Genomic DNA, 57,671 nt, shown 5'->3' on the forward strand with positions numbered 1-57,671 from the left:
GAGACATGTGTTTTATAAGCATCAGGAGAACTTGTCTGAGAAGCAACGGTGGTACTTAGAACACTACTTAAGTAAATCTGATTATTTGAGAAAAGCTTATCAATTAAAAGAAGAGTATCGAGCGTGGTTCGAAGAAGCAAAGGCTCTTGGGTCTAAGCATCTAAAGTTAATTAAAGAGAAGTTATATCAATATTATGATCTCGTTAAAACTTCAGGAATAATTGAATTTGAAAGGTCAATATCGACCTTTCAAAATTGGCAAAAAGAGATTATGAACAGCTTCGCTTTCAACTTACATAATGGGTATGTTGAAGGGATAAATAACCAGACCAAAGTCATTAAACGTAACGCATTTGGATTTAAAGAGTTTGATCGTTTTAGATTAAAGGTGTTATTACACCATCAATATAAAAATGTAGCAGTTCGAGTCGCATAAATTAGGAGTGAGCGTTCGCTCACCCCAACATTTGACTTAGAACCTTTTTAATTTGTAACTACCTGATAAAAATTTAAATATAAATTCCTCCTAGTTGGATTGTTGTAATGATTGATAAATTGAGAGAGATGCTTGATTTATATGGGGATGTTTGATAAATAATAATGTTGCTTAATAAGAGTGGATGTATGATTGATATGTCAGTGAAATGCTTGATATCCTTCGGGTTTGACTAAAAGAGGGGAATTTCGGCAGCTCGGCGGTCATAGCATTTGGTGATGCGTTAGACCCGTAGCTTTGCGTCCTCATCTTTCAATGAGTTTGCCTTTATCGAGGTTATTAATGACTATAAAAGGCCAAGGATTTTTTTCTTTTTAACTCGCATCGGTTGTTCAACAACGATGTGTCCATTTTCTGCAAGAATTTCAGCGTTCTCTTTTAAATAATATACAGTATCTTGACCGAATTGATTGCTAATTTCTTTCCAGGCTTCTTTCCAAAAGAAGTTTCGATTATTTGTATTGTGGGCATCTGAGGCGATGAAATGCACAAGGTTTGCTTCAATTAAGTCGAGACTAAATTTCTTAATCTTCTTCCCGAACTTACCAGCGATACTAGCTGTTGTTACTTGAGTTAATATACCGTTCTTTACGAGTTTGTATAACAAGTCTGGGTGTTCAATAAATTCTTTGTTTCGTTCTGGGTGTGCGATAATTGGTTGGTATCCGGAGAGCTGTAAATCAAATAGTAGGCGTTTGGCGTATTCTGGTATGTGGTTAGAAGGGAATTCAATTAAGATAAATTTTCCTTTTTCACCTAGTGAGAGAACTTGATTACTCTCGAGCAACTCTTTCAAATCGCCACTAGCACGAATTTCCTGTCCGGACCGAACAATGAGATCAATGCCTTCTTCCTGTAGATGATGATTTAATTCCTTAAGTTTTAGTTGGAGGGTGTCTAAGTCATAATTGAATCGCCGATCTAAGTAATGAGGTGTGGCATAAATCAGTCGTATTCCTTCTTTATGGGCTTGCTTGGCCATATCTATGCTTTCGCTCAGATGAGCTGCTCCGTCGTCGATGCCAGCTAAGATATGACTGTGGATATCAATCATTGAACCACTCCCTAATAAGGTTTTGTAAACTCATACTACCATAGGTCTAAAGTTTGTCAATAATGTAAATTTGTAGAAAATTGTCATCTTCCATAATAATAGTAATAGTGAGTTTTTTCGACATCACGGTCGTTTAACACGACCCCTAGTAAATTTGCTCTAGCTTGTTCCAGTAATTCTTTCGCTTTTTTAGCGCTTTCACGATCTGTTTTTTTACTTCTAACTACTAACAACACACCATCTACCAGATTAGAGAGCACTTGTGAGTCTGTGACCGCCAGCACTGGTGGTGTATCAAAAATAACTAAATCATACTGACTCTTAACCTGCTTTAGTAATTGTTGCATCGCGTTAGAACCTAATAACTCAGAAGGGTTAGGTGGAATTGGACCGCAAGACATGATGTCTAAATTATTTATTCCAGAGTTTTGAACAGTGTCTTCCAACTGGCGGTCGTCCACTAAATAATTGCTTAACCCATAATTGTTAGGTAAACGAAAAGTATAGTGTACCGTAGGTTTTCTTAAATCTGCATCAATTAATAATACTCTCTTACCTTGTTGGGCAAATACAACTGCTAAGTTTCCAGTCGTTAAACTTTTACCTTCAGAAGGCCCAGTAGAGGTCACCAACATTGTATGCAAGTCCTTATCCACTGATGCAAATTGTAAATTCGTTCTAAGTGTTCGGTATTGTTCAGAAATAGGTGATTTCATATTATCCCTTGCTACTAGAATACGTGGAGTTATAGACCTTTTTTTACGCGCCACGTTGCCCACCACGCTTTCTGCTGAATTGTTTACTGGAATCAATAGATTTAATGTTTCCATCAGTAATGGTTGGAATTACACCCATGACGGGTAATCCTAACTCTCTCTCAATATCCTCTTCACTTTTAATCGATTGGTCAAAGTATTCCAATACAAAAGCTAATCCAACACCAGACATTAACCCAAGTACAATAGAAATTGCTAGATTAAGAGTTAAGTTAGGGCTGATAGGCGATGGGTTTGCTCCCACATCTGCTGCAGATAATACGCTGACATTATCAACATTCATTAATAATGGAATAGTATTTTGAAACACTTCAACCGTAGTGTTAGCGATGTCTTCTGCTAAAAAAGGATCTACGTCCGTCACCATTACATTTACCACTTGTGACCCCTGAGCATTAGATACATTCAGCTTGCCTGCAAGTTGTCCAACAGATAGATCTAAATTTAATTCCTCAATCACTTGGTCCAATATTCTAGGGCTTTTTATAATAACATTATATGTATTGATAAGTTCAACATTCGTGCGAATATCATTTACATTGTAGTTCAAGTCTCTGAATGTTTCTTTTTGAGTGACCATGAATTGGGAAGACGCTTCATATCGCGGAGTTATTATATACATGGTGGCAAGAAAGCTAATAATTAAGGCTAATAGAGTAATAGAAATAATTAACCAGATACGTTTTTTCAGAACTGAAAATATTTCATTTAGTGATATTGTCTCTTCCATGTTTAACCTCCAGAAAATATAATTACTGTTATACTACAATAAATTCTAGTAAAATAATAGTGATTAAATGTAAAATGCATACATATCTATAAAAATAATGAATTTCCCTCCCTAATTACCATTAAATTAATAAAACGCTATTTAATTAACTTGTAAAATTTGTTATTATATTGACATATAGTTTATCGGTGTGTAAGATTCTGAAAATCTTATTTTAGGACATATTTACTATATATTGGTTAAGGAAAGGTTGGTTGGATTGGCTTATAAAACTAGACTATCATTATTGTTTTTATTAGATTCATTGATTGTTTTAAGTTCCATCTATTTAAGCTCATACATACTTTACGATACATTTACTATTCGACAGGAAACCATGTTTACCTCCTCAATTGTACTAATCATCTCTCACCATTTATTAGCTTTCGTTTTTGGCCTTTATAATAAATCTTGGGAATACGCGAGTATTGGAGAACTATTAAGTATATTTAATGTAGTCACAGTATCGATTATCACGGCTTTAATTGCTCAATTTACCGCTTATGATACTGTACTTATTCGTGCTATGGCAGTAACGTGGATGTTACATATTCTATTAATCGGTGGATCGAGATTTGCGTGGCGAGTGTTTAGAGATTACTTCTTATCATCATCCAAGGGGAAAAAGAGAACGCTTATTATCGGTGCAGGAGCTGGTGGAGCTATGGTGGCGCGTCAGTTACTAAGTAGTAAAGAAAGTGAACTGAAGCCAGTTGCGTTCTTAGATGATGATTATAATAAACAAAAAATACAAATTCACGGACTACCAATAGCTGGACGGATGGAACATCTACAAAAAGTTGCCAAGAAGAAAAACATAGAACATATACTCATAGCTATACCATCACTTGAAGTTGGTAGACTGAATGATATTGTCAGTGAATGTACAGAAACAAGTATCAAGACTCAAATCATTCCTCGAATCGAAGATATTATGACGGGGAAAGTAGAAGTGAGTCAATTCCGAGACGTTGAAGTTGAAGACTTACTTGGACGAGACCCCGTGGAACTAGATATTAATAGCATATCAGAATACATAACAGGAAAAACGATATTAATCACAGGTGCAGGGGGTTCGATAGGTTCAGAGATTTGTCGTCAAATCGCAACATATGAACCGGAAAAGTTAATCCTGCTAGGTCATGGTGAAAATAGCATTTATCAAATTCACCGTTATCTATCAAACCGTTATCAGAATCGATTTGAAATTATACCAATTATAGCAGATGTTCAGGACAGGGAACGAATCTTTGATATGGTAGGGAAATTTAAGCCGGATGTAATTTATCATGCCGCAGCGCATAAACATGTACCTTTGATGGAAGGTAATCAAAAGGAAGCGGTTAAAAATAACATCTATGGAACTAAAAATGTCGCTGAAGCAGCAGACTATCATAACGTCGGCACATTCGTATTAGTTTCAACAGATAAAGCTGTTAACCCTACGAACGTGATGGGCGCAACCAAGCGTGTGGCTGAAATGGTGATCCAGAACTTGTCAGCGAAAAGCCAAACAAAATTTTGTGCAGTTCGGTTTGGGAACGTATTAGGCAGTCGTGGATCAGTCATCCCACTATTTAAAGAACAAATCCAAAACGGTGGACCTGTAACCGTCACACACCCGGAAATGACACGTTATTTCATGACAATTCCAGAAGCGAGTCAATTGGTCATGCAGGCAGGAGCCCTGGCACGTGGTGGCGAGGTCTTTGTTCTGGATATGGGTGAACCGGTTAAAATCGTTGACCTGGCGAAGAACTTAATTCGATTATCCGGTCATTCCTTAGACGATATTCCTATTGAATTCACCGGCATCAGGCCAGGTGAAAAAATGTACGAGGAACTCCTCGGAGAAGATGAAGTCTCGGATAAACAAGTCTTCCCGAAAATTTATATCGGTAAAGCTACCCATGAAGCGGTGGGTGGTATAAATGAACAAATCCAAACCTTATTAGACGATGAAAGTAAACTTAAAGAGCGTTTACTTGGGACGATTCAACCGGCACATGAAGATATCGACGAGTTAGCAAAGGAAGGTGCGAGTTAATGCAAAAAGTTAAAAAAGCAATTATTCCCGCCGCTGGTCTAGGAACTCGATTCTTACCAGCAACAAAAGCTCAACCGAAGGAAATGTTACCGATTGTAGATAAGCCAACGATTCAATAAATCGTTGAAGAAGCTATTGAATCCGGAATAGAAGATATTATCATTGTTACTGGTAAAAGTAAGCGAGCGATAGAAAATCACTTTGATAAAAACTTCGAATTAGAAAAATGTTGATAAAAAAATGGCAAACATGATTTATTAAACAAAGTTCGTGAATCGGTCATAGATATTCATTATGTCAGACAAAAGGAACCACAAGGGTTGGGTCATGCGGTATGGAGTGCGCAAAAGTTTATTAGTGATGAATCATCTGCCGTTTTACTAGGAGATGACATTGTACGAGCAGAAAGACCAGGGTTAAAACAACTTATTGATGAGTATGAGAAAACAGAAAAATCAGTGATTGGCGTACAAACTGTTCCTGATGGAGAGACTAACCGATACGGCATCATTGATCCATTAGATCAAGACGGTCGTTTATACCGCGTTAACAACTTCGTAGAAAAGCCAGAGTTAGGTCAACAACCTTCTAACTTAGCAATTATGGGCCGATATATTCTTAATCCAGAAATTATGAGTTTTTTAGGACAACATAAAATTGGTGCAGGAAACGAAATACAATTAACTGATGCGATTCAAATGTTAAATGAAAAGGAATCTGTTTATGCATATGATTTTAAAGGCAGAAGATATGATGTTGGAGAAATTATGGGATTTTTAAAGACTATGATTGAGATGTCGATGGAACGTGAAGATCTTAAAGATGAACTAATAGACTTTATGACAGAATTGCTTAATAAAGAAATAGTTACAAGATGAGTATGAATTTCTATAACCCTTAATGGGTTTTATTTATTGGAGGGGAAGAAGTTTTGTACAAAATATATATTAAACGATTAATAGATATTATTTTATCTTTACTGGCATTAATTATTCTTTCCCCAATCATTTTAATCATTACAGTTCTAGTGCGGGTGAAACTTGGGAGTCCTGTATTATTCAAACAGCAACGTCCAGGGTTAAATGAGTTGATTTTTACCATGTATAAATTCCGAACTATGACAAATGAAAAGGATAAGAACGGTAATCTATTACCTGATCATATCAGATTAACCAAATTTGGCCGTTTCCTTAGGTCAACTTCATTAGATGAATTACCAGAGTTATTTAACATTATAAAAGGCGATATGTCTATAGTTGGACCTAGGCCACAATTGGTACGTGACATGGTGTTTATGTCCAACAATCAAAGACAAAGACATTCTGTTAAACCAGGTCTTACAGGTTGGGCGCAAATAAACGGGAGAAACAATCTCTCATGGGAAAATAAATTGAATTTAGATTTAGATTATATAAGTCAAATTTCATTTTCAATGGATATTAAAATTATTTTTCTTACGTTATTAAAAGTATTCAAAAAAGAAGATGTTAATACAGAAGGTATGGATACCGCGGAAGACCTTGGAGATTATTTGTTGAGAATAGGTAAGATTGATTCGACTGAATATGAGCAAAAAATGAATCAAAGTCAAATTTTATTAGGAAATAAAAAGGTAGGTTGACTTATTGTATGAATGTTTTATTTTTGATGTTAAATTACCCCTATGACCAAAAACGGGAACATATGTATAAAGACTTAAGTAGGAAATTTGCAGAAGAAGGACATAACGTAAATGTAGCTGCGTTATTAGAAGATAGATACGGAGATAACACATTCGTACAAGACGAGGGTAATCATAAGATACTTTGGATTAAAGCAGGTAATTACTTTGGTGTTAATAAATTCAAAAAAGGTTTCACTGCTTTAATGCTTCCATTTTATTTCAATAATGCTATTAATAAGCATTTTAAAGGAATAGATTTTGACTTAGTTATCTATCCGACACCTGCAATTACACTTTATTATACAGTGAGGAAATTAAAAAAGAAATTTTCGAATGCAAAATATTTATTAGTAGTTAAAGATATTTTTCCACAGAATGCAGTAGATATTGGGTTAATGAGCAAAGGTATTGTTTATAAAATTTTTCGTAATATCGAGAAAAAGATTTATAATATCTCAGATTACTTAGGGTGTATGTCCCAACAAAATATTAACTATTTAAAACAATATAAAAATATCAGACCTAATAAATTCTTTATCTTAGAAAATTGGTCAACTATTTATAAAGTAAGTAAACTTTATGAAACTGAAAAGAAATATGTTAGAGAAAAATACAATATTTCTAATAAATTCGTATGCACTTTCGGAGGAAATATTAGTCCAGCAAATGAATTGGAATTTTTAATAGATTTAGCAGATAAACTACAAAGAAATAATGTTAATGATGTTAAATTTCTAATCATCGGTAAAGGGATAGCCAAAAGAAAAATTGAAAATATTATTCAAAAAAAACAATTGAAAAATGTTGAAATGTTCGATTTCGTACCTACTGAGGAATATGATCAATTACTAAAATTAAGTGATATAGGGTTAGTTAATTTAAACAGAAATTACACTATACCAAATATACCTTCTAAAACTCTTAATTTGATGAGACTTGGAAAACCTGTATTAGCTGCAACGGATTCCAATACAGATTATAATGTCCTAATTACTGAAGAAGCAAATTGTGGTTTGTGGTGTGAAACAGGCGATTTGGATACATATTATAGTAATTTTATGTTGTTAAAAGAATCTGCTGAGTTAAGAGAAACTCTTTCTGAAAATGCAAGGGATTATTTTGAGAGAAATCTTACAACTGATAAAGCATATCAAAATATTATGGGAAAAGTAGGAGAGTAGTAGATGAATATTGTTATAATTGGTGCGGCACGTTCAGGCACTAATATGTTGAGAGATCTTTTAACTAACCTAAATAATATTGCTACTTGGCCATGTGATGAAATTAATTATATTTGGCGCTATAGCAATCGTTCAACAGAACATGATGAATTCACAATAAGTGAAGTTAATGATAAAAATATAGACTATATTAATAAACAATTTGAATGGGTACGTAAAAAATATAATGTAGAACATGTAGTTGAAAAAACGTGTGCCAATTCATTAAGAGTAGAGTTTGTTGATTCAATCGTGAAGGATCCTAAATATGTGTTTATATTTAGAGATCCCATAGATGTCATTGCGAGTGCAGATAAAAGGTGGAAAGCAGAACTAGACATTAAGTACATCTTAGATAAGGCAAGGTTCATTCCATTTTCAGATGTACCCTATTATGGTAGTAAATATTTATTGAATCGTGTGCAGAAGTTATTAAATAAGGAAAAACGTTTATCTTATTGGGGGCCCAAATATAAAGGATTTGAAAAAGATGCATCTAGTTTAAACGCAGTCGAAATTTCAGCAAAACAATGGAAGAAATCTGTTGAAAAATCAGCTGAAACTCTAAAGCAAATCCCTTCTTCAAAGTATATTGCTATTGAGTATAATAACTTTGTAAAAGACCCTGAAAAACACTTGAAAAGTATATTGGATTTCTTAAACCTTAACTATAATGAGAGTGCTATTCAGGGTATTAGTGAAAACGTGTCTAGCAAAAGTATTGGTAAAGGGTATGAGTCACTAGATGATAGAGAAAGAGCAATAATAAATGATATCGTTGGTGATACTTATCGAAAAATAAAAGAGGACTTTATTAAGGTGTGAGAACAAAATGTTTAAAGATAAAACATTATTAATAACTGGTGGAACAGGATCGTTTGGTAATGCAGTTATGAAACGTTTTCTGGATACAGATATAAAAGAAATACGTATATTTTCACGTGATGAGAAAAAACAAGATGATATGCGCAAACAATACAGAAATGAAAAATTAAAGTTTCATATTGGGGATGTCCGCGATAAACAAAGCGTTAAAGATGCAATGTATGGAGTGGATTATATATTTCATGCAGCAGCACTTAAACAAGTCCCTTCATGTGAATTTTTTCCCATGGAAGCTGTCAAAACTAACGTTCAAGGTACAGAGAATGTTTTGCAAGCAGCTATTGAAACAGGTATAAAACGTGTTATTTGCCTTTCAACGGACAAAGCAGCTTATCCTATAAATGCTATGGGTATATCAAAGGCAATGATGGAGAAAGTTTTTGTAGCTAAGTCGAAAACTGTTGATCCGAGCAGAACGTTAATTAGTGGTACTCGATATGGGAATGTTATGGCATCACGTGGATCGGTTATACCTTTATTTATTCAACAAATTAAAGAAGGGCAACCTATTACTGTAACTGATCCAAATATGACTAGGTTTCTAATGACTTTAGAGGAAGCTGTGGAATTGGTTATCTTTGCATACCAAAATGCTAAAGCTGGAGACATTATGGTACAAAAAGCACCAGCATCAACAATTGGTGACTTAGCTCAAGCCTTGAAAGAATTATTTAATGTTAATAATGAAATTAAAGTTATAGGTACAAGGCACGGGGAAAAACTATATGAAACTTTGTTAACCAAAGAAGAACATGTCGTAGCAGAAGATTTGGGTGGTTTTTATCGAGTGCCTGCTGATACTAGAGATTTAAACTATGACAAATATTTTTTAGAAGGTAATCAAAAATTGTCTACTGAAGAGGAATACAATTCACACAATACTGACCGTTTGAATGTTGAACAGGTTAAACAAAAACTTTTAACATTAGATATAGTTCAAGAAGCATTGAAAGGTTGGCATAATTAATGAATATTCTTATTACAGGATCTAATGGGTTTATTGCTAAAAATTTAATAGCAGAACTTGAAAGTCATGGGTATAATAATTTACTTCTATTTAATAGAGAGAACGATTTAGATGACTTGAGTGAATTTTGCGAAAAAGCGGATTTTGTATTTCATTTAGCAGGTGTAAATCGGCCAACACATGAAGAAGAATTTATGGAAGGTAATTATAATTTGACCCTTGAGTTATTAAATAAATTAGAAGAACATGGTAACAAAAGTCCGTTATTGATTACTTCTTCCATTCAAGTTGAGAAGGATAATCCTTATGGGCGCAGCAAAAAAGCAGGGGAAGAACTTGTTTTTAATTATGGTCAAAAGCAAAATGTAAATACTTATATATACAGGTTACCAAATGTCTTTGGTAAATGGTGTAAGCCTAATTATAATAGTGCTGTCGCTACATTTTGTCATAATATAGCTAATGAATTGCCAATTCAAGTAAATGATCCTGATGTTATGATGAAATTAGTATATATAGATGACGTTATACAAGAGTTTATCCGTGCTCTAAATGGAAATCCAAATGATAATAATAGTTTCTGTGAAATTCCGACAATACATTTTATTAAATTGGGTCAAATTGTCGAGTTACTAGAGTCTTTTAGAAATAGTAGACAGAATTATATGATACCTAATATGTCTGATGAATTTACTAAGAAGCTTTATAGTACTTATTTAAGCTATTTAGATGAGAATGATTTTAACTATCCATTAAAAATGAATGTGGACAATCGTGGCTCATTCACTGAAATATTAAAAACGCCCGATCGAGGTCAAGTTTCAGTGAATGTAAGCAAACCAGGAATTATTAAAGGGAATCATTGGCATCACACAAAAAATGAAAAGTTTTTAGTCGTGTCTGGAAAAGGTGTAATACGATTTAGAAAATACAACACAAGTGAAGTTATTGAATATCACGTTTCAGGTAATAAACTTGAAGTAATTGATATTCCTGTTGGTTATACACATAATATTGAAAACCTTGGCGATACCGATATGGTTACATTAATGTGGGCTAATGAACTATTTGATCCAGAAAACCCCGATACTTATTATTTGGAGGTACAAACATGGAAAAATTGAAAGTTATGACTGTAGTTGGTACTCGGCCAGAAATAATTCGGCTATCAGCTGTAATAAATAAATTAGAAGGATCCGATGCAATTGACCATACATTAGTGCACACTGGTCAAAATTATGACTATGAATTAAATGAGGTTTTTTTTAAAGATTTTAATCTCCGTAAGCCAGATTATTTTCTGGATGCTGCACAGGGGTCAGCTATAGAAACTATTGGTAATATATTTATGGCAATTGATCCAGTATTGGATAAGGTACAACCAGATGCTTTATTAGTATTAGGAGATACGAATAGTTGTTTAACTGCAATCGCAGCTAAACGTAAGAAAATACCAATATTTCATATGGAAGCTGGCAATCGTTGCTTTGACCAACGAGTCCCAGAGGAAACGAATAGAAAAATAGTGGATCATACTGCTGACATAAACCTAACTTATAGTGATATTGCTAGGGAATATTTATTAAGAGAAGGACTTCCAGCTGACCGCATTATTAAAACAGGAAGTCCGATGTTTGAAGTTTTGAATTGGAAAAAAAATGATATAAAAAAATCAAAGGTACTAGATAAACTTGAACTTAATGAAAATGAATACTTTGTGGTATCTGCACATAGAGAAGAAAATATTAACTCTAAGGAAAACTTTAATAATTTAGTTGATAGTTTAAATGCTATTGCACAACATTTTGGTATACCAGTAATCGTTAGTACTCACCCTAGGACACGTAAAATGATAGATTCGAGTGGTGTAGAATTGCATCCATTAATTAAAACATTAAAGCCTTTAGGATTTAATGACTATAATAAATTACAACTTTGTTCACGAGCAGTCCTGAGTGATAGTGGAACTATAAGTGAAGAATCATCTATATTAGGCTTCACAGCTCTTAATATTCGACAAGCACATGAAAGACCAGAAGCAATGGAAGAGGCTTCTGTTATGATGGTTGGTTTGCAAAAGAATAGAATTTTACAAGGTATAGAAGTTTTAGATACACAAGAAGAAAACACATTACGTTTAGTTTATGATTATAGCATGCCAAATGTATCTGAGAAGGTGTTGAGGATTATACTGTCTTATACGGATTATGTGAATAGAGTTGTCTGGAGGAATAGTAATTGAGAATAATGGTTTTTGACGTTCCTGCGGAAAGTGGAGGGGCTTTATCAATTTTAAATGATTTTTATCAAGAAGTAAAAGATTGTTGTAAAGAACAAGATGAAATTGAATGGTATTTTGTTCTTAGTACTACTTACCTTGAAGAACGTGATAATATTAAAACATTAAATTACCCGTGGGTTAAAAAAAGCTGGTTACATAGATTTTATTTTGATAGATTTATAGCACCCAAAATAGTTAACAAATACAATGTAGATAAAATATTATCTCTTCAAAACTTAGTTGTACCAAAGATAAAAAGGATTCCGCAAATAGTCTATATACACCAGTCATTACCTTTTGTAAACTATAAATTTAAGTTTATGAATGAAACAAAGTTTTGGGTTTACCAAAATTTAATAGGAAAGAGTATTACTAATTCAATTGAAAAAGCTAATAAAACTATAGTGCAAACTAATTGGATGAAAGATGCGATAATAAAAAAAGCAAAAAATGTTGAAGAGAATAATATAAAAGTAATTCCACCTAAAGTAGATATTAAAAAAATTAAAACATTAAATAAAGAAATTTACTCAATGAAAACTTTCTTTTATCCAGCAAGTGCTCAATATTATAAAAATCATAGAGTTATTGTCGGAGCGTGCCAAAAGCTAATAGCTGAGGGAATTAAAGACTTCAATGTAATTTTTACTCTAAATGGTAATGAAACGGAGCACATTAGAAGTTTATATTTGAAAGTAAAAGATAAAAGTCTGCCTATTAGTTTTATAGGAAGGATAAGTAGAGATGAGGTTTTTGAATATTATTCAAAATGTGTTTTGCTGTTTCCTTCTTATATTGAAACTTTCGGTATGCCACTTTTAGAAGCTAAACTTACTAATAGTTTTATAATCGCATCTGATGCACCATTTACCCATGAAATTTTAAAAGATTATGATAATGTTCGTTTTATCGATCCATTTAATAATTACGATGTTTCTAAAAATATGAAGGAAGCTATTAAAAAGGAAAAATATAATAATATGGAATCCAATAATCCGATAACTAAAAATGTTACGATTATTGAACAAGTATTATCAAGTAACTGAAAGGGTCTTAAAACATGAAAATACTTTTTTTTACAGATTCTAAGTTAACTTCTCCTAGTAGGTATCGAATTTTTCAATATCAAAAATACTTAAAAAAAGATAAAATAAAAGCCAAGTATTCTAAACTTTATTCTGAACGGTTTCATTATTTTAGGATGAAATATAGAAATAATTTTTTAGGGAAAATTGTATTATCTTTTAATTGGTTATTTGCTGCTATTAAAAGATTAATTATTTTCTTTTTGTTTACTCCATTTTACGATATTGTTCATATAAATAGAGACTTTATTCCTAATGTTAATGTCAGGTTTAAATGGTATTTGGACTTATTTAATACAAAATTAGTGTATGAGTTTGATGATGCTTTATTTTTAACACAAAAACCAACAGATAAAATAAAGTATTTAATTTCTGCATCCAATCAAGTTATAAGTGGTAATGAATATTTGAATAATTATGCCGAAAGGTTCAATCAAAATACTGTTATTATTCCTACAGTAGTTGACAAAGATTTATATAGTGATATTGAAAAAGATAGTAAGAATGACAAGACATTTATTATTGGCTGGATTGGTGCGCCGACTACAATCGAAAATTTGGATATAATAGTAGAGCCACTAAATAGGTTTGTAGATAAATACAATAATGTACATTTTAAATTTATTTGTGATGATGACCATGGATACCTAGATAAAATTAATAATTCTTCTTTTGTTAAATGGAATTTATCCACATATCTAAAAGAACTTTCTGAAATTGATATAGGAGTAATGCCTCTCTATGATAATGAGTTTAATAAAGGAAAATGTGGTTTTAAATTAATACAATATTTAGCCTTAGGTAAACCAATAATAGCCTCTCCTGTTGGAGTAAATGTTGAAATTATAGAGAAGTCAAAAGCGGGCTTATTAAGCGACACTGATGATCAATGGTTTGATGAATTAGAAAATATCTATGTAAATAAAGATCTATATCAGAAATTTTCTTTGAACGCCAATAAAGCATTTAATAATATATACAACACGAATAAACAATATTATAAGTTAAAAAAAATATGGTGTGATTTGATAAATGAAAATTAATTTAAATAATTTCATAAGGATTATTTCTTTGCTATCAATAACAACAGTTACAGTAATAATAACCATAGCATTTAAATCTTCACTATTGTCTTCTCTTATGTTCGTATTATTAACTTTAACTTATCTCTTTTCAACCAGAAAGATATTAGGTGTTGTTTTAAATCCGTTAACTATATTTGGTACGTTTTGGTTTATGGTAAGTATAGTAACTTTTTATCCCTGGGGCAATAATATTTTCATTTTTAAAGAGGGTTTTTTTACGACAACTTTTGTAATAGTTTATTGGGTTAGTACAATATCTATAATCTTAGGGTTATTATTACCTTTCTTAGTAATAAATTATAATAAAGATTATATTAATAATTTATTACAAAAATTAGAACAAAGTTCATTATCTATTTTATCAAATAAAATTTATCAAATTAATATATTATTATATTTAATAGTAATTACATCTTATATTATATATTACTTAAATATAGGATCAATTCCTATTTTGACAGGTAATAAAGTGAATGAAGTAAATGGCAATGTAAATATAATCGGGTTAAGTTACTTAAAAAACCTATCGTGGGTTTCAGTCAGCCTTTCATTAGTAAATTATTTTCTATATTCTAATAAAAAAATAAAATATACTAACCCATTACTATTTGTTATCACTATTATTTTAATCACTATAGAAGGAAAAAAATGGTCTGTCGTAGGGATTTTATTAATAGTTTTTTTCTATATAATTCTTTTTAATTTGAAAAGGTACAAATCTATTATATTCGGTATGTTGCTTCTCCTTATAGTTGTGTTTTTGGGCAATTTTTATATGAGAGATTTATATAGTACTTTTAAATTGAATTATTTAAATACTGGTTTAGTGAATATAGATAATAACTTTGGTCCAATTGCTGTTTATATATCTAATTACGTGTGGAAGAATTTCTTTGTGGTACAACAAATCTTAGAAACTAATATTGATTATTCATACGGTACTAACACATTTAAGTTTTTAATTTCTCCATTTTTATCGTCTGATGTACAATCCAATCTAATAAAAGCCAACGAGTTTTTCGAAGGTAACGCTGTTGTGTTTTTTGGGTACTATTACCTCGACTTTGGTATACTTGGCGCAATCTTAGTGAGTTTCTTTACAGGCCTATTTAGCAGTTATATTTATATTAAAATGCATTATAAATTAATTCCATATGTAATCATATACGGTTTTATCTTTAAAAACTTAATTCTACTTTTTGCTCAGAACACTTTCTCAAGTACAATTTTCTGGTTTAATTGTTTTTTCGTTATTTTACTTTTTAAATTCGTCTTCAAAAAATTTGAGTAGAAACGTAATAGTACACTTTAAGTTTCAAATAATATTAAGAAAGAGTGATGAATTTGTTACAACAATTTAGAATAAATTTAAAATCTAATCTATTAATCTACAAGTATTATGCTAATTTTAAAAATCGCTTTATGAACGGTCATTACAGTCTAGCAAAAACCGGTATAGATTTATGTATTGAGGCATACCCCTCATCCGCCAATACATATTTACAATCTCTATTAGAAGAAGTAAATAAAGATTTAACCACAGCACATCATACACACTCTGTTGCAAATATGAAAATGGCATTAGTCAATGATATTCCTTTAGTTGTTATAATTAGAAAGCCTTTAGATGCGATTACTTCTAGATTAGTGAGGTTTCCTAACACAAATACGAATTTTGCTTTATTAGAGTATTATTCTTTTTATTCTTATGTATTAAATAATATAAATAATCTTGTGATTATTAATTTTTCTGAATTAATAAATTCACCTTTGGGGGTAATAGAGAGGGTCAATCCAAGGTTAAGTCAAAATAAGCAAATCGATATATCAAAAATCGATATTGAAAGAATAGTAGAAAACACAAAGAAAAAAATTATCGAAGGTGAAAATGATAATGAAAAGTTAGCTTTACCTAGTGAAAAAAGAGAACTCGAAAAAGATCATATAAAATCTGTACTAGAGCAAAATGAGATATTAATAGATTGTGATAAAATATATAATGAAATTCTAAAGAATATGTATAAAAAATAAAAACTATTATTAGAAGTTAAGAACAGACTGTTAATAAATTTTTATAACAATATGAAGAGGGGAAATTTGCTTATTATGAATAAACAGATAATTGTTCTTGGAATGCATAGGTCAGGTACATCAACTCTTGCATTAATTCTTCAAAGTATAGGAGTTAATATGGGAGAAGAATTGTTAGGAGCAAATTCCGGGAACCCTTATGGTCATGGAGAAGATATAGATTTTTTGAATATTAATAATAAAATGTTAAAGCATGTTAATAAATCTTGGGATTTTCCACCTTCTGATGATAATATTAAAACGGCTTTTTTTAAACACAGAAAATCTATACAAAAACTAATAAATATAAAAAACAGTAAGCCTTTATGGGGTTGGAAAGAACCTAGGACCTCATTATTTGTTAATGAATATCATGATTGTTTATCTAACCCTTATTATATATATGTAGAAAGAGATCCACATGAAGTAGCAGAATCTTTGAAGAAAAGAAATGGTATGCCTATAAAAAAAGGGCTAAGATTATATGAAAGATATACTGAAAAAATACAAAATTTTATAGAGGAAAATCCTGAAATTAGAATATTAAAGATAAATTTTAAAGATATTAATAGTGATAGTCTTGCTGTAATTAATAGACTTATAGATTTTTTAGAAATAGAACCTTCCAAAAGTGAAATAGGTTTAGCATTGAAAATTGTAAAACCCTTAGGTGTGGTAAGGGCAAATAGAAAAAACATTAAACATAAAGAAATGATATTTTTATTAAATAAGGTCTTGCACCATCCATTTAGATCGATAATATCCTTTTTTCGCATTAGTTTTAAAAAAATAAAATATTTTTTAGGTATTTAAAAATATAATATAAAACAATTTCAGCATATTTATTGATCTATTGATAAAACACAAGAAATATTTGTTTATAAAAACGCTAAAAAATGCTAATCAAGTTATTTTGAAGCTTCTGTATTTTGTAGTAGCATTGTAAAAATATAAAATACCAAGTGCAATCCTAATATATGGTTACAACGATGTCCGATTACTAAGTTCTGCGTTTGAGTAGGTGTTTGATTTAATGATAACAAAAGCAATAGCAACTATTGAAAAAAAGATTGGTAAAACTAAATATGGAGCATTATTAACATTGGTGGGTAAATTGTATAGTGCATTTATTAGCTATACAACTTTAGTAATAATAGCTAGATTGTTGTCAGTAAATGATTTTGGAGTTTATACCTTTTTTGTATCATTAATTTCATTTTTGGTTGTAATTGGAAGTGCTGGCTCAGAGAATACACTACTATCTTTAACTTCAGAAAAGAAGAATAAAAGCCAAAAATCTTTTAGAAATACAATAGTTAGTATGTTTTTAATAGTTATAGTAGTTTCATCTATAACAATAATTATATTAATTTCTTCAAAAAATTTGGTAGATAATTTAGTTCAAATAAGTTATTATAGTGACATTTTAATTATTATGATATGGGCAGTGTTTTTTTACGCTTTAATTAAATATTTTAAAGCTCTGAATCAAGCTGAATTCCAATTTAATAAGGCAATTATTCCTGAGAATTATATTAGACCTACTCTTTTGTTTATTTTTATTGTTATTATTTTTTTATTTGATATTAACAACTTGATAAATATATCTATAAGTTATGTCTTAAGCTTCTTTATTACTAGTTTAGTAGTTTTATTTTGGCGAAGAGATGTTTTTCTAAAGAAAAATATAGAGTATTATTCATTTGATAGTAGTATTTTGAAAGTTTCGCCTTATTTTATGTTGATTCAATTATTAAATCAATTGAGTAATTTCATACCAGTGTTAATTATGGGTGTTTTTCTTACCGCAGATAGTATTGGTGTCTTTAGAGCTTCACTACAAACAACAATACTAGTATCATTTATTCTGGCTTCTATAAACATGGTTTTTGCTCCAACAATATCAAAACTATATAGTGATAGTAAGTTACCTCAACTCAAAAATTTTTATATTAAAACAACTAAGTGGACCTTTGCGATGGGGAGTTGGATTTCAGTAATAGTCATAATGAATGCGGAATTTATCTTAAATTTATTTGGTCCAGAATATAGAGAATGGAAATGGATTTTAATAATATTGACTTTTGGACAATTAATAAATTCTTTTACTGGATCTAGTGGATACCTACTTCTAATGACAAAAAATCAAAAATATATGCTTTATATAACCTTTTTTCAGATTATCACAGTAATAACATTGTCGGTTTTAACCGTAAATTATTGGGGCGTTTATGGTATTGCTTTATCTGTAACAATTGGTATAACTGTACTCAACTTATTACAGTTAATATTTGTTTACAAAAAGATTTATATTCACCCTTATAATATCAATTTTATAGGATTAATTTGTTCAATAAGTTTCACGTTGGTTATAGCTTTTACAATTAAATTTAGTTATTTTTCTCAACAAACACTGTTAAATACTGTTTTCCTCACAACTATAATTACTATAATTTATTTTGTCTTATTCTTTGTATTCGGTTTAACAAAGAAGGAAAAGCGTAATGGACTGTATTTTATTAAAAACTTGCTAAAGCTAGGTGTTACTTAAAGACAATTTAATAGAAAGGATTTTTACATATGAAAGGTATTATATTAGCAGGCGGAAGTGGAACTAGATTGTATCCGTTGACTATGGTTACAAGTAAACAACTATTGCCAGTATATGATAAACCTATGATTTATTATCCACTATCTACTTTAATGCTGGCAGGGATAAATGATATTCTAATAATATCTACTCCAGAAGATACTCCGCGTTACCAAGAATTATTAGGTAACGGCAACCAATTTGGAGTTAACTTAGAATATAAGGTGCAATCTTCACCAGATGGTTTAGCCCAGGCTTTTATTTTGGGAGAAGAGTTTATCGGTGATAGTTCCGTAGCAATGATTTTGGGAGATAATATTTACTATGGTAGTGGTATGAGACAAATTTTAAAGCGCGCAGCTAATAAAGAAACAGGAGCTACTGTTTTTGGCTATCATGTACCAGATCCAACAAGGTTTGGAGTAGTTGAGTTTGATTCTGAAGGTAAAGTCATTAGTGTAGAAGAAAAACCATCTCAACCGAAATCTAGCTATGCAATAACTGGTTTGTATTTCTATGATAATAGAGTTGTAGATATTGCTAAAAAAGTAAAACCCTCTGAGCGCGGTGAGTTAGAAATAACTTCTATAAACGAAGTTTATTTGAACAATGGAGATTTAGAAGTTGAATTACTTGGGCGCGGATTTACATGGTTGGATACCGGGACTCATCAAAGCCTTGTTGAAGCTACTAATTTTGTAAAGACAGTAGAAGATCATCAAGGTGTAAAAATAGCTGCTCCCGAAGAAGTTGCATTTATTAACGGCTGGATCTCTGAAGAAGAATTACGTGAAAGTGGAGATAAATTTAAAAAAACTGGATATGGACAATATTTATTAAAAGTTGCTAACGGTGAAATCAAATATTAAAGGGGGGTTATTGATGAATATTAAAGAGACAGATTTAGAAGGTGTGTATTTAATTGAACCTAAGGTATTTGGTGATCACAGAGGCTGGTTTACCGAAAGCTACAATAAAGTGAATTTAATCAAAGAGGGAATAGAAATTGATTTTATACAAGATAATCATTCTTTTTCAGCAAATAAAGGAACTTTGCGTGGGTTGCATTTCCAATTGAACCCAAAGGCGCAAACGAAGTTAGTAAGATGTACCAAAGGGGCTATTTTTGATGTTGCAGTTGATATTCGAAAAAATAGCAGTAATTACGGTAAGTGGTTTGGGATTGAACTAAATGAAGATAATAAAAAACAGTTATTAATACCTAAAGGTTTTGCACATGCATTCTTAACTTTAACGGAAAATGTAGAAGTTCAATATAAAGTAGATGAAGTTTATTCTCCTGAACATGATCGAGGAATATTATGGAATGACTCTAATATTGGCATTAAGTGGCCAATAAATTTTAACCCTATTTTGTCTGAGAAAGATCAAAATGCTCCTAAATTAGAAGATGCGGAAAATAATTTTTCTGTGGGGGACAAAACATGAAAGTCTTGGTCACTGGTTATAATGGACAATTAGGATATGATGTCGTCAGAGAGGCACGAAAAAGAAATATAAGTGTTATAGGTGTTACTCGTAATGATTTTGATATCACGAATGAAAATGACGTCAAGAGTTACATATACAAAGTTAACCCTACTGTAATTATTCATTGTGCGGCCTACACTGCAGTAGATCAAGCCGAAGATAACAAAGAGATTTGCTGGGATGTAAATGTGAATGGCACTAAATACATGGCTGAGGCTGCTAAGCTGGTTAATGCTCAATTAATGTATATAAGTACAGATTACGTTTTTGATGGTAATGGAAACACTCCACTTAGAGAAACAGATTCAACCGACCCTACAGGTTATTATGGCTTAACAAAATATGAAGGTGAACAGATAGTCAAAGAATTATTGGATCTATATTTTGTTGTTCGTATATCATGGGTGTTCGGCATAAACGGAAACAACTTTATAAAAACAATGCTTAAATTATCAGAGACTCACAATGAGCTAAGTGTAGTTAACGATCAATATGGTTCACCAACTTATACATTTGATCTGGCACGATTATTAATAGACATGATTCAAACAAACAAACATGGAATTTACCATGCTTCAAATGAAGGTTTCTGTTCTTGGGCTGAACTTGCAATGGAGATTTTTAAACAATCTAATATTAATACAGTTGTTAAACCTATTACAACAGAGGAGTTTCCCACGCGTGCTACTAGACCAAAAAACTCTCGCATGTCAAAAGAAAAACTAATGGATAAAGGGTTTGTTTCCTTACCTAATTGGCAAGATGCAGTTAAGCGTTATCTAAACGAGTTGGAAGAGGTGTGAACATGGGAAAGAAAAAAATTCTTGTTACTGGCGGTGCCGGGTTTATCGGTGGTAACTTTGTACAATACATGGTGAACAAGTACCCTCAATATGACATCTACAACCTAGATTTACTAACATATGCTGGTGATTTAACAAAGCACATAGACATTGAAACCAAAGAAAATTATCGTTTTGTTAAAGCTGACATTGCTGATCGAGACACTATCAATGTACTTTTCGAAAAAGAGCAGTTTGACTACGTCATCCATTTTGCTGCAGAAAGTCATGTCGATCGTTCTATTACTGACCCTGGGGTATTTGTAAAAACCAACGTTTTAGGTACACAAGTGCTGTTAGATGCTTCGCGTAAGATAAATGTTACAAAATTTGTTCATGTTTCAACTGATGAAGTATATGGTGAATTAGATTTTGATCCAACAACTTTTTTTACAGAGGAGACACCTATAAACCCAAGTAGCCCTTATAGTGCTAGTAAAGCTTCTTCAGATTTAATTGTCCATTCTTATTTTGAAACTTATGACTTACCAATAAATATTACTCGTTGTTCTAATAACTATGGTCCATATCATTTTCCAGAAAAGTTAATTCCATTAACAATATCTAGAGTATTAAACAATCAGAAAGTTCCAGTATATGGAGACGGTAAAAATGTTCGTGATTGGTTGCATGTGATTGACCATTGTTCTGCGATTGATTTAGTTTTACATGAAGGGGTTAAGGGGGAGGTCTATAATATAGGTGGACATAATGAGCGAACTAACCTTGAAGTTGTTAAAACAATCATTAAACATTTAAACAAATCTGAAAATTTAATAGAATTTGTAGATGATCGTTTAGGCCATGATAAAAGATATGCTATAGATCCTACGAAGCTTGAAAAGTTAGGGTGGATACCTAAATATAATTTTGATTCTGGTATAATTGATACAATAAACTGGTATTTAGATAATTTTGAATGGTGGGAAAAGATCTTAAGTGCAGATTATCAAAATTATTTTAAGAAACAATACAATCTTAATTAACACTAGTGAAGCGACATTATTAATTTATCGCAAACGTTAGAACATACAATACTGTATTAAGGGCTCAGGTTGTTGAGATAAACCCTTCTGCTAGTGTGACAATGCTAAATCAATTCTTATACCTGAAGTTGAATATGTAGACACTATAGAAGGTAAAAAATAGTGATGCTACTCTTATTCTAACTGAATGGGATGAAATTAAAGGATTAAATTTAGAAGTTTTTAAATCTATGAATTACCCCAGGAATTGAATATCATTCTATCGGACGTCCAAATAGTAACCAAACAGAGAGAGCAAAATAATTAATATTGTTATAATGAAATGAGGATTTACATGGAACGTGTTTTTCTATCAAGCCCTCACATGAGCGGAAATGAACAAAAATATATACAAGAAGCATTCGATCTGAATTGGATCGCTCCTTTAGGTAATAACGTCGATGGTTTTGAGAAAGAATTATCAAATTATAATTCAATTAGCCATACAGCTGTTTTATCTTCTGGTACGGCAGCTATTCATTTAGCATTAAAATTGTTAGGGGTGGAGCAAGGTGATACTGTTTTTTGCTCTACTCTAACTTTTGTAGCAACAGTCAACCCAGTCTTATATGAAAAAGGCACACCCGTTTTCATAGATTCTGAACCAGACACTTGGAACATGTCACCAGACGCATTGAAACGTGCTTTTGTCGACGCTGAACAAGCAGGTAAGTTGCCTAAAGCTGTACTCGTAGTTAATCTGTATGGACAAAGTGCTAAAATGGATGAAATTCTAGCGATTTGTGATGAGTATAATGTTCCTGTCATCGAAGACGCAGCAGAATCCTTAGGTAGCGAATATAAAGGTCAAAAGAGCGGTACGTTTGGTAAGTTCGGTATTTACTCATTTAACGGGAATAAGATTATTACGACTTCTGGTGGCGGGGCTTTAGTATCTAATGATGAACAAGCAATCTCAAAAGCAAGATTCCTATCCACTCAAGCTCGAGATCCAGCGCTTCATTATCAACATAGTGAAGTTGGCTTTAACTATCGAATGAGTAATATAGTCGCTGGTATCGGTCGGGGCCAACTTGAGGTATTAGATGAACGTGTTGCTCAGAAAAGAGCGGTATTTAATAGATATTATGATGCTTTTAAGGATATCACAGCCTTCAATTTTCAACCTGAACTTGAGGAAACTAAATCTAATCGTTGGTTAACCGCATTAACTATAGATTCTAAACTTACAAACGTTACACCAATAGAAATTATCGAAGCATTAGCTGAAGGAAATATTGAGGCGCGTCCGGTTTGGAAGCCAATGCACTTACAACCTTTATTTGAGGGTTCAACTTATTATTCTCATGAAGAAGGAAATAGCATATCTGATCAATTATTTGAAAATGGGTTGTGCTTGCCATCTGGTTCGAATATGAGTGTTGAAGATCAAGATAGAGTGATATCTATTATAAATACATTATTAAAAAAATAATAGAGTTACAGGAGGAATTATGATGAAAACACAAGAGTTAACTCACCTCGACCAACTCGAGGCTGAAGCGATATACATAATTCGTGAAGTAGCTGCAGAATGTGAAAATCCTGTGATGCTTTATTCAATAGGTAAAGACAGTTCTGTAATGCTTCATTTAGCCATGAAAGCTTTTTATCCTGAAAAACCACCATTTCCTTTCATGCATGTCAATACGACTTGGAAGTTTAAAGAGATGATAGAGTTTCGTAATCGTAAAGCAAAAGAGTTAGGAATTGAAATGATTGAAGTAATTAATGAAGAAGCTGTTGAACAGGGAATTAACCCTTTTGATCATGGCTCAGCTTATACTGATATAATGAAAACACAAGCTTTAAAACAAGGATTGGACAAGTATGGGTTTGATGCTGCGTTTGGTGGCGGACGACGTGATGAGGAAAAATCTCGTGCGAAAGAACGTGTCTTTTCTTTCCGTAATAAAAATCATGCATGGGATCCAAAAAACCAAAAGCCTGAAATGTGGAAGCTTTATAATACTAGAATTAATAAAGGTGAAAGTATGCGAGTCTTTCCACTTTCTAATTGGACCGAGAAGGACATCTGGCAATATATAAGAAAAGAGAATATTGATATTGTTCCGTTATACTTTGCCAAAGAACGTCCTGTGGTTGAACGTGATGGTAATATTGTCATGGTTGATGACGACCGCATGAAATTAGAGCCTAATGAAGAAGTAAAAATGAAAAAGGTTCGCTTTCGTACATTAGGTTGTTACCCTCTTACTGGCGGTGTAGAGTCTGATGCTGACACGTTAGATGAAATTATCGAAGAGACATTAGGGGCAGTTTCATCTGAACGTACAAGCCGTGTGATTGATCAAGAAGCAGCTGGTAGTATGGAACGTCGTAAGAGAGAGGGGTATTTCTAAGATGAAGAGTCTACTAAAATTTATCACTTGCGGAAGTGTAGACGATGGTAAATCAACCTTAATTGGTCACATGTTATATGACGCCAAGCTATTATTCGCAGACCAAGAGAAAGCATTAGAGCTTGATAGTAAAGTGGGCAGCCGTGGTGGAGAAATTGACTACTCTCTTCTTTTAGATGGTTTAATGGCAGAAAGAGAACAAGGAATCACAATTGATGTCGCTTATCGATATTTTACAACTGATAATCGTTCGTTTATTGTGGCCGATACGCCGGGCCATGAGGAATATACACGTAACATGGCAGTTGGTGCATCCTTTGCAGATTTAGCTGTGATTTTAGTCGATGCCACAAAAGGTGTTATTACTCAAACAAAACGACATGCTCGCATTTGTTCACTTATGGGGATAAAACATCTAGTATTAGCAGTTAATAAAATGGATTTAATAGACTTTGATGAGAAAAGGTTTGCTGAAATTAAAAAAGATTTCTTGCAACTCACTCATGGATTCAATATTGAAAGTGTGCAAGTCATTCCTGTTTCTGCAACTGAAGGAGACAATATAACGACTAATTCGGAAAACACTTTATGGTACGATGGCATGCCACTTTTGCCTTATTTAGAAGGTGTTGATGTTCAAAAAGATAATAAATTGGATGACTTTATTATGCCAGTTCAACGAGTGAGCCGACCAAACCACACATTCCGTGGTTTCCAAGGGCAAGTTGAAGCGGGTAATATTTCTGTTGGAGATGAAATTATTACTCTACCAAGTCAAGAAAAAGCTAAAGTCCAAAGTTTATTAGTAACCGATAAAGAAGTAGATTCAGCCATTGATGGACAGCCAGTAACTATCCAGTTAGATCGTGAAGTAGATGTATCACGTGGGAATGTTCTAACGACATCTAAACAAATGCAAAGTGCGGATATGTTTACCGCAACTATTTTATGGATGGATGATACAAAGCTTGTTCCTGGTAGAAACTATCTTGTAAAAGTAGGTACGAAAACTTTACCAGGAACAGTCATGTCCATTAAACATAAAATCGACATTAATACAGGTAAACAAATCCCAGCAGATCAAATCTTTAAAAATGAACTAGTTGAATGTGATATATCATTATCTGAAAATATGGTTTTTGATACATTTGAAAATAATGAAGCATTAGGTGGACTTATCTTAATTGACCGAGTAAGCAATATGACTTCTGCTTGTGGTGTCATTGAACATTCTCTTCGTCGATCAACTAATGTTGTTTGGCAAGAGACTGATATTACAAGAGATATTCGTGCACAGCAGAAGGGGCAGAAGCCATTAACACTATGGTTCACTGGGCTTTCAGGTTCAGGTAAGTCAACTTTAGCTAATGAAGTTGAAAAACGGTTAGTGTCGACTGGTCACCATACCATGTTACTTGATGGAGATAATGTTCGTCATGGCCTTAATAAAAACTTAGGGTTTAAAGAAGGCGATCGTGTTGAGAATATCCGACGTATTGCAGAAGTATCAAAGCTAATGAACGATGCGGGAATTATTACATTGACTTCATTTATTTCACCTTATGAAAGTGATCGTCATAGTGCGAGAGAAGTTATTGGTGATAGCTATATTGAAATTTATGTCAGTACACCTCTAGAAGAATGTGAAAAGCGTGATGTTAAAGGGTTGTACAAGAAAGCTCGAAATGGAGAAATCCCTAACTTTACAGGGATTTCTAGCCCGTATGAGAAGCCTGTTAATCCAGAAATTGAAATTGATACCAGTCAATATTCGTTAGAAGAAGCTACAGATTATGTCGTGAAGCAAATTATGAAGTATCTCGATTAATGTATAAAAGCTACTATCTATTATATTTGGTAGTAGCTTTCTTTATAACTATTTAAGTAAATCTTCTTAAGTTTAGAAATGGAGAATTCCATATGTCCTTAGAAATGATATTTGTGTTAGTCATGGTTGTGGCTATGTTAACTGGTTTATTACTAGAAATTGCAAGGCCTGATATTGTTGTATTTTCAGTTCTTGTTGTCTTTTTACTTTCAGGTTTGTTAACGCCTGAAGAAGCGCTCAAAGGCTTTTCGAATCAAGGGATGCTAACGATTGCCTTATTATTTATCGTGGCTGGTGCAGTTCAAAAACACGGAATAATCGAAGAGAGCATGAAAAAGTGGTTAAATAAGAGTAAAAATCTTAGGGTATCTATGTTTCGTTTCTTTTTACCTCTTCCATTTTTCTCAGCATTTTTAAATAATACACCCATTGTTGTTACGTTTACTCCAATTATAAAAAAATGGTGTGAAGAAAGAGGGATAGCGCCTTCAAAAATATTAATTCCTTTATCATACATAACGATTTTAGGTGGAACGATTACATTAATTGGCACTTCGACCAATCTCGTCGTACATGGGATGTTGTTGGACTATGGCTTTGAAGGTTTTTCCTTATTTCAGTTTGCAGTCGTAGGTATACCCATTACTATTATTGGTTTTATATATTTATTTACTTTTGGTTATCGAAATTTACCTAATCATTTAGGGTTTCGAGAACAGGTTATGGCAGATTCAAAAGAATACATCGCAGAAATGACTGTACTATCGGACTTTTCTTACATAAACCATACTGTACAAGAGGCAGGATTGAGGGACCTTAAAGGGCTATACTTAGTAGAAATTATGCGTGGAAAAGATAGAATATCGCCCGTTCGTCCCACAACCATTATTCAAGAAGGTGACCATTTAATATTTACCGGTCTAATTTCTACAATCGCTGACCTTCAAAAGATAAAAGGTTTATCATTAGAAACAGGTTCAGACTTGGATTTAGAGGATCTAAAAAGTGGAGATACTGAATTAGTAGAAACTGTTGTATCTCATCAATCTTCGCTTTTAGATAAATCAATTAAACAAGCTCAGTTCCGATCAAGGTTTGATGCTGGGGTATTAGCTGTCCATCGTAATAATGAGCGTATTAAAAGCAAAGTTGGGGATATTATTTTGAAACCTGGCGATACTTTACTTTTACTAGCAGGTTCAGATTTTATCCGAACATACCAACAATCAAGTGACTTTTATGTTGTGTCGTCACTAGAAGCCCCCACTAACTTAAAAGAAAACCAGAAAAAAGGTTGGTTTTCAATTGGTGTACTTATTTCTATGATTCTATTAGTAACACTAGGTTGGTTGAGTATGTTTAAGGCAATGACATTAGGTGTGTTTTTATTAATCTTAATGAAAATCATAACACCTGAAGAAGCTAAAAATTATGTTCAGTTTCATATTTTATTATTAATTGCAAGTGCCTTTGGAATTGGAACAGCCATGACAAAAAGTGGGCTAGCTGAATGGTTAGCTACTGGTCTATTATCATTTGGTAAACCATTTGGAATTTTTGTGATATTGATTGCTCTATATTTATTAACTAATTTTTTTACTGAAGTGATTACTAATAGTGCTGCAGCTGTATTAATGTTACCTATTGGATTAGAGGTAGCTTCAGCATTAGATGTCAATTACATGGGAATTGCAATCATTATAGCGATTGCAGCTTCAGCAAGTTTTATTACACCCATTGGGTATCAAACGAACTTAATTGTTTATGGCCCTGGTGGTTATAAATTTAGTGATTATATAAAAGTAGGTGTGCCATTAAGTGTGTTAGTTATGGTAACAACAGTAGTCATAGTTAATTTTGTGTGGTTCTAATATTTTTGGAAGGTGATTAAATGAAACATGTTAATTTATATGATTTATATAAAGTAACTATAGATGCAGGGAAAGAAATCTTAGGTGTATACGGACAAGACTTTGACGTTGAATTTAAAGATGATGATTCACCTCTCACTCAGGCTGACCAAAGAGCTCATCATTCCATAATGAAAGGGCTCAAAAAAATTAATTCCAGAATTCCAGTACTAAGTGAAGAGGGACAAGAAATTCCATATGAAGAACGTAAAGATTGGAAGGAGTTTTGGTTAGTTGATCCACTAGATGGGACAAAGGAATTTATTAAGAAGAACGGTGAGTTTACAGTCAATATTGCATTGATCGAAGGTGGATATCCATCAGTAGGTATGATTTATGCCCCAGCATTGGATACATTATATTTTGGTGTTATCGGAAAAGGGGCTTATAAGTTAGAAAAGGCTGCTAGTGCTGAGGTAATGAATGAAGAAAAATTACTTCAAAAAAGCGAACCATTGCCTGAGCTGAGAGATAGCTCAGTAACTCGTGTGGTTGCTAGTAGGTCACACATGTCAGATGAAACTGAAGCTTTTATTAAAGAACTGGAAACTAAGCATGAAGTGGTAGAAGTTGTTTCATCTGGAAGTTCTCTTAAATTTTGTTTAGTAGCTGAAGGGAAAGCAGATTATTACCCAAGATTCGCTCCAACTATGGAGTGGGACACAGGAGCTGGCCAAGCTATAGTTGAAGCTACTGGTGGTAAAGTCATTAGGTATAAAGATAAAGAACGTTTTTATTATAACCGTGAAAACCTATTAAATGGTTGGTTTTTAGTAAAGAGTTAATTTAATTAACTGTATCTCCTATTATAACAAGTATAGTAATTTTTTATTTTTTAGAGAATGTGGCTCATGCGAAACTACATGCTTCCCATCCTCTAACAGTAAAGAATTTTTTTTAAAATAATTTATGGGAGGTTGACCAAACTTTTGTTTAATATTCGCTAATGCATTATTTATGAAGAAGCCACGAGAGCTTATATTATGTGCATCCGAAGCGATAAAATGAACTAAATTTGCTTCAATTAACTTAAAACTTAACTTTTGGATTTTTTTACCGAAATTACCGGCAACACTGCCAGCAGTTACTTGGGATAATGCCCCATTAATAATTAAATCGTATAGAATATTAGGTTTATGCAAAATCTCTATATTTCGCTCGGGGTGTGCAATAATCGGTTGATACCCAGCTAATTGTAGTTTAAAAAATACATCTTTGGTGTAGTGAGGTACTTGTGTTGATGGAAACTCTATTAAAACGTATTGGCTTTCTCCTAAAGTCAATACGTTATTTTGTTTTAGAAGTTCTGGTAAGTCCATCCTAATTCTAACTTCTTGTCCAACACGTACGTTAAGATTAATATGATTCTCTTGAAGTAATCTATTTAACTCTTTTGCCTTAGTATATACAAGATTTTTGTCATATATATAACGCTGATTATGGTGAGGCGTTGCATAGATTATGTGGATCCCCTCATTAACTGCTGCTTTTGCTATATCAAGGCTTTCTTCTATTAAAGAAGCTCCATCGTCTAACCCTGCTAATATATGACTATGAATGTCGATCATTTTATTACCTCCTTAAAATTATAATATTAAATTGTATGCGAAAAGATAGGAAGCATTCTTAGGTTAATAGATTTTTTAATTATTAGTGTCAACAACGGTTTGAATTTCCCTATTGAATATTGCCATGAGCTAGAGCAACTATTGTCACCTTTTAGAGCCACTCCGGATATTTAATAGAGCTATATTACATAAAGAAAGCCACTACCTTTCAGTAGTGACCTTTATTGATTAAATTTATTATTTGGAGTTTTTATTTTATTCATTATGTCAATGAAGACCTATTTTTGTTCTTGAAGAAGCGTTTATATTTAAGACATTTAATACGATCAAAGTCATGATTCATCGTTTTACCTCTTTTCAATAATTTTAAATCTGGAGACAATACAATAATCTAGTTTAATAAGTTTCATTGTCATACAAGCAGAATGTGTGTTTTTAAAACGTAAGAAACGTAATAACAGCCATCACCACCAACCGGTGATGGCCGTACTTTTACACTACTCTATATCAATATACTCCGTCAACACTGGCTTTAGCTTCCTTTTCACTTCCTTCCCCCAACCTCTGACAGCATCAATGGTTGTTTGTTCTTCTAGTGCTATAAGTTTTAGAGGTTTATCTTCAATAATTCGTTTTTGGACATAAGTCCACTGCTTGTCCGTTAATTCCTCTTTAACTTTGAACCAAAACGATGGATCAAATTCGTTATAGTTCGGAATAATGGTTGCATGATCGTTAATAAGTTCTGCTGCAACCTCGTGATTCATTACGCGTGCACGTTTTCGAATCTCGTCAATCATGCGGCTTTTGATCGTGATGTAGGCTAATTTAGGGAAAGGTTTGGTAGTCCTTATATTTACGATAAGCCTCGAATAATGCGATCAATCCTACTTGATAGAATTCGCCATCTTGGTCTTTAATGTTTAGCTTATAGATGATGTGGTAAATCATTGGTTTGAATTTTGTTATAACTTCATCAAATCCTGTTTCCATTTCATTGACATACAACTAATCTCCCCTACCTTATCGTAAAGGCCGGCCATTATATCATGTGAACGTTCCAAATAGATTATAGAATTAAATCCCAAATTTGTCATCTATTTTTATAAAAATTTTCAGAATTTATTTTTATTGCTAGATTTGTGCAATAATTCTCGTTAAGATATCAGCAAAACTCTTATACTGGTTAACTTGCATCTCTATTCATATTTCATCCCTCCCTCGAATACCTATAAAAGGTATTTCCAATTTAGTGGAAAAGGGAGGAACTACGGTGAGAAAGGTTTCAAAAAAAGTTTTTACAGTTTCTCTAAGTTTACTTATGGTTATAGGTGGGTTTGGAGCGACAAATGTGTTTGCAGGTGAATGGATGGATGCGGTGAATGGGTATGAGGAAAGTGAATTTGACGCATCTGAGGTTCTAATTGAAACAAACAAAAACAGAGCGGACGGTTATTTTATTACGCAGGATGGAGCGATGTGGGGGTTCGGTGCTGAAGATATAGCTGACACAAGGTGGAAGCATTATTATCCAGAACGTCCTCGACCACCAAGAGGAACCGTACACCCAATTTACGGTAACATGAAAGATATGGATGACGAAATAGTTTTAACAAAAGATGGGGAAGTTTACGTATGGGCATATATTGCTGGCGGTGATAACTATTTACGAGGTGAGTATGACCCTGACGCCTATCATCCGTACTGGCCAATGACAAAAGTCCCTGGTCTTCCGGAGAATCTTGTACAGGTGGAGCATCCTGGTTTCGCTTACATAGCGTTAGCAGCTGATGGGAAAGTTTACGGCTGGGGTAAGAATCAGGCCGGTGTTTTATTAAAAGGAGAAGATAAAGACATATATAAGAAACCAATCGAACTAAACTTTCCAGAACCAATTGATAAAATTGTTGTAGAGGGAGAAAGTAGATGCTTTGCTATTAGTGATTCTGGAAGTGTTTATGCATGGGGAGGATCTGATCATTTATCTTACCCTGATCATGACTTTTATAGCAGTCCATACAAGGTCACTTTTGACGGAGAAAGCGATGTGAAAATTGTTGATGTTGCCGCACATCACCGCAGAGCTTACTTTGTTTCAGACGATGGGAAAGTTTATGTGACAGGTCGACATGGTCATATGCTAGGTTTAACGAAAAATGATAAGATTTTAAACCTGCAAAAAGGTACGCCAATTCCTAATCTTAACAATGTGGTGGATGTGGCGGCTGGCGATCACGGAGCATTCGCTTTAACAGAGGATGGAACGATTTATTCATGGGGCATTAATGAGTGGGGCCATCTGGGTAGAGGAATTGAAGATCAGGATTATAAAGATGGTACTCCAACCCCAATCGAAGGAATTCCAGCTATGGAATCTGTCGATGCTCACGACTTAGGTATTTTGGCTTTGGATAAAGAAGGTAACTTATGGGGATGGGGACGTAGTACGCATACACTTGTGAATGGTGAAAGGTACGAAGGTCCGTTTTATTCGCCACATAAAATTTTTGATGTAAAGACAGTTAGACAATTGTATGCAGAGGAATTTGCGCTTCAGGATGGTTTTGATATGGAAGAAGTTAGAGAACACTGGGGCCAAAATGGTGTTGACCAGTTCATGAAATACTTCAAGTGGGAATGGATCAACCCAGGGACAAATACTCAAGCGATTATGACTGAATTTCACGAGTGGATGGGTGGTTCAACATTAGATGGTGGAGTTATTGTTAATGGTAGAACGTTACTTCCATTAAGAAGCATTTTTGAAGCAGTTGGTGCAAAAGTAACTTGGGATAATGCAACTAAAAAAGTTGGAGCTACAAGGGGTAATATAACTATCGGTCTTCAAATTGATTCAACCGTCGCTACTTTCAATGGTGCATCTATCACTTTAGATACTCCACCACAAATCATTAACAGCAAGACTATGGTACCTGTACGTTTCATTGCTGAATCGGTTGGTGCCGATATAAGCTGGGATCAAGAAAACCGAATTGTAACTATCAAGTTGGACGGTCAAGAGTTAATTATAAAAATAGAGTAATAGAAGAGAAAGCTATGGTGGGGGAGCCCATCATAGCTTTTTTGGGTTAATTAACTGGTGGGTAATGCTTGATTTTTAATACCAAATGCTTAATTCGGATTTGGTCATGCTTGAAATAGTTTAGTTGATGTTTGATATTTTTAGGTATCGCTTGATAAATTTATTTTAACGCTTGAAATATGACATTATTTTATAATGAAGACTTTAGTTGTGCGCTCCGATCACCGTACTAATGTCTTTTTATTTAAAAAGATCTTCAACACCACCGTTTTCTGCGTCAACTTTATACCAACCATATGTTGCGGTGTGTGAATTGCCTTCTTGTTCAACAACTTCGTACACATTGAAGATATAGTCCCCATCATTGTTTTTATGATCCATTTCAACTTTATACTTTGAATCTTCACTAATACGTAAACTTTGTCGAATAGTAGCTTCGGCTTTCTGTTTGGTCATTTCATCATCTGATGATTTTTCTTGGTTTGATGAATTTGCCTCTTTTGAGTTTTCTTGATCTAAATTTTTCTTTTCTTTAGGCTGTTTGTTTTGTGAATTGGATTCCTTTTGATTATTCGACTGTTTATTAGTCTCATCTTGATTTTCAATGATTAAGTTAGTCGCTTCAGATATGTCACTACTAAAATAGTACCCCATACCTCCAATCATAAGAAGTGCGCCTAATGTTAACGATATTGTTTTTAACAATTTTAGTCCTCCCAAATTCCATTTTTATAATAAGACGTACAATATATGTGTTACGTGACAGTTTATATTCATAAAAGTGAGTGAACGGAAAGATGTACAGGTGGTCTCAAATAACATTAATCCCCTAATGAAATTTATACATGTTAATATAGTGATATAATTATTAGCAATAAATCTAGGAGAATTTCATGCAATCGATAGACAAAATAATGAAGCAAAAATCAATGCAATGGATTCTTATTCTACTAATTACTCTGATATGGGGTTACTCATGGATCTTAATGAAAGATGCGCTTCGTTACATGGGGCCGCAAACCTTTTCAGCATTGCGATTTGTAACAGGTGCTGTAGTAATGATGTGTATTGTGTGGCTATCACGAATTGGGAGACCGCCTCGATCTGCCATACCTCACCTTGTCGTTGTCGGGATTTTGCAAACAAGTGTCGTTTTCACATTAGTCATGTATGCCCTGAATTTTATTGATGCTGGAAAATCGTCGTTATTATTATACTCCATGCCTTTATGGAGCGGATTGTTCGCAGCAATTTTTCTTAAGGAACCTATATCGCCCGTACGCTCAGGAGGTATCGTGTTTGGAATTACAGGTCTTTTAATTGTCATGGGTGCAGATGCTCTAAGTCATCAGACAGCAGATGTTATCATAGGGGAATTACTCATTGTCTTATCAGCCGTTTCATGGGGTGCTTCGAATATTTATTATCGACTTAAATTAGGTCATTTGTCGAAGTTTCAAGTGAACGCTTATCAGATGCTCTTTGGAACAATTGGAATAGCATTGGTCGCATGGGTCGCTGAAGGCGGGGAGCCAATTGTGTGGTCAGTAGAGAGTATCTATTATGTCGCATTTACAGGTGTATTGGCGAGTGCACTTTGTTTCACGGTATGGTTTATGTTAATTGGTAATCTTGATATGGTCAGTGCGACGATGCCTTCGCTGTTAGTACCTGTATTTGGGTTGTACTTTGGATGGTTGTTATTAGGCGAAGTGGTTACTATTAGTGTGATGATAGGTTCTGTTCTCATATTAAATGGGGTGTTTTTGTCGAGCTTACGAAAAGGTTGAAGGTGGGGACGAAATGAGGCAATAAATGGTATAATGTATATCTAATATTATATTTTGAGGTGATACCATTGGGTAAATCAAGAGCGAAGAAAATTCGAGAAAAAATGCAACGAGAAGGGAAGCGGAGTCCTGAATTAAGTAGAAGCCCTTTTGCTTTTACTGATATGAGGACAAGAAAAACGAAAACTAAAAAGGATATGTTATATCGTACCAAGCATAAGAACCAACTTTCCAAAGATGGAAGAGATGGTTCTTTTTATTTTGGCTATAAAAATAGCCAATACAAGTTCATGTATTGACTATATATTAAACTAATTAGATACTTTTCTGACTCTCTCTAAGTTCACCTGTTGATTCATAAACCCGATCGTCAGTTTATTAAACATCTCCGGTTTCTCGATATTACACACATGTCCACACTCTGGAATTTGTACAAGTTCTCCATAAGAGTCATTCTCTAGAAATTCGTTCAACTTACTAATAAATAAGTAGTCCTCAGATCCAGAAAGGTAGAGTCTCGGAATGCTAGATTCATTGACTCCAATTGGCGTTCTTGTAATATCGTTCGCGAGAGAGAACCATTTTAAAAATGCATGGCTCCCCATTTTTTTAGCTTCTCGAATGAAGATCCATCTTGCTTTTTTATGGTGTTTTCGCGGCATAATCACATGTGCGAAAATGGCGTAAAGCCAGATATAGGGTAGAACCTTCTTCAGATAATTTCCCGCTTTTAATAGCATTTTGGAAAACCAGTTAAACTCTGTAATTGCGCCACCTAATACGGCTGATGCGATTCGGTTCGGATACTGTTGGATCATTTGATGAATAATAACCGAGCCTAATGAAATACCAACAAGGTGGGCTTTTTGAATATAGTGATGGTTGAGCACGTCCATAATCATATCCGCACAGATTTCAAATGAATTGTTAAACTCCCATTTGGCTAAAGGCTCATTCGGATAGTGCCCAGGTAAATCAATGGTAATCACATTGTAATGCTCAGTAAATGATTCGATTTGTTTTTTCCATATAACTGAATTTCCACCTAGGCCATGTAATAAAACGACCCATGTATCATTTAAAGGGTTATCATGTTTATACATCTTATGATGAAGTAGACGCTGGTTAGTGGAGATGATTCTCACCTCTTTTTATCTATTTATAAAACCGTCTATAATTCGAAGGAGTGTGTCACGATCCATCGCTATACCATCTTGGTTAGCTTGTTGTAATAGTTCGCGCGTGTTGTTGTCTTCGAATGTGACCGACGTGTTCAGGTATTCTTTAAAGACTTCAATAGGTTTGTTCATATTGATTTCTTCTTGTGTTAATAGGTGCGCATCCTCATTAGGAATGAGCTCAACCTGGTCAAAGTCTAAACTATGGGTAATAGCTACGAATACGGCTTTGTTTTGTGGCGGATTAGGGTTAGTGATATTGTAAACCGTCTCTGGTTGACCGTATGTTAAACCTAGCACGAGCACCTTCACCACATAATCAACAGGTACAAGATTCGATACTGAATCTTCGTCTAGAACCAATCGATAAGTTTGGTTGTTTTGACTGCGCTCTGACTTTTTCTTCAAGATTTCAATCGTACGAATAATGCCGTATAAACCGAATGTTGTATCGGCTTCGCCTGTTTCTGAATCCCCAATAATAATCGATGGTCTCATAATTAAGACCTCGAATTGATTTTTGTACGTCATGACAAGATGTTCAGCCTTAGCCTTACTTTCTTCATAAGAGTTACGAAACTCTTGTGACTTAGGGTAAAGGGATTCCTGACCTACATCTCTTGTACCGAGAGTATAAGCTGTGCTTACATGAATGAATCGCTTGACGTTGATATGTTGAGCGAATTCTAGAGCGTTTTTAGTTCCGTTGACATTCACATGAAAAAGCTCGTCCCGCTTGGATTCATCAAAAGAAAGTAGCGCGGCTGTGTGATAAATTGCATCGATTTGACCGTTTAACTCTTTTATTTTTTCCTCTGCAAGCCATAGGTTTTCTTGGGTTAATTCACCGATTAGGGGCGTAATATCATTTTTATATTCATGAAGATTATTTAATAAAGCATCTGCTTTTTGTTGACTACGAACTAATAAATAGACGTGGTGACCTTCTAATAGAAGTTTTTTAGCTAGTTGTGTGCCTAAAAAACCGGTCGACCCAGTGATTAAAATACGCATGATATCTCTCCTGGATTTTAAATATAGATAAAAACACTCTCACCATTATAACGGTAAGTTAAGTGGTCCGACAACTAAAATTCGAAATTAATTGGTGACAATTGTGTGTTTATTTATGGAAAAGAGGGGAGAGATTCCATATGTTTCTAGGATTGTTTTTATTAGACTGAATCAATCAAACGTTTGATTGATTTTTGGCATAAAAAAGTGATGCTGCGATTTGGCAGCATCACTTTAATATTTTTAGTAAGAAACAGTATCACGTTTTGTCGTATTAACGACTTGAACCCATGTTTTCCCTGGCTGCAGTTTAATGACTTCACCGTTCACATAGTAGCGGATATTTCCACTTTCATTTTTCCACATACCTTCTACAACTTCGCCATTAAAGAAAAACTGAGCATCGCCTTGGCCTGACAATGTAATATTAATCCGCCCTGCCGTGTCACCAGGAATGACGTTATGCTTGGCGTACATCACAATGATATTACTTGCCTTGATTTGTTCGCCAGTTACTCGATCGGCATGAGGGTTTCCTTCTAAAGAACGTTTATAAACATTGGCTTCAGAATCATATTCATAGGCAACATGTGTAAAGTTGTTATATCTGATGTCTAGAGTCGTCGCAGGTTGAGTTTGATCATAAGTTGCTTCCTTGTCGAATTCAAACTTATTATTCACTGGCTGATTTTCGATAGGGTCTAATGGTTCAGTGTAAAAATAAGCATTGTGCGGCGCTCGTCTGCTTGTGTCTCTCTTGAAATGTTTTCCGCTATAAATCCCGTCAATTCTAGGAACTGATAGAGTTGGAAATTTAGCATATGCTTGAGGTGAGCCGCCGTAATGAATGTAAGGGATATCCCACGATTCAGCTACCGGTAAATAGTAATGTCTTGAGCTTCGAGCGGGTCCGATTTTCTCAGGTATATCATCACTGTAGATGGCTAGAAAACGCGTAACCAGACCTTCTACATGCATTTCATACACCACATCAGCATTAACTAGCCCTGTATGCGGGCGAGCTTTTGGAGAGTTTTCAATCATAATTGAAAACCTTTTCGATGCAGCATTTTCGTCATCAATAGGTAACCCTGTAGTAACGGAAACGGGTCCATTATAAACAGGTTCTTCCTCTTTTTCAGGTTCCTCTTCAGGCTCAGGTTCTTCCTCTTTTTCTGTTTCTTCATCTTCAGTGCTTTCAGAAGCGACTGCCTCTTCTACAGGTTCGTTCTTTTCATCGGTTTGTTGGCTATCATCACCACATCCAACAAGCACTAGCATTATTGCAACTAATAAAAATATGTAAACTTTCTTCATACTCGTATTCCTTTCTTATGTTTTTTTATATGTATTTAAATTAATCATATCACAGGATACGGATAGAATGAGACAAAAAATTACATTAATTTCTTAATTATTTATGAAAAGTTTTCTTGGTAATAATAAAAAAAGTGATCAGTTCTGATCACTTGGGGAGGTCCCTATAACAGGGAGATAATCAATATTGGGACAGCAACCAAAGGAATTAAAAATGCTATGTATTTTGGCTGCTTCTTTTTTTCTAAAGGTTGTAGCAACATTTTCTTTTCTTCATTAGTTACTGCTATGTAATTTGTTTGTGACTTTTCACTCAAGATTAACACCACCATAGATATTTAGAACTAATGCTCTGTCTATCATAATACACTTTATGAAATAACGCAAAATTAGTTGAAAATTGTCGGAAAAAGTAGAGGGGTAGTCGTTCTTAAAAGGGGAGAGATTCTTACTTAGTATAACGATTCGCATAAGAACTTGCGACAAATGCATCAGGTTTGATTTTAGGCTCTGCACCCATAGACTCAATTCGTGCCACCATTTCATTGATGAACCGTCGTGTTTTGTTCCGTTCACCTGCACCGATATCAATATGTCCTTCAATCGTAAAGCTCGCACCACGGTCTACATGAGGTAAGACAATTTCAAACATATCATCTTTTCGTTCCTGGGTAAACATTGAAAATACATCTTCGGAGAGAGAGGTTTCGTAGGAAATTTTCTCATGCAGATTTGTGACTTTTCTGGGGATCGTAATTTTACGCAGACAAGCCCATACACCTTTTCCGACATTTTGAATAACGATTCCGGTTATAAAGGTCGTATGGTCAGGATGAACTTGTGAATCGGTTCCAATCATGAGTTTATAGTTTCCATTCGGATCCAACCGCATGAATTTTAGTATATGCTCAAACACTTGTTCAAACGTCATGTTTTTCTCTTTGAGATTTTGAAAACTGTAGTTCAACACCTGATAATTTAACATGACATAAACATTCCTTTCACAGGATTCCCAAACTTATCTCTTATATTATTGTATAAGTTACTTTATTTTATTATTAATTAGGTTGAAAAGGGTGGGCTTGGGTAATTGTGAAGGGGTCAAATTTGGTTGATAGAACATTTGAACTAGTTTGTATGTAAATATTAGCAAGGGTATGTTATGAAATGGCTTTAAATCAGTAATGCGGAGTGTTGTTAAATTTACGTCTTTGCCTGGCAAGACTTTTATACTATTTCTTCCGTCTACCTATCCCCATTATAATAATATGGAATATACACATAGAACTTTGTGTACCTAAGGGTATGCAAAGTTTTTTTGTGAAAAGGGGAGTTACATAAGTACTATTTGCGAGGCTTATTTGTAATTATATTTGTACTAGGTGTTCTAAGTGTGAGCTCAGCCAGCGAATCTCATGCTAGTTCCACGACACAGGGTACTTTAAAAATAGATGAGTCAATCACATCATGGACGTTGGATGCTGGAAGGCAGCAAATTTATGCTGGTACAGAAGAGGGCAGCTTATTAATCATATCAGAAGAGACTTTTTCTGTATTGAAATCTATTGACGTTGGTTCAGGTCCAGTTCGTGACTTAGATCTTATTGAAGATAGTCTTTGGTTATCTACGGAAGAGGATCAACAGGCTGTTAATGTTGATTTAAATTCGAATACGGTTATTCAAAAGATAAAGCTGAATAAGGAACCGGATCGTATTGAAGTCATCGACAACCGTTTATATTATAGTAACCAATATGATGTTTATTTTGTTAATTCGGATGAGGGGACAGAAGAAGGGTTGTCTTCTTTAAGGGGGCTCGCCCATCCAGATTTGGAATCTACAGACTCAGGGGAATTGATTGCTACTGGATCAGTGAACTTTGATGTCTATAAGTTTAATGAGTCGAATGAATTAGTACAAAGTACAGCAACGATGTCACCGATTAAGGAGGGCAGACCTAGTAAGAATGTACTGCTTGATGGTGAAGAAATATTCTATGCAGGTAAAAGTTATGACCTAAATCAACTAGATAGAGTGAACGGGGATTATATAAAAGAAGGCTATAAAGAAACTTTCTATGCTGTGACGGATAACTTTGTTTTTAGTCAAGTTGCGATTTATAGTCGTCATACCTATTTAAAAGTAGCTGATTTATCGTTTGAAACGAGGTATATTTTAGCTGAGTCCATGGATCAAGTTTACCTTTACGATTCAGATACTTCTACGATTTATAAAAAGAACTTTAATTTAGATTCATCATTTAAGCCGCAACAGACAACAGTAATCAACCAAAAGTTGTCTTTACAACATGATATTACCAGTTGGGTAAAAGATGATGAAAATAATCTAATCTATGCGGTGTCACGAACAAATAACTCTTTACTAACAATTGATATGGCTACATTAGAAGTTATTAATGAACGTTATATCGGTTCAAACCCTATAGATCTAGTGCGTACAGATAATGGGAAATTGTATATTGCAAATTCTGGGGCTACTCAAATCACTATAATAGATGGTGGTGAAAAATCGACTTTTTCTACATCTGTTATACCATATCAGATAACAACAGATGGGCAATCCCTATACTATGCAAGTGATGAAGTTGATTCTCATATTTATGAAGTCCAACTAGACAGTCTAAAAGAATCTCTAGTCACAACAAACTTTACTAATAGTACTTATAGATTTGCTAGACCGTCTTTAGCATATGACTCTAATCAAGATGTTATTATTGCTGGCGAACGAAGTATGGGGGGGCTTCTTTATTCTATTCAGCCTGATGATCTAACGATTAAAGAATCAGAGTCTGATAATAGTTATGGCTATGAAAAGCCTAGTTACAAGATTTTTGTTGATAGTCAACATATATACCATGCACAACAACAAATATCAGAGCAGGACATCACAAATATAACTCACCATTTTGATGAGGATATTATTCATGTCTCCAATCAGTACGTGGTAACAGACTTAGGTGTTTATGATAAAGAAGATTTAACTAAGAAGGTTATTAGTTTTCCTTATGAGGATGATCAGGTTGAAGAAGCGGTAATCAATCAACAAGGAGAGTTGATCCTCTATGTTGTAGATCAAGGTTCACCTTATGTTTTAAAGTATGATGAACTAAAGAGTGTAAATGAAGTGAGTCCACTAGAGGTGCAATCGAATTGGTCTGGAGAAGATTTAACTTTATCCTGGTACGAAACCAAGGCAAACCAATATAAGGTAATGTTTAAAACAAACAACATGCAGGATTTCTTTGAGTTGACGCAAGTAAATGATACATCATACCAATTAACGAATGATGAGAGAAGCATGTTTAACGGGGAAAACGTAAGCTTTGTGGTCAAACCAGTCGTAGGTAAAAATATTTTAGATGGTGAAAAAGTTGAGGTTTCTTTTGAACATTTAGACCCGATTAATAAAGACTTTTCAAAAACTGTGGAATTAGATATCACGGATATGGTGCAAAGCGACCATGCATTTGAACACGAAGTTGCTCGAGATGCAATATCTATTCAATTAGTTTCACCTCTATTATTCAATATGAATTTAACGGATACAAAGTATTTTAAATTGGAATCTCGTCATGGTACTTTGACTTTTCCTATGGAATTAATGAGATTGATGAGTTTTCATTCCGATTCAAAATTAAAATTAGAAATAAAATCCGTAACAGGAGAAGTAAAGAAAAGGGCTGAAGACCGGTTCAATGAAATTGTTAGTCCTTTTGTAGATTTTTCATTAGTCAAAAATACAAATGGAGAATCGAAAACAATTAATTCTTTTATTGGTCACATTACAAATTATCCTAAACGTCAAATATCGATTGATGTAACAGATCCAAGCCAATTAACCGTAGTCATGGATCAAAAAGGGCGAATCAAACCCGTTCCATCCAGGATTGTTAAAGATGAAAATGGACAATATAGGGCTGAATTTTATCAAGAAGGAAATTATACGTATTATGTTGTTCGAACAGATAATCAAGTGTTTGTTGATTTGAGTGAAAAACATTGGGCAAATAAAAGTGTGGATTACTTATCAGATCACTTGATTGTTCACGGCATCGGTGATAGTCAATTTGCACCAGATCAACACGTCACTCGCGCTGAGTTCGCAGCCTTTATAACTCGGGCATTAGGGTTGCAATCAGATGATACCCCTGACTTAATTCAACTCAAGGACGTCAACCCAATCAGATGGTATGCTGACAGTGTTTTTGCTGCTGAAATGGCAGACTTAGTGAGTGGGTATGAAGATCATACGTTCAGGCCACACCGTACTATTACACGAGAAGAGATGGTTGTAATGATTATAAGAGCATTACAGCACGTCAATGGGCCACTTGGAGTAGAAGATGTAGTTATAGAACAATTTAAAGATGCCAACCAGGTGAAACCTTGGGCTGTAGATAATATGAATAAGGCGATTTCTTTAGGAATTATGGCTGGAAGAACTGAAGATCAAATTGTTCCTCAGGGCACTGTTACCCGTGCTGAAGCAGCAGCGATGATTAACCGAATGATTAAACAATTTAATTTTATGCAGTAATAAGAAAGCAAGCTCCTTTTCGGGCATGTTTTCTTGGTTTTGCTACAGGTTACTTTAAAAAGGAAACCTCTTTGTGAAAGTTCACAAAGAGGTTAATTTTATCTAACCATTAATCCCATAGAGAGATATTTTCTCCAAGTAATATTTTCTGGTTGAATCACGTACCATGCGAGTTTTTCTGGTTCGAGTGATGTGATAAAAGTCGTTTGGTTGCGGAACCGTTCGACTGGGTCGTAAGCAACATAATCACCAGCTTCTAATCCGTCTATGATTTCAACCCATGGTTCACCGTGAATACCTGTTTCAATAGGGGTGAATTCGATCGTACCTATATCGGTTAACTTCCAAACGTTTTGGTTAAAGATCTGATGTTCTTTTAAAACAGTAGCATCTAATGATTCTTTTAGAGTAATATCCAGAGCCACGTGGTAACCAGGGCTTAATAGTGATGTGTCAGCATTTTCATTAAAGGCAACATTCACTGGATAATTGCTGTTGGTTTCTAAACTACCGTTTTCTGGGACGGTGCTGACATCTGAGACAGTACCTTCTAATGTTCCTGCTTCCGTTTCAGTAATCACCTGAGTTTTCATACCTTCTTTAACCAAAGGGTGCTGTTCTTCTGGCAGTTCACCATAGGCTTGTAGCTCAAGGCTACTAACCGTTAAAAGTGGGTCTTCAAGTGACGTCGATAACTGACTGATGACACCAGCAACTGGGCTTTCAACTGTGATGCTTTCACCTGTCGATTCGAGCTCAGCTAATTGGTTCTGTAGACTGCTGAGTTCAGCTTCTTTACTTGCGAGCTCGGACTCTTTTTGTAAAATGAATTGTTCCTTTTCAAATTCGGTTTCTATTTGACCTTCGTTAGGAATGTCGAATTCGTATTCATTTTCCTCATCGCTAAAAGTAACCTGAGTCGAATCGCCATTGTTAGGGATTCGATAGCTTTCCATTTCCATAATAATCATGTCGAGTGCATTGATTTCGTCATTCAATCGGTCGATTTCACTCGTTAGTTTGCGGAATGTTTGGTCGTAATTAGCGACTGAATATACGTAGAGCGGATCGCCAACTTCAACGCTTGCACCTTTTTCGACTAAAAAGCCTTCAAAACTTCCAAGGTCTGAGTCAAAATAAATAGGTTCAGAGGCAGCATGTGTTAAAATTCCGTCCTGCATAAGGTTTTCACGCACATCCATCACTTTCGCATAATCTAGTTCATCTACGTAAGTTATGCGATCGACTTGATCATAATCGGCAATGACAATAAGGATGCAGTTGGTCAATATAAACAGTAGAGTTGATGCTATGATTAGTTTTCTCATGATTTAAACCACCCAAACAATAATTCTTCGTCGTAATAGCTTAGTGTTGCGACTAAAATGTATGTGAATATGTGCCAAGCGATGACAATCCACCAGATGTTTCTTTTATCAAGCGCTAATGTCTGCAGGCGGTACATATATTTCACTTGAAAAAACATAATCCATATTTGAAGGATCGATATTGCACCAAAGAAGTAAATGACTAGTTCAAAGTCAGTGACGTATGAAGCTAAAACGCCTAATGAGAAAGGTGAGACATACCAATTGAGCCCCAAAAACACGAATAGTGGAATCCATAATAGACGTTCAAATAATAAGACGACTAAAACGACCTGCTGCATAATGACGAGTTTTCTATAAGGGATGCTTGTAAATAAATAGAATATGTAACTGACTAAAAAGAGAATGATGCCAGCGAAAATAATTGCGAAAAGTCCGCGGCCTGCAATGAACCATAATTTAAAGGCATTAAAAACTCCAGGTGTTGTGGCATGAAGTGTTGATGAAATCGGATTTGAGCCCATACCAAGCCAAGCCATCCATATGTAGATCGCAATCGTTGCTAGAAATAATGATACATTCATTTTCCACGTACTTATGTATTCAGCTTTTTCAATACGATAGAGTTGCCCATCTAGATCTGTGAATAAACGGTAAATGTAATTGTTCAATTTTGACATCCTTTATCTTATGTACTCTAGTTATATTATAGGTTAATTGGTAAAGTTTGGCTAATTTTGTTCTGGAACGATTTGTAACTTAGTGTATATACCCTGATTGAATGGAGATTAAACATTAATAAAATAAAAAATCTATTAATCCTTCGTTAAACTTCTTTAATAGGGGAATAAACTCTATTAAAAAGGAGTCAAACTTCATTAAATGAACGATCAAGTCAATTATTCAGGATCTGAACTCTATTATTCATGTGTTAAACTCCATAAAAAATAAAATAGCTTTAATCGGAAGCAAAACTCTATTAATAAGGATTGTAACTCCATTAATTGAGGTTCAAATTCAATTATTCAAAAGCTGATCTCCGTTATTCGAGCATTGAACTCTATTATTAATCTCAACTCCATTATAAAAAACATCAACTCCATTAATCTGTAAATCAACTCAATTAAAAAGACCCTAAACTCTATTAATCGAATTTTAAACTCTATTAATATGACTTCAAACTCCATAAAAACCAATAAGAAAGGCTCCCGCCTCTGCAGGAGCCTCACTCATTTTTATTCCCAGCCTCTATAGGCATGTTCAAAGATTTCACGAATCTCGTTTTCACCTAATGGCATTGGGCTTCTTGCTAGTAATCTTGTTTGCTTAACTGCGTTTTGGGTTAATTTTTCAATATCTGATTCAGTAATGTCGTATTCTGAAATGCTTGTTGGGAGTCCAACGTCAACGACTAAGTCATATAATCCTTGTACGATTTCTTGCACGATTTGGCGGTCTGTTTTGCCTTCAGTTGATACGTTAAACACTTCAGCTAACGTTGCCATTTTATTTAGACATGACGGCCAGATGTAATGATAAACATACGGCAGTAGAACGGCATTAGATTCACCATGTGGAATCTTGAATAGTCCGCCTAACGGATAAGCCATCCCATGCACGCCAGCTACACCGGCATTGTAGAAGCTTAACCCTGCGATTAAGCTGCCGAGTGACATTTCATTTCTGGCATCATAAGCTTTCTTATTCCAAACGGCTTCTCTTAAGTTCCCTAAAATACGCTTCATTGCATCTAATGCTAATGCATCTGTAATCGGCGTAGCATTAACAGATGTGTAAGCTTCAATGGCGTGTGTTAACGCATCAACACCACTTGCTGCTGTTACTTTAGGTGGTAAGGTATACGTTAAAACTGGATCCACTATCGCATAATCAGCTAATAGATATTTGTGTGTGATGACATCTTTTGTATCTTCAAGTGAGAAAACCGCAATGTCAGTAATCTCAGCACCTGTCCCAGCTGTAGTTGGAATGAGGACAGAAGGAATACCTTTTGATTCTAATTTTTTATCGCCTGATAAGTTAAGGTAATTTTCAACTGTACCTTCATGACCTGCAAGAACGGCTGATGCTTTGGCTAAGTCTAGCGCGCTTCCGCCACCGATACCAAGAACTAGGTCGGGATCGTACGCTTTAACATCTTCTAGAACTTCATTTCCAACATTAACCGGTGGTTCTGGGACCACGTTTGTTGAGACTTGGTATTTGACGTTCTGCCCATCTAATATTTTCAAAATCGGATTAATCACTTCTAGTTCTTCTAATATAGGATCGGTTAACACATAAACTTTGCTAACTTGAAGTTCTTCAATAATACTGTTCAACTGGTTGATTGAGTCTTTTCCGTGATAAATGTTTTGTGGTGTAATGAATGCATTCATTCTGTTAGCCTCCTAAATGATGTAATTATGATGCTGAGTGCATTTCCACGTTATTTTCATTTTTTTTCGTTGTCACAATAGTAAAGATAAACATGGTAATCATACCAATCAAAACACCTGAACCGGCAGCCGCAAATGGGTTGCTGACGTCAAAGCCGATTGGAAGGTAAATGACCCAGTATGAAATCGTACCTGCTAGTAGTGAAACAATTGCGCCTGTACGTGTCGCGCGCTTCCATAGAGCACCAACGACTAATGGTCCAGCTGTTGCTGATACGATACCACCGATACCAATCCACATGAAGATTGATAGATACTGTGGTGGATTCCAAGCGAATGCTGCTGCTGCGATAATCACAACAAATGTAGAGTAACGACTTAAACCTAGTTCGATTTTTTCAGCTTTTTCTTTCTTCATATTGATACGTGGTACGATTGTTTTACGAAATAGATCGTTCGCAATTAACTGTGTTAATGAAACGATTAATCCATCTGATGTTGACATAATCGCTGATAGTACTGTTACTGCTAAAAATGCAGCGATTACTGGCGGGAAGATTTCCGTAAATAGTACCGGGATAATTGCGTCTGGTCGTAATTCCAGGGATGGATCAAGAACTGCAATTCCTAACATACCACCTAGTCCCATTAACGGTAGAATCGTTGCGAAAATCGTACAGTACATGATCAGCTTTTTCATATCTTTATTTGATTTTACGGCTAAGAATTTATTACCTAAGTGAGGTAAAATCGCAAACGGTAAGTGGGCAACGAATAGTAATGCCACTAACCAGATACTTCCGTAAGTTGCATCTCCAGGAATAAATAGTTTGTCGAAACCACCTGCTGGGTTACGCTCACTAATGGTATTGATCATATCTCCGAAGTTACCAGGAACTCCAACCGAAAAGGCGAAACAAACGACAACAACTAGTGCTGTAATCACCATTAAGAAACCTTGAATCGAGTCAGTCAGGATATCTGAGTGAGAACCACCCATAAATACATAAATCGCAAGAACGATACCTGTCAGAATAATACCTACTGAGTAGTCAACACCCATCATCATCTGGAACATTGTTGCAGCAGCTACAAGCTGTGATACAACGTAGAATATTAATAGAACTGAAATGATGGTTAAAACAATTCTTAAAAACTCACTATTAAAACGGTCCCCAATAAATTCTGGAATCGTACGCGTTCCAAACGTGTCACCGTAGCGCTTAATTGTTTTGGCTACGAATAACATACCAATTACAGTAGCAACAGGATATAGAAGTGGATACCATAAACTTGGTGCCCCTAAATCATAAGCTAAACCAGGCATCCCCATAAATGTAGAACCACTCGAAATACCTGCACTAATAACTAATGCAATCACTATCGGACCGTAGCTTGAACGCGCGGTCGCGAAGTCTTCTGAGTTATGAGTACGTTTCATACCGATATAACCCATAATTAACATAACACCTATAAATATTGCCATAAAAATCCAAGAATACATAACTACACTATTGTCCATTTTTTACTCCCCCTTAACTTCCTATTTATCTAGAAGATTAGTTTTGAATAATACAAGAGCCATCCCGATCCATGTGGTTAACATGACACCGATGATGATATAGATAAATGTCATAATTTCACCTCCAATTCAGTTTGTCCTCCAAATTCGCGAGGGTATTTATTTAAAGTAGATATTTTTCTACTTCAATCACAATATTCAGAATGACCAGTTTAAAAATTCGAGTTAATTCACGTAATGTGCTAATTCTTTATGCTTGGTCAGTGGTTCTTTGGAGTCTGTATACAGTTCATGTAGCACAAAGTCTTGTTTTGTGTCTTCGTAGATCGCGTAAGGTACATATAATTTATAAGAATTAATAAAATTGACTGCTGGATAAGACCAAATCTTTTTCTTGTGAATGTAATAGTTTCTAATAAACTCCTGGGCTACCTCTTCACGCTTATCTTCGGAATAGTTTTCTTGAGGAATGATTGAGTCTCCACCTGAAGAAAGCGGTTTCAATTCGGTAAAAGGCAGTTCGAAAAATGCTGTTTCTTTCCTTAATAGATTAGTTACAATACGAATCTTTTCTTTTCTCTTTTTAGAGAAGGGGAGAGGTTTGTACTCTATCTCCCATTCCGTAATGGAATAGGGATAATAGAGTAACTGATAATCCTCCGGTAGATTCTGTTTATTTGAAATGGATAAGGTATACATGGGCATCACCTAAAATTTATAATTTAGACTAATCATTTTAAGGTTAGTCATTTCATGAATGGCGTATTTAACCCCTTCATGTCCATAGCCAGAGTTTTTACGTCCGCCATAAGGCATGTGATCAAAACGTAAAGTTGGTACGTCGTTAATGAGTACTTGACCAACATCTAATTCATGGCCGAATTTTAAAGCTTGTGCCAGGTCTGATGTGAACACACCAGCGTTTAAGCCGTATTGACTATCGTTCATTTCCTCTAAAGCCTGGTCAGAATCTTTAACAGTGTTTAATAGAACCACAGGGCCAAACACTTCCTCGCACGAGATCTTCGCATCACGAGGGACGTTTTCCAGAATGGTTGGTTGAATACTGTTTTCTAGTTTTTCGCCACCTGAGATGATGGTAGCTCCAGCTTTTTCAGCTTCATCTAGCCACTCGAGAATACGGTGCTGGGATTTTTCATCAATTAATCCTGTTAAGTCCGTATTTTCATCTAATGGGTCACCATAAGTTAACTTCTCAGCTTGAGTTTTTAAATGAGTAATCAAGTCTTCTTTAATGTTTTCGTGTACATAGATTCGTTGAGTACTGATGCAAACCTGTCCGTTGTAGGCGAAAGCGCCATTAACAGCTTGCTTGGCAATCGCTTCTAATTTATCCTTTTGACTTTCATCAATGTATAACGCTGAGTTATTACCGAGCTCAAGCGTTACCTTTTTCAGGCCAGCTTGTGATTTTATGAGCTTACCGACTTGTGGGCTTCCTGTGAATGTAATCTTCTTAACAACGGAACTTTCTAGTAAAACTTTTCCGAGTCTTGGACCATCACCTGTTATGACGATATAGGCGTTCTCTGGAAGACCTGCTTCGACTAATGCTTCTCTTAATAGAATAGAAGAGAGCGGCGTTTTCTCAGCGGGCTTTACTATGATTGAGTTTCCGGCTGCGATTGCTGGTCCGACCTTATGAACAACTAGATTTAAAGGGAAGTTGAAAGGCGTAATCGCTCCAACTACACCGATTGGCTGATATATCGTGTAAGCATCGCGCCCGTCTCCATTAGGAGCAGCATCAAGTGGGATCGATTCACCTTCTAGTTTTCTGGCCTCGATTGCGGCGAATTTTAGAGTTTCGATAGTACGACCAACTTCACCGAGTGCGAATTTAATTGGTTTACCTGATTCTTTAGAGATTGTTTCTGCAAAGAGTTGTTTGTTGTCTGACACAATCTTACTTGCGCGATCTAATATTTCTGAACGGTCGTATGACGTTAAACCTTTTAGCGTTTTATACCCTTCATGAGCATCATTAATCGCTTGTTCCATCTGCTCATTTGAACACTCTGGAATCTGCATGATTTCCTCTCGTAAATGAGGATTCACTAGAGGGTACGTATTCTCGTTAAATTTTGTGAGTTTTTCTAAATAACCTTTGTAATCAAGCATGTTAACACTCCTTTTGGTAATATGTGGTTTTGAATACGTATTCAAATTAGTCTTTAAATTAAATCGCTCGTGTGGTCGAGCGATTGTATAGCTTTGTTGGATAAGTTTTTTGTGTCAGGTGTTGATTCTTACTTTCGATGTCGTTAATTAATTGTTCTATGGCCACTTGACCTAAGTTTATTCCTTGGTCCATTCCTACTGTGGTTAACTCAATGGAATGATGTTGGCTTAGTTTGGTATTATCGATTCCAATGACGCTGATATCTTCTGGGACGTTGTATCCCTTTTCGAGTAAGTAATCTAATACGTATATAGCAATGGAATCGGTTGCTGCGAATATAGCTGTCGGCCTGTTTCGTTCAGCTAATAAATCTCTGACGACGTTGTGGATTTCATTTTCACTCGTGTCAGTAATTTTTGTGTTGTGGTCTGACACAGGTAACCCTTGCTCTTCCATCGTTTTACGAAAACCTTCATAACGACCATAGAACGTCGACATGTTTAATGGCCCGCCAATCCAAACAATATCTTTATGGTTTAGATCCAGTAAATGTTCGGTTGCCTGTTGGCCAGCTAACAGGTTGTCCATCTCGAAAAAATTCCCTGGTTCATTATGCTTTCGGTTAAACATCACAAATGGAATATTTAAGTTTTTAAGGTCGTCGTAAATATAATCGTCCATCAAAATGGAGGACAAGATAATTCCATCGACCTGCATTTCGATTACATCGTTAAATACCGATGTATTATCGCCAAATACTTCAAAATGTACGTTTGTGTTATATCCTCTTTGTTTCGAGTAATTCACAATATACGTTGTGGTTTCCGCAAAGAAAGGATTGTGAATGGGTCCTGAAATTAGTGCAATGGACTTCGTTTGCTTCTTAACTAAGGACCTTGCAATAGCATTCGGACGATAATTTAATTCTTTCATAGCCTTAATGACTTTTTCATGCTTGGCTTCTCCAACGCTCTCAGGATTGTTAAGTACTCGAGAAACAGTTGACTGAGAAACGCCAGCGAGTTTTGCTACATCTTTTGATGAAACCATTATTAAGTCTCCTACTTTGTAAAAACGCTTACAAATAAATTAAAACATATTCAGAAAATTGTCAAACATTGTTTTAAATTTTGTCGAAAAATTTGTTTGATTGAATGAAATGTATTTTTAATGGCAAGGCTGAGCATTAGCAACTTGAGAAAGGAAGATTGCGTGTGAGAATTCTTGCCTTAATATTATTGGGAAGCTTAATGTTTGTCATGCTATTTACAGCAAGTTTGAGTGACTTGTTAAAGTATAATGTTTTAGATTTCCAGTTCGTTCTTCAACCTGAGTTTGAGTTTTTTAAAGCTTATTGGTTGAGAGAGGATTTGATTGTGAGAAAAATAGGTCATTTTTGCATATTTGCCTTATTATTTTTACATATATTTTATTTATCTAATCATGTTCAACGGGCGGTAATGCTCAGTCTACTGGTTGCGCTTCTGTCAGAAGTGCTGCAGCCTTATTTTTCCCGTGATGGACGAATGATGGATGTGTTAATTAATAGCGCGGGTGTATTGATGATGGCAGGTATCACGCAATTATGGCTCGTTCTCAAAGACGAGGAGAGTAACATGATTAGAGAAGAAATCAATCAAACGTTTGATTGAATTGTTTTATCAATCATTACGAAAAATATCAAGTGTAAGTGGAAGCTGGCGAACATTGTACAAGATAAATATTTTGAAACAGGACTCGAGAGGATTCTCGAGTCTTTTTATGATTTTTTAATAGGTGAAAATAATTTAGGACTTACGTCTCAATATAGTGTGATATGTTTATAGCAAAATTTAGTGGGTAAACACCAAATGTGAGAAAAAAGTGGAAATTTTGGTTAAATCAACGAAGAATTCTACATAGTTTTTCGTGTTTTGAAAATCTATCGTTTTGATAGATTTCAAATATAAATTAATTAACAATATTTCAAGGAGGAATTTTCTTTATGGGTAACAAGAATCGTAAGTTTGTGGCAGTATCGGCTTCATCAGCATTAATGGCCTCGGCCCTGGCACCAGCAGCAGTGTCTGCCGATACAAACGGAGATACTTTTACAGATTTAGATGAGAGCAATCCGTATTATGACCAGATTATGGCACTTGTAGAAGCTCAAGTTCTTAATGGGTATGAAGCAGATGATACGTTTCGCCCAGAAAGAAGTTTAACTCGTGCTGAGGCATCGGTAGCTGTAGCAAGCTTACTAGATGTCGATACAACAAAAGAATTTGATAATCCTTATAGTGATGTTGATTATACAGATTGGTATGCTGATTCTGTACTTGCTCTAACAGATGCGGGAGTCGTACAAGGTTCTAATGGACATTTTAATGCAGATTATGAATTAACTCGTGCAGAATTAGCAGTTATGGTTCATATGGCTTTTAAAGAACAGTTAGAATATGATTCAAGTGAAGATCTTCCATTTACAGATGTACCAGAAGGAATTTGGTATGAAGATTCTCTAAAAGCACTTTATCAAAATGGATTAATCGCAGGTGTTGGAAATAATATGTACGCACCTGATGCTGACTTCGAGCGTCAACACTTTGCGGCACTACTAGCTCGTGCTGACTTTAACTTTGGTGGCAAGCTTAAAAAACCTGAGGGTTACGTAATTGTAGAAAAAGTTGAAGTTGTCGGTGAATCAACGATTAAGGTTTCTTATAGTGATGGTGAAATTGTAGAATACGAACTAGATACACCACTTGAAGAAGGCGTGAACGATATTCGTGTCGACTATAATGGTAAAGAGTTTGCATTCACAGTGGATTATGAATTAGAAGTGATGGCAGAAGGTGCGGTTGAAGCATTTGAAAACAGTTTACTAGAATCTGATTACGAGGATGCTCAAGAGTTAGTAAATATGCTTCCGGAAGGTTCTGATTTAAGATCAAATCTTCAAGACCGTTTAGATACAGTTTGGTCTGAAGTTAATAATATTGTTACTGATGTTCAAGATGCAACAACAGCATCTGAACTATATGAGGCACTTAACCAAGCGCCATTTGTTGAAGTAAAAGAGGCTAACGCTGAATTATATTTTGAAGCAATGGTTGAAGCAAATGTTGACTCAACTGACGGAATTCAAGAAGTTATTGATTCAGTAAACGAGGCACAAAAGGACTTTGCTGACAATGTACAGCCAGTGCTTGACGCTGCGACTGATCAAGAATTATTAGATGCACTAGAAAATTATGAAAATGTCATGGAAGAAAACCTAGACCAATACGACTTTAGTGGTGATATTGAAACATCTGCAGACATTCAGGCAGAAATTGATGAAACGAATGCAGAAGTTGCGTTAGAAGAATTTACAGTTGATGTAGATACAACTCAAGAAGAAATCGATGAGCTTACTTGGTTTGTTGAGCAAGTAACTGGTGTCGATGAAAATGGCGATATTATTGAGGATAATCTAAATGAAGCACAGCAAACAGTTTTAGACTCTTATAATATGATTATAGATGATTATGCTAAACAAATAGTCTCTGAAGTTAACAATGCAAACACAGTTGAAGAACTATATGCTGCACTTGAAGGGTTAAATGTTGAGGCTTATAACAATTTAACAGTTGACCAACAATTAGATGTGTCGCAACGTTTTATGGTAACTAATGACGGTACTGAATTCTCAACTACTGGCGAAGTAAAGGACGCAGTAATGTATGAAATTAATGGTGACGCAAACTACCCTTCTTATCAGTCACTATTAGATGATGTTAACAATGCGACAACGGTTGATGAAGCAGATGTTGCACTTGAAGCGCTAGGAATAGAAGAATACGATAACTTAGATTCAACGGGGCAACTTAACGCAGCAGAAAATGTTATTAATAATCGTGATAACGACGGTTACCAGTCATTCACTGAGATTATCAATAACTTCTAAGAAACCTAACAAGACGGGAGTCAACCGCGAGTTGGCTTCCTACATAATTAAGAGGTGATCATATGTTTACAAACTTAGAAGGCACTTTAGCAAAAAACACAGACTATCAATTATCCCTTCAAACATCTTCAAGTGTAAATCAAGGTGCAGAAGAAGCTTTTAATAATATTTGCGAGATTCTGGATTGCGAACCAATGACTGATGAGATTGTGCAAGAAGTTAGGAAGTTATCTCAATATCTTGTCGGAGATCATAAGAAATTTGCAGTTATCAGACGTAAACTAGCGAAGGTGAGGGCCACTATGAAGTATGAAACTTCTATTGCTGTAGTTCAAGATTATTTAATTGAAAATAAGTTGATTGAATTTATTAACCTTGGTCTTCTAGGTAGAGAATGGGTGGTGAACAGATTGCCACGTCATCAAAGCGGGTTGTTAATCATTCAAGCAAAAGCAGAGATTTCGCGATTAAATGACCTGTTAGATCAAGCTAACCAATTAGAAGATTCATGTTTAATCGAGCTCATTTTATTCGACCTTGGTTTGACTGATTATAGCACTGAAGTTATTGATATGTGGGTAAAATTACGAGGTGAACCAGTAGAAACACTAGGTGACCTCGATCGCCAATTGAAAGATTCATATAAAATTTTAGTAGAAAGACAAAATATCAAAACGATGATCACTGAACAAGTCGCTGAATCAAAGAAAATCTTACAACCAGTCCAGTAGGGAAACCTGCTGGATTTTTTATTTAAATCAATCTTTAAGTTCATTAGTTGTGAATATTTTATTGAGTTAGTGAAAAAAATTTTATTAAACGACTAATCAACTTCCATAAAACGAGAATGAACTCCATTAAAATAAAAAAGAACTCTATTAATCAGAGATAAAGCTCCATTAATCAAACACAATACTCGATTAAAAGTTTCCAAAACTTTATTAATAGTAAAAATGAAAAGTTCCCACATGGTGGGAACTTACAAATCTAAGTTTTATTAAGAAATGGGATGACTTCATTAATAATTGGGGTAACTTCAATAATAATAAAATTCACTTCATTAAACGCCCGCTAAACTCAATTAATCCTGTCGGCAACTCTATTAAACGCAAAAATAACTAAAATAATAAAGGAATTTTATGGTAAATTTATAGAAAATATTACCCCTAATTTTTTCTCTTCACAGGGTAGCAGGTGAGTTTTATTACATCTATAATTGGAAGTAATAAAAGAGTGTTACATATTTTGCAACTAGATTTTGAGATTATTAATTAAAATATAGCGTTGGGGGAAAGAAATATGGATTGGAAAAGTCATTATCAAAGATGGAAAGATTTTGTTGAATTAGATGGTCAAGTCAGCAAGCAATTGATTGCGATGCGTGAGAATGATTTAACAGAAGCGTTTCATGGTTATTTGACGTTTGGAACAGGTGGGATGCGTGGCATTCTTGGTCCTGGTACAAATCGAATGAACATATACACGGTTCGTAAAGCGGCAAAAGGGCTGGCATTATACTTAGAGTCGCAGGGTGAGGGGTTCAAGTATCGTGGGGTTGCGGTCGCTTATGACTCGCGATATATGTCTAAAGAGTTTGCGGTTGAAACGGCTCGAGTGCTTGGAGTTCATGGAATTCCAACATACATATTCAGTTCACTTCGTCCAACGCCTGAATTATCGTTTGCGGTACGCCACCTTGGTACAGCTGCGGGTGTGATGATTACAGCGAGCCACAATCCGCCTGAGTATAACGGTTATAAGGTTTACAATGAAGTGGGCGGCCAGCTGCCTCCTGTACAAGCTGATCAAGTGATTCAACAAGTCAATTCAGTCGAGGATGAGTTAACGATTAATGTGATGGATCAGCGTGACCTTGAGGATCGAGAGTTACTTAAGTGGATTGACACAAAGGTGGACGAAGCTTATTTAGAAAACCTTGAAGATGTTGTGGTCGATCGCAAAGTGATTGAAGAACAGACTAATGATTTTACTATTGTTTTCACGCCATTACATGGGACTGCTAATCAATTGGTGAAGGCAGGCTTGAGTAGAGCTGGTTTTCATCATATTCATATTGTGCAAGAACAGGCTGAGGCGGATCCAGAGTTTCCTACGGTAGCTTCGCCAAACCCTGAGGAGCATCAAGCGTTTGAGCTTGCGATTGAGCAGGGTGAGAAAATCGAAGCGGATATCTTAGTCGGAACAGATCCAGATGCGGATCGTTTAGGAGTCGCTGCGATCAACGCAGAGGGCAAGTATCAAGTTTTATCGGGCAATCAGTTAGGTGCCCTCATGTTAGATTATTTACTATCGCATCAAGAAAATCTTCCTGAAAACGCTGTGATGCTTAAGACGATTGTGACTTCTGAACTGGGTAAAGCAGTCGCAGAGCATTATGATGTTGAGACTATGAATGTTTTGACTGGATTTAAGTTTATTGGAGAAAAAATTGAAGAATTTCACCAAAATGGTTCGCATGAGTTTATATTTGGTTATGAAGAAAGCTATGGTTATTTAATTAAAGACTTTGCGCGGGATAAAGATGCGGTTCAGGCGACCGTGCTGGCTGCTGAGATGGCAGCGTACTTTAAAGCGAGTGGCAAAACTCTATTTGATGCACTTGAGGATTTATATGAACACCATGGATATTATTTAGAAGATCTGCATTCAATGAAGCTTGAAGGCTTAGAAGGTGCGAAACAGATTGATGAAATCATGGAGAGTTTCAGACAACAGCCATTACAAGCTGTTCGTGATCTTTCAGTATTAGCAGTTGAGGATTATAAAAATGGAACTCGTACGGAACTTGATTCAGAAAAACAAGTATCGATCCATTTACCAAAAGCTAATGTCGTGAAGTATATTTTAAGTGAGGACTGCTGGTGTTGCTTACGTCCATCTGGCACCGAACCGAAAATTAAATTCTACTTCGGCGTGAAAGGTGCAACACGACAAGAAGCAGAAGCGCGACTCGAACAATTGAAAAACGCTGTACTTGAGAGAGTTACAGTATTAAAAAAATGAGCAGTTGCCAGGTGGCAGCTGCTCTTTAACGTTTTTTATGCTTAATTTCATTGAGTAGTTCGTCCAAAGTTTGGCTTAGCTCAACGACATTTTTATCTGTTAAATTATTTTCTTTATACATTTCATATAGTTCTTGTCGTGTGGTTTCAATCTTTTGCTGTAAAGTTATATAATCACTCTTATGCATGACTATGCCACCTCGTTTATGGGTCATATAGTACAAGATTATTTACCCATTTCTATCACAGCTTAAACCTATTTATAAAGAACAATTTCAAAAAAGCTGTTATGCGTTAAAGCATAAATAAAAACCGTTTTTTATTTTATAACAAAACACGAGGTATAACAAGCTATTTTTCTAATTTTTAGAAACTTTATAGTTATTTTTACCATTTGATTTAGCCTCATATAG

52 protein-coding genes, 1 pseudogene and 1 riboswitch (1 of these 54 running past the window's edge) are annotated in these 57,671 nt (G+C 34.7%); of the genes and pseudogenes, 32 read left to right on the forward strand and 21 right to left on the reverse strand.

Annotated elements, in window-relative coordinates; translation table 11 throughout:
- The coding region (locus E3U55_RS13995; RefSeq protein ID WP_194840930.1) for a transposase at positions 1 to 436 on the forward strand (436 nt) is incomplete at its 5' end.
- 247 nt (positions 437 to 683) lie between these two features.
- A riboswitch (cyclic di-GMP riboswitch) is annotated at positions 684 to 772 on the reverse strand.
- Between the two features lie 10 nt (positions 773 to 782).
- Here the strand turns inward: E3U55_RS13995 and E3U55_RS14000 are convergent.
- From E3U55_RS14000 to E3U55_RS14010, 3 genes are all read right to left on the reverse strand, one after another.
- Positions 783 to 1,550, reverse strand: a complete 768-nt coding sequence (locus E3U55_RS14000; RefSeq protein WP_134341110.1) for a tyrosine-protein phosphatase — start codon at positions 1,548 to 1,550, stop codon at positions 783 to 785.
- An 83-nt stretch (positions 1,551 to 1,633) separates the two neighbouring features.
- Positions 1,634 to 2,320: a CpsD/CapB family tyrosine-protein kinase gene (locus E3U55_RS14005; protein WP_323740417.1), complete on the reverse strand. Its 687-nt coding sequence runs from the start codon at positions 2,318 to 2,320 to the stop codon at positions 1,634 to 1,636.
- Positions 2,310 to 3,056, reverse strand: coding sequence for a YveK family protein (locus E3U55_RS14010; RefSeq protein ID WP_134341112.1), 747 nt, complete (start codon positions 3,054 to 3,056; stop codon positions 2,310 to 2,312). Before E3U55_RS14010 ends, E3U55_RS14005 begins: the two co-directional genes overlap by 11 nt.
- Before the next feature lie 259 nt (positions 3,057 to 3,315).
- Between E3U55_RS14010 and E3U55_RS14015 the strand changes: the two genes are divergently transcribed.
- From E3U55_RS14015 to cysQ, 23 genes and pseudogenes are all read left to right on the forward strand, one after another.
- Entirely contained in the window at positions 3,316 to 5,142 is a 1,827-nt protein-coding gene (locus E3U55_RS14015) for a polysaccharide biosynthesis protein (RefSeq protein ID WP_134341113.1), read from the forward strand.
- Positions 5,142 to 6,020, forward strand: a pseudogene (gene galU / locus E3U55_RS14020) (UTP--glucose-1-phosphate uridylyltransferase GalU). Before E3U55_RS14015 ends, galU begins: the two are co-directional and overlap by 1 nt.
- 53 nt (positions 6,021 to 6,073) lie before the next feature.
- Positions 6,074 to 6,763 (forward strand): sugar transferase, encoded by a 690-nt coding sequence (locus E3U55_RS14025; RefSeq protein ID WP_134341114.1) that lies wholly within the window; start codon positions 6,074 to 6,076, stop codon positions 6,761 to 6,763.
- 8 nt (positions 6,764 to 6,771) lie between these two features.
- Entirely contained in the window at positions 6,772 to 7,986 is a 1,215-nt protein-coding gene (locus E3U55_RS14030; protein WP_134341115.1) for a glycosyltransferase family 4 protein, read from the forward strand.
- Positions 7,987 to 7,989: 3 nt separating this feature from the next.
- Complete coding sequence (locus E3U55_RS14035) at positions 7,990 to 8,850, forward strand: sulfotransferase family protein (RefSeq protein ID WP_134341116.1); 861 nt, start codon at positions 7,990 to 7,992, stop codon at positions 8,848 to 8,850.
- 7 nt (positions 8,851 to 8,857) lie between these two features.
- Positions 8,858 to 9,877, forward strand: a complete 1,020-nt coding sequence (locus E3U55_RS14040; RefSeq protein WP_134341117.1) for a nucleoside-diphosphate sugar epimerase/dehydratase — start codon at positions 8,858 to 8,860, stop codon at positions 9,875 to 9,877.
- Positions 9,877 to 11,001 (forward strand): capsular polysaccharide biosynthesis protein CapF, encoded by a 1,125-nt coding sequence (locus E3U55_RS14045; protein WP_134341118.1) that lies wholly within the window; start codon positions 9,877 to 9,879, stop codon positions 10,999 to 11,001. Before E3U55_RS14040 ends, E3U55_RS14045 begins: the two co-directional genes overlap by 1 nt.
- Positions 10,989 to 12,119 (forward strand): non-hydrolyzing UDP-N-acetylglucosamine 2-epimerase, encoded by a 1,131-nt coding sequence (wecB, locus tag E3U55_RS14050; RefSeq protein WP_134341119.1) that lies wholly within the window; start codon positions 10,989 to 10,991, stop codon positions 12,117 to 12,119. The genes E3U55_RS14045 and wecB overlap by 13 nt, the downstream gene beginning before the upstream one ends.
- Before the next feature lie 5 nt (positions 12,120 to 12,124).
- Positions 12,125 to 13,204: a glycosyltransferase gene (locus E3U55_RS14055; protein ID WP_228547582.1), complete on the forward strand. Its 1,080-nt coding sequence runs from the start codon at positions 12,125 to 12,127 to the stop codon at positions 13,202 to 13,204.
- Positions 13,205 to 13,218: 14 nt separating this feature from the next.
- A complete protein-coding gene (locus E3U55_RS14060) occupies positions 13,219 to 14,286 on the forward strand; it encodes a glycosyltransferase (protein WP_134341121.1) in 1,068 nt (355 codons plus the stop codon).
- Complete coding sequence (locus E3U55_RS14065) at positions 14,276 to 15,619, forward strand: O-antigen polymerase (RefSeq protein ID WP_134341122.1); 1,344 nt, start codon at positions 14,276 to 14,278, stop codon at positions 15,617 to 15,619. Before E3U55_RS14060 ends, E3U55_RS14065 begins: the two co-directional genes overlap by 11 nt.
- 53 nt (positions 15,620 to 15,672) lie before the next feature.
- Positions 15,673 to 16,359: a hypothetical protein gene (locus E3U55_RS14070; RefSeq protein WP_134341123.1), complete on the forward strand. Its 687-nt coding sequence runs from the start codon at positions 15,673 to 15,675 to the stop codon at positions 16,357 to 16,359.
- A gap of 75 nt (positions 16,360 to 16,434) precedes the next feature.
- Complete coding sequence (locus tag E3U55_RS14075; protein WP_194840931.1) at positions 16,435 to 17,211, forward strand: sulfotransferase family protein; 777 nt, start codon at positions 16,435 to 16,437, stop codon at positions 17,209 to 17,211.
- A 220-nt stretch (positions 17,212 to 17,431) separates the two neighbouring features.
- Positions 17,432 to 18,949, forward strand: a complete 1,518-nt coding sequence (locus E3U55_RS14080) for a lipopolysaccharide biosynthesis protein (protein WP_134341125.1) — start codon at positions 17,432 to 17,434, stop codon at positions 18,947 to 18,949.
- Positions 18,950 to 18,978: 29 nt separating this feature from the next.
- On the forward strand, positions 18,979 to 19,857 hold the full coding sequence (rfbA, locus tag E3U55_RS14085) for a glucose-1-phosphate thymidylyltransferase RfbA (protein ID WP_134341126.1): 879 nt from the start codon (positions 18,979 to 18,981) through the stop codon (positions 19,855 to 19,857).
- 13 nt (positions 19,858 to 19,870) lie between these two features.
- The gene (gene rfbC / locus E3U55_RS14090) at positions 19,871 to 20,437 is read left to right on the forward strand and encodes a dTDP-4-dehydrorhamnose 3,5-epimerase (protein ID WP_134341127.1); all 567 of its coding nucleotides are present in this window, start codon (positions 19,871 to 19,873) and stop codon (positions 20,435 to 20,437) included.
- The gene (gene rfbD / locus E3U55_RS14095) at positions 20,434 to 21,282 is read left to right on the forward strand and encodes a dTDP-4-dehydrorhamnose reductase (protein WP_134341128.1); all 849 of its coding nucleotides are present in this window, start codon (positions 20,434 to 20,436) and stop codon (positions 21,280 to 21,282) included. Before rfbC ends, rfbD begins: the two co-directional genes overlap by 4 nt.
- A 2-nt stretch (positions 21,283 to 21,284) precedes the next feature.
- Positions 21,285 to 22,307, forward strand: coding sequence for a dTDP-glucose 4,6-dehydratase (gene rfbB / locus E3U55_RS14100; protein WP_134341129.1), 1,023 nt, complete (start codon positions 21,285 to 21,287; stop codon positions 22,305 to 22,307).
- Between the two features lie 334 nt (positions 22,308 to 22,641).
- Entirely contained in the window at positions 22,642 to 23,781 is a 1,140-nt protein-coding gene (locus E3U55_RS14105; protein WP_134341130.1) for an aminotransferase class I/II-fold pyridoxal phosphate-dependent enzyme, read from the forward strand.
- Positions 23,782 to 23,803: 22 nt separating this feature from the next.
- Positions 23,804 to 24,709: a sulfate adenylyltransferase subunit CysD gene (gene cysD / locus E3U55_RS14110; protein WP_134341131.1), complete on the forward strand. Its 906-nt coding sequence runs from the start codon at positions 23,804 to 23,806 to the stop codon at positions 24,707 to 24,709.
- Between the two features lies 1 nt (position 24,710).
- Positions 24,711 to 26,537, forward strand: coding sequence for an adenylyl-sulfate kinase (gene cysC / locus E3U55_RS14115; protein ID WP_134341132.1), 1,827 nt, complete (start codon positions 24,711 to 24,713; stop codon positions 26,535 to 26,537).
- Between the two features lie 92 nt (positions 26,538 to 26,629).
- Positions 26,630 to 28,408 (forward strand): SLC13 family permease, encoded by a 1,779-nt coding sequence (locus tag E3U55_RS14120; RefSeq protein WP_134341133.1) that lies wholly within the window; start codon positions 26,630 to 26,632, stop codon positions 28,406 to 28,408.
- Between the two features lie 20 nt (positions 28,409 to 28,428).
- Positions 28,429 to 29,232, forward strand: a complete 804-nt coding sequence (gene cysQ / locus E3U55_RS14125; RefSeq protein ID WP_134341134.1) for a 3'(2'),5'-bisphosphate nucleotidase CysQ — start codon at positions 28,429 to 28,431, stop codon at positions 29,230 to 29,232.
- 21 nt (positions 29,233 to 29,253) lie between these two features.
- On the opposite strand, the gene E3U55_RS14130 is transcribed toward cysQ, so the two are convergent.
- The 3 genes from E3U55_RS14130 to E3U55_RS14140 form a co-directional block, all read right to left on the reverse strand.
- Positions 29,254 to 30,015 (reverse strand): tyrosine-protein phosphatase, encoded by a 762-nt coding sequence (locus tag E3U55_RS14130; RefSeq protein WP_134341135.1) that lies wholly within the window; start codon positions 30,013 to 30,015, stop codon positions 29,254 to 29,256.
- Positions 30,016 to 30,512: 497 nt separating this feature from the next.
- Positions 30,513 to 30,815 carry a hypothetical protein gene (locus E3U55_RS14135; RefSeq protein WP_134341136.1) on the reverse strand — a complete coding sequence of 101 codons (303 nt, stop codon included), beginning with the start codon at positions 30,813 to 30,815 and terminating at the stop codon, positions 30,513 to 30,515.
- A 28-nt stretch (positions 30,816 to 30,843) separates the two neighbouring features.
- The gene (locus E3U55_RS14140) at positions 30,844 to 31,023 is read right to left on the reverse strand and encodes a hypothetical protein (protein ID WP_134341137.1); all 180 of its coding nucleotides are present in this window, start codon (positions 31,021 to 31,023) and stop codon (positions 30,844 to 30,846) included.
- A gap of 265 nt (positions 31,024 to 31,288) precedes the next feature.
- Between E3U55_RS14140 and E3U55_RS14145 the strand changes: the two genes are divergently transcribed.
- Positions 31,289 to 33,058 (forward strand): stalk domain-containing protein, encoded by a 1,770-nt coding sequence (locus E3U55_RS14145; RefSeq protein WP_134341138.1) that lies wholly within the window; start codon positions 31,289 to 31,291, stop codon positions 33,056 to 33,058.
- 240 nt (positions 33,059 to 33,298) lie between these two features.
- Here the strand turns inward: E3U55_RS14145 and E3U55_RS14150 are convergent, their stop codons facing one another.
- Positions 33,299 to 33,763, reverse strand: coding sequence for a hypothetical protein (locus E3U55_RS14150; RefSeq protein ID WP_134341139.1), 465 nt, complete (start codon positions 33,761 to 33,763; stop codon positions 33,299 to 33,301).
- 188 nt (positions 33,764 to 33,951) lie between these two features.
- Here E3U55_RS14150 and E3U55_RS14155 point away from each other — a divergent pair, with 188 nt between their 5' ends.
- Positions 33,952 to 34,848: a DMT family transporter gene (locus E3U55_RS14155; RefSeq protein ID WP_228547579.1), complete on the forward strand. Its 897-nt coding sequence runs from the start codon at positions 33,952 to 33,954 to the stop codon at positions 34,846 to 34,848.
- Positions 34,849 to 34,916: 68 nt separating this feature from the next.
- Positions 34,917 to 35,147, forward strand: coding sequence for a hypothetical protein (locus E3U55_RS14160; RefSeq protein ID WP_134341140.1), 231 nt, complete (start codon positions 34,917 to 34,919; stop codon positions 35,145 to 35,147).
- A gap of 12 nt (positions 35,148 to 35,159) precedes the next feature.
- Here E3U55_RS14160 and E3U55_RS14165 read toward each other — a convergent pair whose 3' ends face one another.
- The 5 genes from E3U55_RS14165 to E3U55_RS14180 all read right to left on the reverse strand — a co-directional run bounded on the left by E3U55_RS14165 (position 35,160) and on the right by E3U55_RS14180 (position 39,342).
- Entirely contained in the window at positions 35,160 to 35,993 is an 834-nt protein-coding gene (locus E3U55_RS14165; RefSeq protein WP_134341141.1) for an alpha/beta fold hydrolase, read from the reverse strand.
- Between the two features lie 6 nt (positions 35,994 to 35,999).
- Positions 36,000 to 37,040: an SDR family NAD(P)-dependent oxidoreductase gene (locus E3U55_RS14170; protein WP_134341142.1), complete on the reverse strand. Its 1,041-nt coding sequence runs from the start codon at positions 37,038 to 37,040 to the stop codon at positions 36,000 to 36,002.
- Between the two features lie 243 nt (positions 37,041 to 37,283).
- A complete protein-coding gene (locus E3U55_RS14175; protein ID WP_134341143.1) occupies positions 37,284 to 38,357 on the reverse strand; it encodes a DUF3048 domain-containing protein in 1,074 nt (357 codons plus the stop codon).
- Between the two features lie 164 nt (positions 38,358 to 38,521).
- Positions 38,522 to 38,674, reverse strand: coding sequence for a hypothetical protein (locus E3U55_RS17445; protein ID WP_153801957.1), 153 nt, complete (start codon positions 38,672 to 38,674; stop codon positions 38,522 to 38,524).
- 131 nt (positions 38,675 to 38,805) lie between these two features.
- A complete protein-coding gene (locus tag E3U55_RS14180; RefSeq protein WP_134341144.1) occupies positions 38,806 to 39,342 on the reverse strand; it encodes a ribonuclease H-like YkuK family protein in 537 nt (178 codons plus the stop codon).
- A 408-nt stretch (positions 39,343 to 39,750) separates the two neighbouring features.
- Between E3U55_RS14180 and E3U55_RS14185 the strand changes: the two genes are divergently transcribed.
- Positions 39,751 to 42,915 (forward strand): S-layer homology domain-containing protein, encoded by a 3,165-nt coding sequence (locus tag E3U55_RS14185; RefSeq protein WP_134341145.1) that lies wholly within the window; start codon positions 39,751 to 39,753, stop codon positions 42,913 to 42,915.
- A 98-nt stretch (positions 42,916 to 43,013) separates the two neighbouring features.
- On the opposite strand, the gene E3U55_RS14190 is transcribed toward E3U55_RS14185, so the two are convergent.
- From E3U55_RS14190 to E3U55_RS14220, 7 genes are all read right to left on the reverse strand, one after another.
- A complete protein-coding gene (locus tag E3U55_RS14190) occupies positions 43,014 to 44,243 on the reverse strand; it encodes an efflux RND transporter periplasmic adaptor subunit (RefSeq protein ID WP_134341146.1) in 1,230 nt (409 codons plus the stop codon).
- The gene (locus tag E3U55_RS14195) at positions 44,240 to 44,923 is read right to left on the reverse strand and encodes a hypothetical protein (RefSeq protein WP_134341147.1); all 684 of its coding nucleotides are present in this window, start codon (positions 44,921 to 44,923) and stop codon (positions 44,240 to 44,242) included. The genes E3U55_RS14190 and E3U55_RS14195 overlap by 4 nt, the downstream gene beginning before the upstream one ends.
- Positions 44,924 to 45,478: 555 nt before the next feature.
- Positions 45,479 to 46,642, reverse strand: coding sequence for an iron-containing alcohol dehydrogenase (locus tag E3U55_RS14200; protein WP_134341148.1), 1,164 nt, complete (start codon positions 46,640 to 46,642; stop codon positions 45,479 to 45,481).
- Positions 46,643 to 46,667: 25 nt separating this feature from the next.
- On the reverse strand, positions 46,668 to 48,164 hold the full coding sequence (locus tag E3U55_RS14205; protein WP_134341149.1) for a sodium:solute symporter family protein: 1,497 nt from the start codon (positions 48,162 to 48,164) through the stop codon (positions 46,668 to 46,670).
- A 225-nt stretch (positions 48,165 to 48,389) separates the two neighbouring features.
- Complete coding sequence (locus E3U55_RS14210) at positions 48,390 to 48,863, reverse strand: hypothetical protein (protein WP_134341150.1); 474 nt, start codon at positions 48,861 to 48,863, stop codon at positions 48,390 to 48,392.
- A 9-nt stretch (positions 48,864 to 48,872) separates the two neighbouring features.
- A complete protein-coding gene (locus E3U55_RS14215) occupies positions 48,873 to 50,306 on the reverse strand; it encodes an aldehyde dehydrogenase family protein (protein WP_134341151.1) in 1,434 nt (477 codons plus the stop codon).
- A gap of 58 nt (positions 50,307 to 50,364) precedes the next feature.
- The gene (locus E3U55_RS14220) at positions 50,365 to 51,357 is read right to left on the reverse strand and encodes a LacI family DNA-binding transcriptional regulator (protein WP_134341152.1); all 993 of its coding nucleotides are present in this window, start codon (positions 51,355 to 51,357) and stop codon (positions 50,365 to 50,367) included.
- 164 nt (positions 51,358 to 51,521) lie between these two features.
- On the opposite strand from E3U55_RS14220, the gene E3U55_RS14225 reads away from it, so the two are divergent.
- From E3U55_RS14225 to E3U55_RS14240, 4 genes are all read left to right on the forward strand, one after another.
- A complete protein-coding gene (locus tag E3U55_RS14225) occupies positions 51,522 to 51,959 on the forward strand; it encodes a VanZ family protein (protein ID WP_134341153.1) in 438 nt (145 codons plus the stop codon).
- A gap of 332 nt (positions 51,960 to 52,291) precedes the next feature.
- Complete coding sequence (locus E3U55_RS14230; RefSeq protein WP_134341154.1) at positions 52,292 to 54,235, forward strand: S-layer homology domain-containing protein; 1,944 nt, start codon at positions 52,292 to 52,294, stop codon at positions 54,233 to 54,235.
- Positions 54,236 to 54,297: 62 nt separating this feature from the next.
- Complete coding sequence (locus tag E3U55_RS14235; protein WP_134341155.1) at positions 54,298 to 54,966, forward strand: hypothetical protein; 669 nt, start codon at positions 54,298 to 54,300, stop codon at positions 54,964 to 54,966.
- A gap of 568 nt (positions 54,967 to 55,534) precedes the next feature.
- Positions 55,535 to 57,259 carry a phospho-sugar mutase gene (locus E3U55_RS14240; RefSeq protein WP_134341156.1) on the forward strand — a complete coding sequence of 575 codons (1,725 nt, stop codon included), beginning with the start codon at positions 55,535 to 55,537 and terminating at the stop codon, positions 57,257 to 57,259.
- A 25-nt stretch (positions 57,260 to 57,284) separates the two neighbouring features.
- Here E3U55_RS14240 and E3U55_RS14245 read toward each other — a convergent pair whose 3' ends face one another.
- Positions 57,285 to 57,446, reverse strand: coding sequence for an aspartyl-phosphate phosphatase Spo0E family protein (locus E3U55_RS14245; RefSeq protein ID WP_134341157.1), 162 nt, complete (start codon positions 57,444 to 57,446; stop codon positions 57,285 to 57,287).
- 171 nt (positions 57,447 to 57,617) lie between these two features.
- Positions 57,618 to 57,671, reverse strand: the end of a protein-coding gene (locus tag E3U55_RS14250; RefSeq protein ID WP_134341158.1) for a sensor domain-containing protein. 1,203 nt of this gene lie beyond the right edge of the window; 54 of the gene's 1,257 nt are visible here — the last part of the coding sequence; the start codon falls outside the window, past its right edge; its stop codon occupies positions 57,618 to 57,620.

Source organism: Filobacillus milosensis, assembly GCF_004402015.1.
GTDB lineage: Bacteria > Bacillota > Bacilli > Bacillales > Alkalibacillaceae > Filobacillus > Filobacillus milosensis.

Bases quoted from the DNA above. Each gene is read 5' to 3' on its own strand.
- cysD (WP_134341131.1), top strand. From the start codon at position 23,804: ATGAAAACACAAGAGTTAACTCACCTCGACCAACTCGAGGCTGAAGCG.
- E3U55_RS14210 (WP_134341150.1), bottom strand. From the start codon at position 48,863: ATGTATACCTTATCCATTTCAAATAAACAGAATCTACCGGAGGATTAT.
- E3U55_RS14080 (WP_134341125.1), top strand. From the start codon at position 17,432: ATGATAACAAAAGCAATAGCAACTATTGAAAAAAAGATTGGTAAAACT.
- E3U55_RS14120 (WP_134341133.1), top strand. From the start codon at position 26,630: ATGTCCTTAGAAATGATATTTGTGTTAGTCATGGTTGTGGCTATGTTA.
- E3U55_RS14030 (WP_134341115.1), top strand. From the start codon at position 6,772: ATGAATGTTTTATTTTTGATGTTAAATTACCCCTATGACCAAAAACGG.
- E3U55_RS14190 (WP_134341146.1), bottom strand. From the start codon at position 44,243: ATGAGAAAACTAATCATAGCATCAACTCTACTGTTTATATTGACCAAC.
- E3U55_RS14055 (WP_228547582.1), top strand. From the start codon at position 12,125: ATGGTTTTTGACGTTCCTGCGGAAAGTGGAGGGGCTTTATCAATTTTA.
- rfbC (WP_134341127.1), top strand. From the start codon at position 19,871: ATGAATATTAAAGAGACAGATTTAGAAGGTGTGTATTTAATTGAACCT.
- E3U55_RS14035 (WP_134341116.1), top strand. From the start codon at position 7,990: ATGAATATTGTTATAATTGGTGCGGCACGTTCAGGCACTAATATGTTG.
- E3U55_RS14230 (WP_134341154.1), top strand. From the start codon at position 52,292: ATGGGTAACAAGAATCGTAAGTTTGTGGCAGTATCGGCTTCATCAGCA.
- rfbB (WP_134341129.1), top strand. From the start codon at position 21,285: ATGGGAAAGAAAAAAATTCTTGTTACTGGCGGTGCCGGGTTTATCGGT.
- E3U55_RS14040 (WP_134341117.1), top strand. From the start codon at position 8,858: ATGTTTAAAGATAAAACATTATTAATAACTGGTGGAACAGGATCGTTT.
- wecB (WP_134341119.1), top strand. From the start codon at position 10,989: ATGGAAAAATTGAAAGTTATGACTGTAGTTGGTACTCGGCCAGAAATA.
- E3U55_RS14170 (WP_134341142.1), bottom strand. From the start codon at position 37,040: ATGCGTATTTTAATCACTGGGTCGACCGGTTTTTTAGGCACACAACTA.
- E3U55_RS14000 (WP_134341110.1), bottom strand. From the start codon at position 1,550: ATGATTGATATCCACAGTCATATCTTAGCTGGCATCGACGACGGAGCA.
- E3U55_RS14180 (WP_134341144.1), bottom strand. From the start codon at position 39,342: ATGTTAAATTATCAGGTGTTGAACTACAGTTTTCAAAATCTCAAAGAG.
- E3U55_RS14075 (WP_194840931.1), top strand. From the start codon at position 16,435: ATGAATAAACAGATAATTGTTCTTGGAATGCATAGGTCAGGTACATCA.
- E3U55_RS14155 (WP_228547579.1), top strand. From the start codon at position 33,952: ATGCAATCGATAGACAAAATAATGAAGCAAAAATCAATGCAATGGATT.
- E3U55_RS14105 (WP_134341130.1), top strand. From the start codon at position 22,642: ATGGAACGTGTTTTTCTATCAAGCCCTCACATGAGCGGAAATGAACAA.
- E3U55_RS14205 (WP_134341149.1), bottom strand. From the start codon at position 48,164: ATGGACAATAGTGTAGTTATGTATTCTTGGATTTTTATGGCAATATTT.
- E3U55_RS14135 (WP_134341136.1), bottom strand. From the start codon at position 30,815: ATGATTGACGAGATTCGAAAACGTGCACGCGTAATGAATCACGAGGTT.
- E3U55_RS14195 (WP_134341147.1), bottom strand. From the start codon at position 44,923: ATGTCAAAATTGAACAATTACATTTACCGTTTATTCACAGATCTAGAT.
- rfbD (WP_134341128.1), top strand. From the start codon at position 20,434: ATGAAAGTCTTGGTCACTGGTTATAATGGACAATTAGGATATGATGTC.
- E3U55_RS14215 (WP_134341151.1), bottom strand. From the start codon at position 50,306: ATGCTTGATTACAAAGGTTATTTAGAAAAACTCACAAAATTTAACGAG.
- E3U55_RS14245 (WP_134341157.1), bottom strand. From the start codon at position 57,446: ATGCATAAGAGTGATTATATAACTTTACAGCAAAAGATTGAAACCACA.
- E3U55_RS14220 (WP_134341152.1), bottom strand. From the start codon at position 51,357: ATGGTTTCATCAAAAGATGTAGCAAAACTCGCTGGCGTTTCTCAGTCA.
- E3U55_RS14235 (WP_134341155.1), top strand. From the start codon at position 54,298: ATGTTTACAAACTTAGAAGGCACTTTAGCAAAAAACACAGACTATCAA.
- E3U55_RS14175 (WP_134341143.1), bottom strand. From the start codon at position 38,357: ATGAAGAAAGTTTACATATTTTTATTAGTTGCAATAATGCTAGTGCTT.
- cysQ (WP_134341134.1), top strand. From the start codon at position 28,429: ATGAAACATGTTAATTTATATGATTTATATAAAGTAACTATAGATGCA.
- rfbA (WP_134341126.1), top strand. From the start codon at position 18,979: ATGAAAGGTATTATATTAGCAGGCGGAAGTGGAACTAGATTGTATCCG.
- E3U55_RS14065 (WP_134341122.1), top strand. From the start codon at position 14,276: ATGAAAATTAATTTAAATAATTTCATAAGGATTATTTCTTTGCTATCA.
- E3U55_RS14200 (WP_134341148.1), bottom strand. From the start codon at position 46,642: ATGAATGCATTCATTACACCACAAAACATTTATCACGGAAAAGACTCA.
- E3U55_RS14045 (WP_134341118.1), top strand. From the start codon at position 9,877: ATGAATATTCTTATTACAGGATCTAATGGGTTTATTGCTAAAAATTTA.
- E3U55_RS14010 (WP_134341112.1), bottom strand. From the start codon at position 3,056: ATGGAAGAGACAATATCACTAAATGAAATATTTTCAGTTCTGAAAAAA.
- E3U55_RS14060 (WP_134341121.1), top strand. From the start codon at position 13,219: ATGAAAATACTTTTTTTTACAGATTCTAAGTTAACTTCTCCTAGTAGG.
- E3U55_RS14130 (WP_134341135.1), bottom strand. From the start codon at position 30,015: ATGATCGACATTCATAGTCATATATTAGCAGGGTTAGACGATGGAGCT.
- E3U55_RS14240 (WP_134341156.1), top strand. From the start codon at position 55,535: ATGGATTGGAAAAGTCATTATCAAAGATGGAAAGATTTTGTTGAATTA.
- cysC (WP_134341132.1), top strand. From the start codon at position 24,711: ATGAAGAGTCTACTAAAATTTATCACTTGCGGAAGTGTAGACGATGGT.